Source organism: Micromonospora sp. DT62, assembly GCF_049847285.1.
GTDB classification, from domain to species: Bacteria; Actinomycetota; Actinomycetes; order Mycobacteriales; family Micromonosporaceae; genus Micromonospora; species Micromonospora reichwaldensis.
The window spans coordinates 1-56370 of sequence record NZ_JBNCOB010000011.1 but is presented as its reverse complement, the minus strand read 5'-3'; the positions used below and the strand labels follow the sequence as shown (position 1 = coordinate 56370).

Genomic DNA, 56370 nt, shown 5'->3' with positions numbered 1-56370 from the left:
AGGGTGACCAGCAGATCGGTGACGAGGGTCTGCACAGGAGGCTCCAGGGTGAGGGTGGTCGGTGCGTCACTTGCCGCTGCCGGGGCCGCCGCCCCGGACGGTGCTGCCACGGCCCCAGCCCCAGTGGGAGCCGACCGTGGAGTGGTAGCGGGGATAGGCGGTGCTCATGCGCTCCAGCAGGATCACCGAGCCGGCGGCGATCGGCAGGATCACCACCGAGTCGTCGTCGTAGCGCAGGTAGACGCCGCTGCCGTCGACGTACTGGTCGGCCGGCTGCCACGCGTCGGTGACCTCCTTCGCCACCTGGCTCGGCGACCGGGGCGAGGTGTAGGCGACGGCGTTGCGGCCGATGTCCCGGCTCGCCGCCCGCTTGTACTTGTCCTCGACGTAGCCGCGCGGCGAGAAGCTGCCGTAGAAGATCGCGAAGGCGGCGACCAGGGCGCCGATGACGGCGAACGCCACCCCCACCACGAACCAGCGTCGGTACGTCATCGCAGTGCCACCACCGTCTCGGTCAGGACCAGCTCGTTGGTCTGGGGATACGCGTGCCAGGTGCGCCAGGCGAGGGTGCCGGCCGGCGGGTCGGGGCGGACCGCCAGCGCGGTCACCGCGTCGACGTCGCCGGGGAACACGCCCACCAGCGCGTACGGGTCGTCGGCCAGGTCGGCGCGGAGGGCGGCCACCTGCTCGCTCAGCCCGGTGCCGGCGGGCCGCAGCACGGTCGCCGTGAAGTGGTAGCCGCTCGCCTCGTCCCGCACCGCACCGGGCAGCTCCGGCGGGCGGCCGGGCAGGCAGGCGACCGTCTCGGTCAGCGCGGCGCCGGGCGCGTGCAGGACCACCTGGTGCGAGGCGCCGAGCAGCCGCAGCCGCAGCCGGACGCCGTCGGGCAGGTCGAGGTCGAGCACGTGCAGCGCGGGCCGCTCGACGTCGTCGAGCGCCAGGCTGAGGTCGGCGGCGCTGGTGTCGACGTACGGGGCATCGAGGGTGACGAGCATCAGCCCACCTCGGACTGCGGATAGATCATCACGTCGCCGCGGTGCAGCAGCTCACCGAGCGCCACCTCCCAGCCCGCCTCGCCGTACGCCTCGAAGGAGAGCCGGGCGCCGCCGGGCGCCTGGTAGTCGTGGTACCGCATCGTGCCGGTCGGGTCGAGCCCGGTGTTGCCGACGGCGGTGAAGCGGGCCTGGCCGGACTCGTTCCAGTTGTAACGGCGTCCGGCGAAGTCGATGGTCGGGGCGCCGGGGGTGACGGTGGCGCCCTGCTCGGCCCCCCAGAGCACCAGTTCCAGCTCCGGGTCCTCCTCGACGGAGAGCCAGCGCCGCACGCCGCCGGCGTCGTCGAGCAGGTGCTCGGCCCAGCTCCAGCCGCCCTCGACGAGGCGGATCGAGCCGCGCACCGCGTACGACACGCCCCGGATCTCGACGATGTCGCCGGGCTTCAGCCGGCGCGGGTCACCGCGCAGCGCGTCGGCGTCCCGGTCCCGCAGCGGGTCACCCGGCCCCTTGGCCCGTTGTTGCGGGCGGGAACGCGTCCGGTTCCAGACGACCGCGGCCACCACCAGGCCCGCCACTCCGACCAGACAGCCCACCGTTGCCAGCACGTACGCGAGCGTTCCGCTCAACCCGACCACCTCCCCAGGTACGTCGGCGCAGACGGTAACAACCCCGCGCACCTGGGGAAAATGCCTGGTCGGGGAGTGAGAGGCCGGTTACGCCACGTGCCCGGCGACCGCCCTCCGCCGGGCCCGCCTTTCGAGGCTCTACGGCCCGTCGGGGCGGTCCGTGGCGTACTCGCGCAGGGTGGTGCGGCCCATGACGCAGCCCGTGAAGGTGCCGAGCTCGGCCGGGTCGTCGCGCAACGCCGTCCAGGCGGCGCGCCCGGCGGTCGGGTCGACGCGCTCCAGCAGCGTGGCGGCGTAGACGCGCCCGGCCGGGGTGCCCTCGGCGAGCAGCCGGTCGAGCTGTCCACGCAGGTCCTCGGGATCGTCGCCCAGCGCGGCCTCGACCCGCCGGTACGCCTCGGTCACCGGCAGCAGCGTCCCGGCGATCCCCACCCCACCGAACGCCACCGTCTCGGCCCGTCGCAGCTCGTCGAAGGCCGCCTCGACCTCCCGCTCCCGATCCTTGTTCCGCCCCATCCCAAACATCCTCCACCCCTCCCCCTCTTCCCACCCACCCCACCCACCCCACCCCCTTCCCCACCCACCCCCGCCCCACCCTGTTGATCATGAAGTTGTTGCCCGCCAAATCGGCGTGTCGCGACAACAACTTCATGATCAACGCGACTGGGGGAGGGGGTGGGGGAGAGGGGGGTGGGTTAGGCCGGGGTGATTGTTAGGGCGTCGGTGGTGGGTGCCAGGTCGACCCTGACCGTGTCGCCGTCGCGGATCTGGCCCGACAGGAGTGCCTTGGCGAGTTGGTCGCCGATCGCCGTCTGGACCAGGCGACGCAGCGGTCGGGCGCCGTAGATCGGGTCGTAGCCGTGCTCGGCGAGCCAGACCCGGGCCGGCTCGGTGATCTCCAGACCGAGGCGGCGGTCGGCGAGACGCTTCCGCATCCGCGTCAGCTGGATGTCGACGATGGCCCGCAGGTCGTCCCCGAGCAGCGCGGCGAAGACCACGATGTCGTCGAGACGGTTGAGGAACTCCGGCTTGAAGTGCGAGCGGACCACCGCCAGGACGCCCTCCCGGCGCTGCTCCTCGGCCAGCGTCAGGTCGCCGATCACCGACGAACCCAGGTTGGAGGTGAGGATCAGGATCGCGTTGCGGAAGTCCACCGTACGGCCCTGCCCGTCGGTGAGCCGGCCGTCGTCGAGCACCTGGAGCAGGATGTCGAAGACGTCCGGGTGTGCCTTCTCGACCTCGTCGAGCAGGATCACCGAGTACGGCCGGCGGCGTACCGCCTCGGTGAGCTGACCGCCCTCCTCGTAGCCGACGTAGCCGGGCGGGGCGCCGACCAGCCGGGCGACGGAGTGCTTCTCGCCGTACTCGCTCATGTCGATGCGGACCATGGCCCGCTCGTCGTCGAAGAGGAACTCGGCGAGCGCCTTGGCCAGCTCGGTCTTGCCGACGCCGGTCGGGCCGAGGAAGAGGAAGCTGCCGGTCGGGCGGTCGGGGTCGGCGACGCCGGCCCGGGCGCGGCGGACCGCGTCGGAGACCGAGCCGACCGCCTCGGCCTGACCGACCACGCGGGTGCCGAGCGACTCCTCCATCCGCAGCAACTTGGCGGTCTCGCCCTCCAGCAGCCGGCCGGCGGGAATGCCGGTCCAGGAGGCGACCACGGCGGCGATGTCGTCGGCGCCGACCTCCTCCTTGAGCATCGCGCCCTCGGCCTGGAGCCGGGCCAGTTCCTCCTCGGCCTGCTTCAGCTCGGCCTTGAGGGCGGGAATCCGGCCGTAGCGCAGCTCGGCGGCCCGCTCCAGCTCGCCGTCACGCTCGGCCCGCTCGGCCTCGCCGCCGAGCCGCTCCAGCTCCTCCTTGGCCGTGGAGAGCTTGGTGATGTGGCTCTTCTCCAACTGCCAGCGCTCCGACAGGACGGTGAGCTGCTCGCGCTTGTCGGCCAGCTCCTTGCGCAGCCGCTCCAGCCGCTCGGCGGAGGCGGCGTCCGGCTCCTTGGCCAGCGCCATCTCCTCGATCTCCAGCCGGCGCACCGCCCGCTCGATCTCGTCCACCTCGACGGGCCGGGAGTCGATCTCCATCCGGAGCCGGGACGCGGACTCGTCGACCAGGTCGATCGCCTTGTCCGGCAGGAACCGGTCGGTGATGTAGCGGTCCGACAGGGAGGCGGCGGCGACCAGGGCGGCGTCGGTGATCCGTACGCCGTGGTGCACCTCGTAGCGCTCCTTGAGGCCGCGCAGGATGCCGATGGTGTCCTCGATCGTCGGCTCGCCCACCAGCACCGGCTGGAAGCGACGTTCCAGGGCCGGGTCCTTCTCGATGTGCTCGCGGTACTCGTCCAGCGTGGTCGCGCCGACCATCCGCAGCTCACCGCGGGCCAGCATCGGCTTGAGCATGTTGCCGGCGTCCATCGAGCCCTCGCCCTTGCCGGCGCCGACGACGGTGTGCAGCTCGTCGAGGAAGGTGATGACCTGCCCGTCGGAGTTCTTGATCTCCTCCAGGACGGACTTCAGCCGCTCCTCGAACTGGCCGCGGTACTGCGCGCCGGCGACCATCGCGCCGAGGTCGAGCGAGACGAGCTTCTTGTTCCGCAGCGACTCCGGTACGTCGCCGGCGACGATCCGCTGGGCCAGGCCCTCCACGATGGCGGTCTTGCCGACGCCCGGCTCGCCGATCAGCACCGGGTTGTTCTTGGTACGCCGCGACAGCACCTGGATCACCCGACGGATCTCCGAGTCCCGGCCGATGACCGGGTCGATCTTGCCGTCGCGGGCGCTGGCGGTCAGGTCCACGCCGTACTTGGCCAGGGCCTGGTAGGTCTGCTCGGGGTCGGCGCTGGTGACCCGCCGGTCCCCGCCGCGTACGGACGGGAAGGCGGCGACGAGCGTCTCCTCGGTGGCACCGGCCGACTTCAACGCGTTCGACACCGCGCCGCCCACCCGGGCCAGGCCGGCGAGCAGGTGCTCGGTGGAGGTGTACTCGTCGCCGATCGGCCGGGCGATCTGCTCGGCGGCCCCGATGGCGTTGACGAACTCCCGGGCCAGGGTCGGCTCGGCGATGCTGGAGCCCCGCGCGGCGGGCAGGCCGTCGACCGAGCGCTGGGCCGCCCGGCGCAGCTCGCCGGGGTCGGCCCCGACGGCGCGCAGCAGGCCAGCAGCGGTCGAGCCGTCGGTGTCCAGCAGTGACAGCAGCAGGTGCCAGGGCTCCACGGTGGCGTGGCCGCGCTGGTTCGCCAGCGCGACGGCACCGGTGATGGCCTCGCGGCTCTTGGTGGTGAGACGTTCCGTGTTCATGGGCTCCCCCGGATCGGCGTGTCCACTGGAAAGGACACAACCAGAGTTGAGCCTATTCCGCTCAACCCTGACCACGTGAGCTGAATCACACGCGTCCCGCCCAGTGGCCGGACTCGCACCGGCCACCGGTCCGGCCCTGGCGAGCCGAGCCGTCCGCGTCCGTGGCGGAGAAGCACTGACAGATCACTCAGCGACAGGCGGCGTCCTGACTGGATCCGCAGGTGACGGCGGGGAGTAGCCTGACCGCGTGCGCGTACGTGTCGAACAGACCGCCCTGCCTGGCATCGGGGTCCGTCACGATCTGCTGACGGAATCCGGCCGCCGCCTCGGCGTCGTCTCCCACCGCAATGGCCGCCGTGACCTCGTCCTGTACGACCCGGACGATCCCGACTCATGTCAGCACGACATACCGCTGACCGACGACGAGGCGGAGGCGCTCGCCGACATCCTCGGGGCGTCCCTGATGCTGGGCCAGCTCTCCGGGCTGCGCGACCAGGCCGCCGGTCTGCTCACCGAGCAGATCGCCATTCCGGCCGGGTCGAAGTACGTCAACCGGAAGCTCGGCGACACGCAGGCACGCTCCCGTACGAGCGCCTCGATCGTCGCGGTGCTGCGCCACGGCGAGGTGATCGCCTCGCCGGACCCGTCCTTCCGCTTCGCGGCCGGTGACGTGGTGGTCGTCGTCGGGACCCGCCAGGGCCTCGACGGCGTGACAGCCATCCTCGCCGACAGCGACCCGGACGGCTGAGGCGCGGATGCACCACACGACAACACTGCTCATCGAAGTCGGTGCGCTGCTGTTCCTGCTCGGCCTGCTGGGCCGGCTCAGCCGCCGGATCGGCCTCTCACCCATCCCCCTCTACCTGCTCGCCGGGCTCGCCTTCGGGCATGGCGGCCTGCTCCCCCTCGCCGCCAGCGAGGAGTTCTTCGCGGTCGGCGCCGAGATCGGCGTGATCCTGCTGCTGGTGATGCTCGGCCTCGAATACTCGGCCAACGAGCTCGTCGGCAACCTGCGCGCCGCGGCCCCCGCCGGGCTGATCGACGGGCTGCTCAACGCGCTGCCCGGGGCGGCGTTCGCACTGCTGCTCGGCTGGGACTGGATCGCCGCCCTGGTGCTCGCCGGCATCACCTGGGTCTCCTCGTCGGGTGTCATCGCCAAGGTGCTCGCCGACCTCGGTCGCCTCGGTAACCGGGAGACGCCGGTGATCCTCTCGGTCCTGGTGATCGAGGACCTGGCCATGGCGCTCTACCTGCCCCTGCTGACTGCCGTGCTGGCGGGCACCGGCCTGCTCGGCGGCGGCATCGCGCTCGGCGTGGCGGTCGGCACCGTGCTCCTGGTGCTGGTGGTCGCCATCCGGTACGGCAAACTCATCTCCACCGCCATGTCGGCGAAGGACCCGGAGGCGCTGCTGCTCGGCGTACTCGGGATGACCCTGCTGGTGGCCGGCATCGCGGCGAAGCTCCAGGTGTCGGCGGCGGTCGGGGCGTTCCTGGTCGGCATCGCGCTCTCCGGGCCGGTGGCGCACAACGCCACGGAGCTGCTCACGCCGCTGCGTGACCTCTTCGCGGCGGTCTTCTTCGTCTTCTTCGGCCTGGTCACCGATCCCCGGGACATCCCGCCGGTGCTGCTGCCCGCGCTCGCGCTGGCCATCGTCACCATGGCGACGAAGACCCTCACCGGCTACCTGGCCGCCCGCCGGGTCGGCATCGCCGAACCCGGTCGATGGCGCGCCGGCCTGGCCCTCGTGCCACGGGGCGAGTTCTCCATCGTCATCGCGGGCCTCGCGGTGGCAGCCGGCAGCGTCGAGCCGAAACTGGCGGCGCTCGCGACGGCGTACGTGCTGATCACCGTGGTGACCGGGCCGATGCTGGCGCGGCTGCCCGACTTCGCGTGGTTCAAGCGCTGGCTGCGGCAGCGCGGCGCCGCGCAACGGGCCCAGCCGGCACCCGTCGCGGACTGATCGACGTTGGCCGAGGGCCGCATCGACCGAGGGCCGCATCGACCGTACGGTCGGGGCGGCCCTCGGCCAACGGATGCCGAATTGCTCCGCGCGGGGTCTACCGCCGATCAGCGCTCCGGGTTACCGTTTCGCCCCAGCAGCCAGAGCTCGCGGGTGGCCGACATCCTCGCGGGCTCAGAGCGGAAGGTTGGCCGGTGAGCGTGCAGGAGTCGACGTTCCACGGCTTCGCCAACCCCGTCGACCCGACCCCCGCCGAGTTGCGGGCGTGGGCCTACCAGCCGAACTCCGTACCGCTGGCCTCGATGCCACCGGACTGGGACCTGCTGGTCTCCGGCGACCGGCTGGTGGCGGTGCTCTTCGGCCTGGCGATGGACCCGGCCTGCCCGGCGCGCCGGTTCGCGCTGCACTGCCTCTACATCTACGCCGCCGACGGCATCCGGACGAACTTCCGCGCCCACCCGAAGCGGCGCTTCCGCAAGCTCGTGGAGCAGGCCGAGCGCGACGGCGACGACCTGATGCGCACCTGGGCGTACAACAGCCGGGTGCTGCTGGCCCGCCCGGAACTCTTCGTCTACCGGGACTGGTGCGAGGGCGGCCTGGTCCGGGAGAACCGCCGCATCGCCTGAGCAACGCAGGCACTCTTCGACGACGAACGGGCCGGGCCCCCGCACGGGCGTCCCGGCCCGCACCTCCGACGACGAACGGGCCGCGGGCCCCGCACGGAGCCAACGAGCGTCCCGGCCCGCGCCCCCGACGACGAACGGGCCGGGGCCCCCCGTGGGTCCCGGCCCGCACGTCGGCGGAACGTCAGTGCTCCGATCCGCCCTGTTCGCGGCGTCTCGCCTCGTCACGTCCCTGCTCGGTGCCGTGGTCGGCCCGGTCGGCGTACGCGCCGTTCTTGACCTTGTCGGTGAAGCGGCCCTCGGTGACCCGGTCGAATCTCTCCCGGACGTTCTTCGCCACCTCTTCGAGCCGTTCCTCCGCCTGCTGGGCAACCTTCCTCGCGGCTTCCGTCATGGCTCCCCCTGCCATTGGAGTCCGGATTAAGCGGGTTGGACCTGATTCGCAGATTAGCGGATCCGGTGCCGCCCCCGCCGGCAAACCCGCAACCGCGACGGGTGGAACACCAGGGGTGTCATCCGGGGGCGGAGACACCCCTGGTGTTCCACCCGTGGCTCAGGCGGAGCGGTGTTCGGCGTTACGTCGGACGCGATGCGCCGGAAAGGCCTGCCCCGCCGGCGACGCGGACGGTGCGGCGACCGGCGACAGCGACAGCGGCAGCGACCGACGGCGGCACACCCGGGGCCGGGAGCGGCAGCGACCGACGGCGACGGCGACAGCGGCAGCGGCACACCCGGGGCGGGGGCCGGGAGCGGAAAGACGACCGCGCCCGGCCGCGGGAAAGCGGCCGGGCGCGCGAGGTGTCGTCAGCGCTCGGGGCCCCGGCGGGGACGCCAGACCACCAGCGCGGTGGAGGTGCGGTTGGTCGGCACGAGGTCGCTGCCCGGGAAGCGGGCCAGCGCCTCCAGTTCGGCGATCCGCCGGTACGCGGCGTCCAGCTCCGCCTCCAGCCGGGCCACCCGCTGCTGCGCCTGCTCCAGCAGCCGCTCCAGCCCGATGATCCGCTTGACCCCGGCCAGGTTGATCCCGTCGTCCTGGCTGAGCCGCTGCACCTCGCGCAGCAGCACGACGTCGCGGACGCTGTAGCGGCGCCCGCCGCCGGCGGCACGTCCCGGCTGGACCAGACCCAACCGGTCGTACTGGCGCAGGGTCTGCGGGTGCATCCCCGCCATCCGCGCCGCCACCGAGATCATCAGCACCTTGGCCTCGTAGGCAGGGTCACCCGAGCCGACGAACTCGTCCGACATCCCGCTCACCTCCGCGTGCACTCCACCGAGCCGACTGAACACCGGGTCAACTGAATCGACGTACCCGCGCCTCGAGATGTTCCCGGGCGGCCGGCGGGGTCTGCGCGGCGAAGTCCTCCAACGCCGCTCGCGCCTCGTCGGACACCTTCGCGGGTACCACCACGTCGAGGGTCACCAGCAGGTCGCCCGCCTGACCGTCACGGCGGACCACCCCCTTGCCCCGCGCCCGCAGGATCCGGCCGCTCGGCGTACCCGGTGGGACCCGCAGGGTCACCGTGCCGTCGAGGGTGGGCACCCGCAGGTCCGTGCCGAGCACGGCCTCCGCGAACGTGACCGGCACCGTCAGCGTGAGGTCGTCGCCGGTACGCCCGAACAGTTCGTCCGGCCGCACCTTCACGTGTACGAAGAGGTCGCCCGCCGGGCCACCTCGCGCGCCGGGCTCGCCCCGCCCGGCCAGCCGGATCTTCTGGCCGTCCGCCACGCCGGCCGGGAAGCGGACGTTCAGCGTGCGGGTCTTGGTGACCCCGCCGGTGCCCTGGCACTCGGGGCACTTCTCGTCCACGACCGTGCCCACGCCCTGGCAGTTGCGGCACGGCTCGGAGAAGCTGAACGACCCCTGGTTGCGGTTGGTCACCCCGGCCCCGTGGCACACCGGGCAGGTGCGCGGCTGGGTGCCGGGCTTGGCCCCGTTGCCGTGGCAGGTGTCGCACACCCCGGGGGCGCGCAGCGTCAGCGGGAGCGTCACCCCGCGTACGGCGTCGTCGAAGTCGAGGGCCACCTCGGCCTCGACGTCCCGCCCCCGGGCCGGGCCACGGGCCGCCGCCCCGCCGGCGGGACCGCCTGCACCGCCCGAGAAGATCGAGCTGAACAGGTCCTGGAAGCCGGCCCCGCCGAAGCGGCGGTCACCGCCCCCGCCCGCGGCGCCCCCGAACAGGTCGGAGACGTCGAACGGCGCGCCGCCGGGCTGGCCGGCGCCACGGGCCCCGCGCCGGAACGCCCCCGAGCCGAACAGCGACCGCAGTTCGTCGTACTCCCGCCGCTTGGCGTCGTCGCCGAGGACGGCGTACGCCTCGGAGGCGGCCTTGAAACGCTCCTCGGCCTTCGGGTCGCCGGGGTTGTGGTCCGGGTGCGAATTCCGGGCCAGTTTCCGGTACGCCTTCTTGACGTCGTCGGCGGTGGCGGCCTTGTCCACGCCCAGCACGGCGTAGAAGTCCTTCTCGATCCAGTCCTTGGAACTCACCGGTCCACCCCCTTCCCTAGCTGGGGACCGACCGTCCCGCCGGCCCTCTGCGGGCGGGCGGGACGGTCCGGTCGTGGTTCCGCACTACTCCGGGTCGGCGACCGCGACCATCGCGGGCCGCAACAGTCGCTCACCGGCCTGGTAGCCCCGACGCATCACCTGTACGCAGGTGGGCTCGGTGACGTCGGCCGAGGTCTGGTGGGCGACCGCCTCGTGCCGGGTCGGGTCGAACGGGTCGCCCTGCTCGCCGAACGGGGTCAGCCCGAACTTGCCGAGCGCCGAGACGAGCTGATCGGCCACGCTGCCGAACGGCCCGACCAGGTCGCCGTGCTCGCGGGCCCGGTCCAGGTCGTCGAGGATCGGCAGCAGCGCGGCGAGCACCGCACCGGTTGCCTGCTCGGTGACCAGACCCTTGTCCCGGTCCACCCGCTTGCGGTAGTTGGCGTACTCCGCCGTCACCCGCTGGAGGTCCCGGGTCCGCTCGTCGAGGTCCTTGCGCAGCGCCTGGAGTTCGGCGCCGAGCGCGGTCGGGCCGCCGTCGACCGGCTGTGCCGGGGCGTCCACCACCGGCGGGCCGGTCACCTCGGCCGCCTCGACCTCGATCTCGTCGACGACGACCTCGGCCTCCTCGACCAGGCCCTCGGCCGGGACGTCCGATCCGGCGTCGGCGGCGGCCGGCTCGGACGTCTCGCTGATCTTGCGGTTGTCACGGATGACGACCCGTGGCCCGTCGCCGGCCTGCTCGGCGGGCGCGGAGCCACCCGGCGCCGACCCGGTCGCACCCGGGTCGGCAGCTCGTGGCTTCTCCGTCATGGGGCTACCTCATCCCTCTGCCGTGGTTCCGTGTCCGGGACGAACCGTCACTTCTTGTCCTTGTCCTCGTCCACGATCTCCGCGTCGACCACGTCGTCCGCGCCGCCGGCGGGCCCGCCGGCCTGCGTACCGCCGGTCGCCCCGGCACCCTCCGCGCCCGGACCGGCCTCGCCCGACTGCTCGCCCTGCTGGGCGTAGAGCAGCGAGCCGGCCTCCTGGGAGACCTGCGCCAGCCGCTCGTGGGCCGACTTGATCTTCTCGATGTCCTGGCCGCCGAGCGCGCCGCGCAGCTCACCGAGCGCCTCGTTGATCTTGTCACGGGACTCCGCCGGCAGCTTGTCGCCGCTCTCGGCCAGGAACTTCTCGGTCTGCCACTGGAGCGCCTCGGCCAGGTTGCGGGTCTCGGCCTCCTCGCGGCGACGCTTGTCGTCCTCGGCGTGCTCCTCGGCGTCGCGGCGCATCCGCTCGATGTCGTCCTTCGGCAGCGAGGAGCCGCCGGTGATCGTCATCTTCTGTTCCTTGCCGGTGCCGAGGTCCTTGGCGTGGACGTTGACGATGCCGTTGGCGTCGATGTCGAAGGTGACCTCGATCTGCGGCACGCCGCGCGGCGCCGGCGGGAGGCCGGTCAGCTCGAAGGTGCCGAGCTTCTTGTTGTAGGCCGCGATCTCCCGCTCACCCTGGAACACCTGGATCAGCACCGACGGCTGGTTGTCGTCCGCCGTGGTGAAGACCTCGGAGCGCTTGGTCGGGATGGTGGTGTTGCGCTCGATCAGCTTGGTGAAGATGCCGCCCTTGGTCTCGATGCCCAGGCTCAGCGGGGTCACGTCGAGCAGCAGGACGTCCTTGACCTCGCCCTTGAGCACGCCGGCCTGGAGGGCGGCGCCGACGGCGACGACCTCGTCCGGGTTCACGCCCTTGTTGGGCTCCTTGCCGGTGAGCTGCTTGACCAGGTCGGTCACGGCCGGCATCCGGGTCGAGCCGCCGACCATGATGACGTGCTCGACGTCGGAGACCTTGATGCCGGCGTCCTTCACTGCCTGCTCGAACGGGCCCTTGCAGCGGTCCAGCAGGTCCTGCGTCATCCGCTGGAACTCGGCCCGGCTGAGGGTCACGTCCAGGTGCAGCGGGCCCGCCGCACCGGCCGTGATGTACGGCAGGTTGATGTTGGTGGTGGTGGCGGCGGACAGCTCGATCTTGGCCTTCTCGGCCGCCTCGCGGAGCCGCTGGAGGGCCATCTTGTCCTGGCCCAGGTCGATGCCGTGCTCACCGCGGAAGGTCTTCACCAGGTGGTCGATGATCCGCTGGTCCCAGTCGTCGCCACCGAGGTTGTTGTCACCGCTGGTCGACTTGACCTCGACGACGCCCTCGGCCAGCTCCAGCAGCGACACGTCGAAGGTGCCGCCGCCGAGGTCGAAGACCAGGACGGTCTGCTCCTTGGAGCCCTTGTCCAGCCCGTACGCCAGGGCCGCCGCGGTCGGCTCGTTCACGATCCGCAGCACGTTGAAGCCGGCGATCTCGCCGGCCTCCTTGGTGGACTGGCGCTGGCCGTCGTTGAAGTAGGCCGGGACGGTGATCACCGCGTCGGTGATCTGCTCGCCCAGGTACGCCTCGGCGTCCCGCTTGAGCTTCATCAGCGTGCGGGCCGAGATCTCCTGCGGGGTGTACTTCTTGCCGTCGATGTCGACGGACCAGTTGGTGCCGATCTCCCGCTTGACCGAGCGGATGGTCCGGTCCGGGTTCGTCACCGCCTGGCGCTTGGCGACCTCACCGACGAGCACCTCGCCGTTGCGGGCGAACGCGACGATCGACGGGGTCGTCCGCGAGCCCTCAGCGTTGGCGATGACGGTGGGCTCACCGCCCTCCAGAACGCTGACGCAGGAGTTCGTCGTGCCCAGGTCGATACCGACCGCACGTGCCATCTTCGCTTCCTCGCTTCATCACGTCGTGGGCAGGTGACGGGCGACGCCCGTCGAGCTGCCCGGCGGGCGTCGCCCGCAGCGACCCCACCACAAGTTGAGTGAACTTGACTCAATAGTGCCACGCCCCGCGAAATCGTCAAGTCGGGGTTGAGCCGACCCGACGCAACCCCAGGTTCGTACCGATCGGTTGTCTTCCCTTGCATCGGTCGGGCACGCTTTAGCGGTGACGACGCACGGCGATCCCGCCACCCCGGCCGGCACGCCCACCGTCGCAGCCCGCACCGGCCCCACGGACGCCGGGGAGGACCGGCCCGCCACCACCGGGGACGACAGCCTGCCCGCCACACTGGCCGGCCTGCGCGCCGCGATCGGGGCGGCCCGGTTCCCACTCGCGCTGCCCTCCGCCGAGCCTGCCCGGCGCGCCGGCGGGAACCTCACCGACCAACTCGACGACTACCTGCTGCCCCGGCTGCGCCGGCTCGACGCGCCGCTGCTCGTGGTGGTCGGCGGGTCCACCGGCGCGGGCAAGTCCACGCTGGTCAACAGCATGGTGCAGGCGCGGGTGAGCGCCGCCGGGGTGCTCCGCCCGACCACCCGCTCCCCGGTGCTGGTCTGCAACCCGGCCGACTCGGGCTGGTTCCGCCAGGGCGAGCTGCTGCCCGGCCTCACCCGCACCACCGAGCCCAGCGAGGACCCGCGCACCCTGCAACTGGTGACCGCCCCGGCCCTGCCGGCCGGGCTGGCCTTCCTCGACGCCCCCGACATCGACTCGGTCGTCGACGCCAACCGGGCCCTGGCCGGGCAACTCCTGGCCGCCGCCGACCTCTGGCTCTTCGTCACCACCGCCGCCCGCTACGCCGACGCCGTCCCCTGGGAGCTGCTGCGCAGCGCCCGGGCCCGGGGCGCGGTCATCGCCATGGTGCTGGACCGGGTGCCTCCGGAGGCGGCCGACGAGATCGCCGCCCACCTGTCGGAGATGCTCGCCGCCCAGGAGCTGGGGGCGGCCCCGCTCTTCGTGCTGCCGGAGACCTGGGTCGACGGGCAGGGCCTGCTGCCCGAGCGGGTCACCGCGCCGCTCGCCGCCTGGTTCGCCCGGCTGGCCGCCGACGCCGACGCCCGCGCCGCCGTGGTCCGGCAGACCCTGGACGGCGCGCTCGCCGCGCTGCACCCGGCGGTCGAGGGGCTCGCCGACGCCGCCGAGGAGCAGATCACCGCCGCCGACGCGCTCGACGAGCGGGTGCTGGCCGCGTACCGGGGGGCGTACCGGACCGTCGGGCAGGGGCTGAAGGACGGCCGGTTGCTCCGCGGCGAGGTGCTGGCCCGCTGGCAGGAGTTCGTCGGCACCGGCGAGTTCTTCCGCACCATGGAGGCCCGCATCGGGCGGCTCCGCGACCGGGTGGTGGCGGCCGTCACCGGCCGGCCCGCGCCCGCGTCCGAGCTGCGGGACGCGATCGAGTCCCAGCTGGTGACCCTGCTGCGGGGCGTCGCCGCCGAGGCGGCCGAGAACGCGTACACCGGGTGGAAGGCCCATCCCGCCGGGGCGGCGCTGCTCGAACCGGAGCTGGCCCACCCCTCCGCCGACCTGCCCGAACGGGCCGAGCGGCTGGTGCGGGAGTGGCAGCGGGGCGTGCTGGAGCTGGTCCGCGCCGAGGGCGGCGACCGCCGCTTCGTGGCCAGGACGGCCGCGTACGCGGTGAACGCCACCGGGCTCGCCGTCATGATCGCGGTGTTCGCCTCGACGGCGTTCATCCCCACCGGGCTGGAGGTGGCCACCGGGGCCGGCACGACCGTCGCCGCGCAGACCGTGCTCCAGGCGATCTTCGGCGACCAGGCCGTGCGTACGCTGGCCGCCAAGGCCCGGGCCGACCTGCTGGACCGGGTGCGGGCCCTGCTCGACGACGAGGCCGCCCGCTACCTGGACCGGACGGCGCAGGCGCGGCCCGCCGCGGGCACCGCGGAAGCCCTGCGCGGCGCCGCCAACCGGGTGGAGATCGCCCGCAACCGCAGCGACCTCTCCGGCGCGGCCGTCGCGGGCCCGCCCGGCACCGGGGACGGAGGGTCATGACCAACATCGTCGGGCGGATGCGCGAGGCGTTCCGCGGAGACCAGCGGGTGGACGCCGACGCGCTCGTCGCCCGCCTCGACGCCGTACGCCGGTTCCTCACGGTCGTCGACGGCCACCTGCCGGACGCGCGGCTCGTGTCGGCGCACACCCTCGTCGAGCGGGCCGGCACCCGGCTGGCGCTCTCCCGCGACCACACCGTGGTGGCCCTCGCCGGCGCGACCGGCAGCGGCAAGTCCAGCCTGTTCAACGCGCTGGCCCGGATGGCACTCTCCACGGTCGGGGTGCGCCGCCCCACCACCGGCGTCGCGCACGCCTGCGTCTGGGGGCCGCTCGACGGCGGCAACCGCCTGCTCGACTGGGTGGGCGTGCTGCCCCGGCACCGGTTCGTCCGGGAGAGCGTGCTGGACGGCGACGACGAGTCCGCCCTGCACGGGCTGATCCTGCTCGACCTGCCCGACTTCGACTCGGTGCAGCGGTCGCACCGGCTGGAGGTGGACCGGCTGCTCGGCCTGGTCGACCTCGTGGTGTGGGTGGTCGACCCGCAGAAGTACGCCGACCGCGTCATCCACACCAACTACCTGCGCGAGTTCCACCGGCACCGGGACGTCACCCTGGTCGTGCTCAACCAGGCCGACCGGCTGCCCCCGGCCGAGCTGCCCCGGGTGCTGGCCGACCTGCGCCGGCTGCTCGACTCCGACGGCCTGGACGGCGTACCGCTGCTGGCGACCACCGCCGTCGACCCGGCGGGCATGGTCGGGCTGCGGGAGGCGCTGGAACGCACGGTGGCCGAGCGGCAGGCCGCGCTGCGGCGGCTCCAGGGCGACGTGGACGCGGTGGTGGCCGGGCTCGAAGAGCTGGTCGGCGGCGCCTCGCCGGCCGGTGGACCCGACGACGCCGCCGTCAGCGCGCTGCACCGGGCGCTCGCCGGCGCCGCCGGGGTGCCGCCGGTCGCCGAGGCGGTCGAGCAGGCGTACCGGCACCGGGGCGCCGCCACCACCGGCTGGCCGCTGGTCCGGGGCTGGCGGCGGCTGCGGCCCGACCCACTGCGCCGGCTGCACCTGCCCGGCCCGGCCGCCGGCCGCGACGAACCGGCGGAGAGCCTCGTCGCCGCGACCTCGGTGCCCGACCCCACCGCAGCGCAGCGCGCGGCGCTCGGGCTGGCGATCCGGTCGGTGGCCGAACGGGCCGGGACGGACCTGCCCGCCGCCTGGCCGGCCGCGGTGACCGCCGCCGCCCGCTCCCGCCTCGCCGACCTGCCGGACGCGCTGGACCGCGCGGTGGCCAACACCGACCTGGGCATGGACCGGCGACCGCTCTGGTGGCGATTCGTCGGCGGCCTCCAGTGGCTGGTGACCCTGGCCGCGCTGGCCGGGCTGGGCTGGCTGGCGCTCGGCTACGCGCTGCGCGCGCTGGGCCTGCCGGCGCTGGAGCACCCGATGGTCGGCGAGGTGCCGCTGCCCACCCTGCTGCTCCTCGGCGGCCTGCTCGCCGGGCTGCTGGTGGCCGCCCTGACCAGGCCGATCGTCCGCTGGGCGGCCCGCCGCGCCCGTCGCCGGGCCGAACGGCGCCTCACGGACGCGGTGGCGACGGTCGGCGAGGAGCACGTGCTGACCCCGGTGCGGGCGGTGCTCGCCTCCTACGCCGAGGCGCGTACGGCTCTGGGGGAGGCCGCCGGCCGCTGAGTCGAAAATCCCGTCCCACGACAACCGCAGGTCGGCGGCGTGGCGGCGCGACGCGGGCCCGACGCTCGGGTCGCTCGTACCGTCCCAGGGCGGGCGGCGGCGTAGGGTCGGTGGATGGGAACGCCTCAGACCCCGTACGACGCGGTGCTGCACGCCGCCCGCGACGTGGCCAAGCTGGACAACGCCCTCGACGCGGAGATGCTCGGCGCGGCCCTGCTCGGCAGCGTCTACTCCGTCGCCGAGACCGAACGTGACGCCGCCGTCCGGGACTTCGTGGCCGGCTTCCTGGCCGCCACCTCCCGCCGCCGCTCGGCCGCAGCGACCACCATCCGTTCCGTGTTCGCCGCGCTGGTGCCCGACGCCGAGGGCACCGACCGGGTCCGTCCGGGCGCCGCCACCCCCGCCTGGGCCAGCCAGCTCGGCCGCGTGCACCTGACCGGCTGCTGGTCCTACGGCGACGTGTACGGCGACCAGACCTCCTACCTGGCGACCTTCGCCTACGACGACCCGGCCGGCGGTTCGGCGCACGCCGTGGTGACGCTGCTCGACCACAACATCGGCATCACCAAGGACGTCTTCGTCGGCGGGCCGCCCGACCGCATCCTCGACCAGGTCCGGCAGATGTGCGCCGGGGACGAGCTGACCTGGTTCCGCGACGAGGAGCCGGCCCGGATGCGCGCCGAGGTGAGCCGCCACCTCGCGATCACCGACGGCCTGACCGAGTTGCCCGGGGAGGGCTCGCTCGCCACCGACCGCGCCCTGCTCGGCGCCCGGCTGGCACGGCTGCCGCAGGCGGCTGGGGCGGCCCCCGCGCCCGCCGCCGAACCGCTCTCCGCCGCCGAGCGTACGGACCTGGTCCGCCGGTTCCTCGCCTCGCCCGAGGCGGCCCGGTTCGGCCTGGACGCCATCGACGGGGCGGAGCTGGCCTCGCTGCACTTCTGCCTCAGCCTGCTGCTGGACCACGCGGCGAGCTTCCCGGACGCCGACCCGATGCGGTGGAGCCCCACCGTGGCCGGGCTGTTCCTGCTGGACTGGGTGCACCGGCGCGCGGTGCTGGACATGGACGACGCCGCGCTGCTGCCCCGGGTGCTGCGCGCCTGGGCCGGCTACGCCGCCCGTAAGCGCGGGCTGCCTGAACAGGCGGCGACGCAGATCGACACGGCCGTCGAGGAGATGGTGCCGGAGTTCGCCCGCCTCTACAGCACGGGCGAGCGCCGCAGCCCCGCCACGGCCGCCGTCGCACAGCTGATGGCCGACGGCGTCGACCCCGACGACCCGGCCGCCCTCGACGCCTGGATCGAGGCCAACCGCCACCGCCTCACGGACGACCCCGCCTAACCCCCCGCCCCCCTTCCCCAACCCGCCCCTCCCGCGCCGCCCCCGCGCGCGACGGCCTTGGCCGGGGGTGCGCGGAGGGGGGTGGGTTAGCGGAGGGGGGCGAAGAAGAGGGCGGCTACCAGGGCGCCCAGGGCTACTCCCGCGACCACCTGGGGCACGGTGTGGTCGCGCAGGCGGACCCGGGACCAGGCGACCAGCACGAGCAGGGGCGCCGTCGCCAGCAACCCGGCCCCGAACGTGAGCACCAGCACGACCACCGTGCCGGCGGCCACCGCCGAGTGGATCGACATCTTCCACCAGTGGCTCACCGTCACGGCGACCACCAGGCCGACGAGCCCGGCGGCGGCCAGGGCCAGCACCGGTCGCGGCGCGCCGAGCAGGGCGAGCAGGGCCAGCCCGGCGGCGACCGAGCAGAGCCCGAACAGCAGCGGGACGCGGCGCTGCTCGCGGATCCCCACGTGATGGTCGGTCAGCCGGCCGCGACGCACCCCGCCGAGGATGTACGCGAACGGGATCCCGCTGACGAAGAGCGTGGCCAGCAGCCCCCAGGCCAGCCCGTGCGCGCCCTGGGCGCTGTGCCAGCCGACCGCCAGCGTCAGCGCCGAGACCAGCACCGCGGGCGCGGTCAGCTCGGTCACGAACCGGGCGAGCCGGAGGGTCCGGCCGGGTGGTGGCGGGGCGGCCGGACGGCTGTGGGGTTCCGCGTCCGAACCGCCCGTCCCGCTCAGCGCCCCGCCTCTGCGTCCACCCCGGGCCGCCGCCCGGAGCCGTTCCCGTCCGTACCTCGGCGCTCCGACCGGGCCGGGGCCCTGCCGTGGATCACCTGCCGTCGACCGTCACCGTACCCGCGGTCGGCCGTCCCGGTGCCCGGTCCCGCCGGGATCGCCGGTGGTCGGGTCGGGGTCGACGGTCGCGCTGGCGGTCGGGTCGTCCGGTGCCGGGGACGCGCTGGGCGCCGGGGACGCCGTGGGCTCGGGCGGTAGCGAGAGGGTGCTCGTCGGCTCCGCCGACGTCGGCTCGCCGGTCGGCGTGGGTGCCGGGCTCGGGCTGGGGCTCGGCGAGGGCTTCGGCGACGGGCTCGGGGACGCCGAAGGCCTCGGGGACGAGGGCGCCGAAGGCCTCGGGGACGAGGGCGGCGGCACCGGTCGGCCGCCGGGCCGGGACGGGGGCTTCGGACGCGCCGCCGGGCCGAGCGGCGGCGGCGGGGCGGGCGCCGCGACGATCGGCGTACCCGGGAGGGGCACGACGGTCCGCCAGTCGCCCGGGTCGGCCACGGCGGGGGACGGGGTCGACGGGACTGCCGGCGGCCGACCCGTCGCCGGCACCGGGATCACCACGGGGCCGACCGAGGGCGTCGGTAGGAACGGGGTGCTGCCGTCCGGCAGGGCCGTGCTGCCGACGGTGGCGGAGCCGGTGCTGATCGCGGCGAGGATCGGCATCGACGCGGTGCCGGCGAGCAGGGCCACGGTGAACAGGTAGCCCCGGGGCGGCCCGCCCGAACCGGGAGCCCGGTGCGCGCCGACCAGCCGGCGGTAGCCGCCGGCCCGGTGCCGGCCGAGGAGGGGAACGGTGGGATCTGGGCCTGGCTCGGACACCACACACCCCTTTTCGTCGACTCCGGCGGTGGACGGGCCGGTACGGCGACCGGCCCGAGCGCCCGGGGCACCGCCCGGACACGAGGAAGCGGCAAACCGCCCCGACGCGGACGATCCCGCGCCAATCAGCCTGGACCAGTGACGGTCGGTCGGCCAACCCTGTACAGCGTGTCGACACGCGTATCTGGCCGAACGGTGACGAACCACCGCCGGATCGGCCGCGCGTCGATGCAACGGACACCGGGCGCTCCGTGCGACGAAGCGGGCCACCGCGAGCGGCCGGGACAGGCGCACTGTGGGCGCGCTCACGTGTGATGCGAATATGGACCACGACGGCAACGCAGCCACGACCTCCGCGCACCCTCGCGGCAGGCGCGGCTGGGCGCCGGCGCTCCCGATCCGGGTTCGGCCAGAATCCGGCTCACGCCGCGCGGCAACCCCCACCGGGGCTAGGCGCGGCCGCCAGGAACCCGTCCGGCACCAGCCGGGCAGGCGCACGAGTTGCGCGGCCGGGTGACCCCCCGGTGCCGACGCAGACAGACAGGGAGAGACGGATGGCAAAGGGCGACCCCGGGGTCTCCAGTCGCGGCCGACGGGCCGCACCCCGGTCCAAGAAGGGTGCGACCGGCGACCCGCAGCTGGTGCAGCTGCTCACCCCGGAGGGTGAGCGGATCGAGAGCGCGACCGGCCCGGACGGAACCGAGTACCGCGTCGACTTCACCGACGAGGAGTACCGCGGGCTCTACCGCGACCTCGTGCTGGTCCGCAAGCTCGACGCCGAGGCCACCGCGTTGCAGCGCCAGGGCGAGCTGGGCCTGTGGGCCAGCCTGCTGGGCCAGGAGGCCGCGCAGGTGGGCTCGGGACGCGCGCTGCGTACGCAGGACATGGCCTTCCCGACCTACCGGGAGCACGGCGTCCTCTACTGCCGGGGCATCGACCCGATCATGCCGCTCGGCCTGTTCCGGGGCGTCGACCAGGGCGGCTGGGACCCGAACGAGTTCAAGTTCAACATGTACACGATCGTGATCGGGGCGCAGACCCTGCACGCGACCGGCTACGCCATGGGCGTCCACATGGACGGCAAGACCGGCACCGAGGACGGCGAGGCGGTGATCGCCTACTTCGGCGACGGCGCCACCAGCCAGGGCGACGTCAACGAGGCGTTCGTCTGGGCCAGCGTCTTCAACGCCCCGCTGGTGTTCTTCTGCCAGAACAACCAGTACGCCATCTCCGAGCCGCTGGAGCGCCAGACCCGCGTGCCGCTCTACCAGCGGGCCGGCGGCTTCGGCTTCCCCGGTGTCCGGGTGGACGGCAACGACGTGCTCGCGTCGTACGCGGTGACCCGGCACGCGCTGGACAACGCCCGACTCGGCCAGGGCCCCAGCCTGATCGAGGCCTACACCTACCGGATGGGCGCGCACACCACCTCGGACGACCCGACCCGTTACCGGATCGCCAGCGAGGTCGAGGCCTGGCAGGCGAAGGACCCGATCGCCCGGATGAAGGCGTTCCTGGAGAAGCAGCAGATCGCCGACGCGGACTTCTTCGCGGCCGTCGACGAGCAGGCCCGCACCGAGTCGGTGCACCTGCGCGAGCGGGTGCTCGCCATGCCCAACCCCGAGCCGGTGACGATGTTCGACCACGTCTACCCCAACGGGTCCCCCGAGCTCGACGAGCAGCGGGCGCAGTTCACGAAGTACATGGAGTCGTTCGAGGGGAGCGCCCACTGATGGCCACGGAGACGCTCACCCTCGGCAAGGCCCTCAACACCGGTCTGCGCAGGGCCCTGGAGAACGACCCGAAGGTCGTCATCATGGGCGAGGACGTCGGCAAGCTCGGCGGCGTCTTCCGGATCACCGACGGCCTCCAGAAGGACTTCGGCGACCAGCGGGTGATCGACACCCCGCTCGCCGAGTCCGGCATCATCGGCACCGCGGTCGGCCTGGCCATCCGCGGCTTCCGGCCGGTCTGCGAGATCCAGTTCGACGGCTTCGTCTACCCCGCGTACGACCAGATCGTGTCGCAGGTGGCGAAGATGCACTACCGCTCGCAGGGCAAGGTGCGGATCCCGATGGTCATCCGGATCCCGTTCGGCGGCGGCATCGGCGCGGTCGAGCACCACTCGGAGTCGCCGGAGGCGTACTTCGCCCACACCGCCGGCCTGAAGGTGGTGTCCTGCGCCAACCCGCAGGACGCGTACACGATGATCCAGCAGGCCGTCGCCTCGGACGATCCGATCGTCTTCCTGGAGCCGAAGCGGCGCTACTGGGAGAAGGGCCCCGTCGAGCTGGACGCCCCGCTGTCCGGTGCGTACCCGCTGCACTCGTCCCGGGTCGTCCGGCCCGGCACGGACGCCACGGTGCTGGCGTACGGGCCGATGGTGCGGACCTGCCTGGAAGCGGCGACCGCCGCCGCCGAGGACGGCCGGGAGCTGGAGGTCATCGACCTGCGCTCGCTCTCCCCGCTGGACCTGACCGCCGCGTACGAGTCGGTGAAGCGCACCGGCCGCTGCGTGGTCGTGCACGAGGCCCCGGGCAACCTGGGCCTGGGCTCTGAGATCGCCGCCCGGATCACCGAGGAGTGCTTCTACTCCCTGGAGTCCCCGGTGCTGCGGGTGACCGGCTTCGACACCCCCTACCCGGCCGCCCGGGTGGAGGAGGAGTACCTGCCCGACCTCGACCGGGTGCTCGACGCCGTCGACCGCACCTTCGGCTGGTGAGCGGCATGTCACGGATCAAGGAGTTCAACCTTCCCGACCTGGGCGAGGGCCTGACCGAGGGCGAGATCCTCGCGTGGCTCGTCAAGGTCGGCGACGTCATCGAGCTGAACCAGCCGATCGTCGAGGTGGAGACGGCCAAGGCGGCCGTCGAGATCCCGGCGAAGTGGGCCGGCCAGGTGCAGGCGATCTTCCACCCGGAGGGGAGCACGGTCGAGGTCGGCACGCCGATCATCGCGATCGACACCGACCCGGGCGCCGGGCCGATCGAGGCGTCGACGACCGGCGCCCCGGACGCCGCCCTGCCCACCCCGTCGGCGGCGTCACTGGCCGCGGTCCAGGTGGCACCGGCCGAGGGCGCGGTCGAGCCGGGCCTGATCGGCGGTCCCGCCCCGGGCGGCCGTACCGCCGTGCTGGTCGGCTACGGCCCGCGGACCACGGCGGCCAAGCGCCGCCCCCGCAGAGCCGACACACCGGTGCCGGCCCAGGCCGCGCAGCCGGTCGCACCGACGCAGCCGGCCCCGGTGGCCACTGCGCCGTCGAACGGTCACGGACCGGCCGGCGGGCCCGTGCTGGCCAAGCCGCCGGTGCGGAAGCTCGCCAAGGATCTCGGCGTCGACCTCTCCGCGCTGACCGGGTCGGGGCCGCTGGGCTCGATCACCCGGGAGGACGTACAGCGGGCGGCGAGCGGGGCCACGGCGGCGGCCGAGCCGCTCGCGGTGTCGGCCCCGGCCACGGCGGCCGCGAGCTTCGGCGCGGACCGCGAGCAGCGCATCCCCGTCAAGGGGGTACGCAAGCTCACCGCCGAGAACATGGCCCGCTCGGCGTTCACCGCGCCGCACGTCACGGAGTTCCTCACCGTCGACGTGACCCGGGCGATGAAGGCCCTGGACCGGCTCCGCAACCGGCGGGAGTGGCGCGACGTGCGGGTCTCGCCGCTGCTGCTGGTGGCCAAGGCGGTGCTGCTGGCCGTCAAGCGCCACCCGATGGTCAACTCGACCTGGGCCGGCGACGAGATCGTCGTCAAGGACTACGTCAACCTGGGCATCGCGGCGGCCACCGAGCGCGGGCTGATCGTGCCGAACATCAAGGACGCCGGCCGGCTCTCGCTGCGCGAGCTGGCGGACGCGATGACCGCCCTGGTGCAGACGGCCAAGACCGGGAAGACCTCGCCGGCCGACATGTCCGGCGGCACGCTGACGATCACCAACGTCGGCGTGTTCGGGGTGGACACCGGTACGCCGATCCTGCCCCCGGGCGAGTCGGCGATCCTGGCCTTCGGCGCGGTCCGCGAGATGCCCTGGGTCCACAAGGGCAAGGTCCGGCCGCGTCAGGTCACCACGCTGGGCCTCTCCTTCGACCACCGGATCATCGACGGTGAGCTGGGCTCGAAGTTCCTGCGCGACATCGGGGAGTTCCTGGCCGACCCGGAGGCGGCGCTGCTCGCCTGGACCTGACGGTCCTGACGCCAGCCGAACGGCCGGTGTGCGACGGGTTGACGCCCGGCACACCGGCCGTTGTCCTTTTGTGGCGCGCGCACGCCCGGCACCGGCCGCCTTCAGTGACAGAGGATTGCGCGGGTCACAGGCCCTCCTCACCTTCGATTGTTCGGTCAGTGTCACAGCTCACCTAACAATCGATGGAATTTGCGCCCGTCTTGGGGTTCAATAGAAGACACCAAGGGGCTGACAACCGAATAGCCAGGAGGAGAGACCCATGAGCATGATCGAGCGAATCCGCAACCGCCGCGACGCCAACCGCCGCGCCCGTGCCATCGAGCACGCGCTGCGCTCCGCCAACTCGCCCGCGGTCCGCGAAGAGATCCTCGCCATCGCCCAGCGTCACATGAGCTGACGCCCGGAACCTTTCTCACCTCCTCCAGATCGATGACCCGCCCGGTCCGCCCGGGCGGGTCTTCGGCGTTTCGCAGCGGCTGACACCGGGATTCCACCTCGCCTCAGCGCCCGGTACGGTGGGCTTCGGTCGTCGCCCGCCGACCCGGAGCAGTCGAGTCGATAGAAGCCGCTCGACACCATCCGGCCACGGGGAGTGACGATCGTGCTCCCCGGTCGCCCTCGGGCGGTCACCGGATACGGTGCGGGGAGCCGGCACGGCCGGTACACCGGCGACGCCGGCCACCCTGCCGAGAAGACCGATCGGCAGTGGCGGCCGACAGGTGATGGAGGAGGCGCACGCATGACGTCCGAGGGCACGCACCACCCCGGCCAGCAGCCGGACGAGGTGTCGCCGGGCGCCGGCGGACCGGCGCCGTACGGCGACCGCCCGGCACAGCAGGACAACAGTTACGGCGCCGGCGCCCCCGATCTGGGCTGGGCACCCCCGCCCCCGTCGGAGCGACCGAACCCGCCCGCCTGGGGCGCGCAGGGTGAGCAGCAGCCGGCCCCCGCGTGGGCAGCCCAGGCGCCGCAGCAGACCGACCCGGCCCAGTCCGGCCAGTGGGGACCGTCCGGCGCGTCGCCGCAGCCGCCGTGGCCGGGCGCGCAGGAGCAGGCCGGCCCGGCCTGGGCTGCCGCCGCCGCGCAGCCGCCACACGCCGCCCCGGAGCAGCCCGCCTGGGCATCCGGCGAGCAGGCGTCCCCCGCCTGGGCGCAGCCCGAGCCCGCCCGCGGCGCCGCCCGGGTCCCGCAGCCCGCACCCGCGCCCACCCCCCAGCCCTGGCCCGCCCAGGACGACCCCAACCGCTCCGGCGGCTGGGCCGGCGACCAGCAGCAGCAGGACGAGCAGGCCCGGCCCGGCGGCTGGGCCGGCGGTGCCACCCCGGACGACCGGCCCGCGCAGGGCGACTGGGCCGCGCAGCAGAACGACGCCGACCGCCCCGGCGACGGCCAGCAGCAGGACGATCCCAACCGCTCCGGCGGCTGGCAGCAGGACGACCCGAACCGCTCCGGCGGCTGGGCCGGCGGCCAGCAGCAGGACGAGCAGCCCGCCTGGGGATCCGGCGAGCAGGCGTCCCCCGCCTGGGCGCAGCCCGAGCCCGCACGCGGCGCCGCCCGGGTCCCGCAGCCCGCACCCGCACCCGCGCCCACCCCCCAGCCCTGGCCCGCCCAGGACGACCCCTCCCGCTCCGGTGGCTGGAACGCCGAGTCCCCTCAGGACCCCGCCAACGGCTGGAACCCGGGACAGCAGCAGGACGACCCCAACCGCTCCGGCGGCTGGTCCGGCACCGAGCAGCAGCAGGGCGAGCAGCCCGACGACCGGGACGCGAACGGCTGGGGCGCCCCGCAGCCCACCTCCACCCCGCCCGGCCGCGCCTCCGTCCCGGTACCCGGCGACGGCGGGCCGAAGCCGTGGGGTCCCGCTGCGGAGAACCCGCCACAGTGGGCCGGTAACGCCGCCGAGCGCCCGGCCGTACCGGACGTCGAGCCGTGGTCGGCGGACGAGGTGTGGGGCCGCGCGGAGGCGAGCGAGCCCGCCCCGGGCCGGGCCGGCAACGGCTGGGAGCCCGAGCGGGCCGAGGAACCCCCGATCTACCAGCCCGCACCGGGGCCCGGCATCTCGCCGGCCAACGCCGTGCCGCTGCCGCCGCAGGAGCAGCGGGTGCCCGGCGCCAGCCTGGCCTCCGCCCCGCCGGTCGACTACGCGCCGCCGGCCCAGTTCGCCCCCGAGCAGCCCGGCCGGGACGGCGGCCTGCCGGCGTACGAGCAGGAGCAGCCGGGTTGGGCCCAGGCCGGCTCCCGGCACGACGAGCCGCAGTCGCCCGCCGGTCCGGTGGTCCCCGCACCGCGCACCTCGCCCGAGGTGGGCGGGCGGGCGGCCGTACCGTCGCCGGAGGGTGCCGAACCGGCCGCCGGCAGCGTCTCGGCGAGCGCCTCGGTGCCGCTGGCCAGCCGGGTGCTGCCGCCGACCGACCAGGCCCTGCGACCGGGCGGTGCGCCCGCGCCGCAGCCCCGGGTGTACGGCCGACCGGCCCGTCCTGAGCCGGCGGACGAGCCGGAGCAGGAGGACCCGCGCGGACACCGGCCGGACCACGCGCCGGCGCCCAGCTTCGACCAGGGGCCGGATCCGCGCTTCGAGCAGGGACCGGATGCGCGCTTCGGCCAAGGGCCGGACCCGCGCTTCGAGCAGGGACCGGACCCGCGCTTCGGCCAAGGGCCGGACCCGCGCTTCGACCAGGGTCAGGACAACCGGTTCGACCAGGGCACCGAGAGCCGGTTCGACCAGGGCCCGGACAACCGGTTCGACCAGGGCCACGAGGGCCGCTTCGACGACCGGGACCGGGCACCGAGCGGAACCGCCGTCTTCGGCGCGGTCGCCCCGATGGCGCCCGCCTCGCCGGCCGCGCCCCCGGCCTTCCCGCCGGGCGTACCGTCCTTCGTCGACCCGCCGGCCAGCGACCGGCCGGTGAACGGGGTCCGGCCGCACGACAGCGCCGACCGGCCCGCCGACCCCTTCGGTACGCCGAACGCCGCTGGCGCGGCACCCGGCTACGGGCCCGCCCCGACCGCCGCGCCCACGTCGGGCGGCGCGTTCCCGTCGGCGTTCCCGCCGCCCCCGCAGCAGCCCGGCCCCTGGGACCAGGGCGGCCCGGAGCAGGAGCAGAACCGCTTCGACTCGTTCAAGCCGATCGCGGAGCCGAAGACCGAGCCGGCCCCCACGCCCAAGGTCCGCAACGGCCGGGTGCTCGCCGCGGTGCTCGTCGCGGCGGTGCTCATCCTGGCGGTGCCGCTGGGGCTGCTCATGCTGCTCGGCAAGGTCGGCGGCGACGACCCGGCCCCGGCGTTCGACCCGGCGGTCGGCAGCTGCGTGAAGAAGTCGGGCGAGACGGCGGCGGCGGCGGAGTGCGGCGAGGCGGGCGCCTTCACCGTGGTCTCCAAGGTGGACGCCAAGGACAAGTGCGCCGACCCGACCCAGCCGCACGTGGTGCTCAAGGGCAGCGGGGCGAACCGCGTGCTCTGCCTCAAGCCGGCGGGCCAGTAACTCACAGCGCGACGGCGGGGCCACGGATGACCGTGGCCCCGCCGTCGTTTGCACCACCGAGGATCAGTCGTACGGGAGCGGGCTGGTCAAGGGGCCGCCCCACCCCGTCCCGGTGGAGAGGTAGAAGGTGGTCTGCTCCTCAAGGGCCACGTGGTCGGCTCGCCCGTCTCCGTTGAGGTCCGCCCACCCGTTCGCGCCGACATAGCTGTAGTTCGTGGACAGGTGCGAATAGGTGGCACCGAAACTGCTGCCGTTCGACACCGTGCAGACGCCGCGATCGTTGTTGATCCGGCAGAAGTCGAGACGGCCGTCACCGTTGAAGTCGGCCCATCCTCGGGTGACCCAGTACCCGACATCCATGACAGGTGAAGTGATGGTCGACCCGAAGTTGGTGCCCGTCGAGAGCGTGCACTGGACCGAATTCGAGAGATTTCCGACGACCCGGCAGTAGTCGACGCGCCCGTCGCCGTTAAAGTCGACCCAGTCGCGGCTGTCGTCCCATCCGCCGTCCAGCGTAGTGGATGTGAAGGTGGCCCCGAACCCCGCGCCCGTGGAAAGCGTGCACTGGAGTTTGCTGGTACCGACGACGCGGCAGTAGTCAGCCCGGCCGTCCCCGTTGACATCCACCCAGTCCCGACCGGCGTCCCAGCCCGCGTCGAGGTTGCCTGAGGTGTAGGTGGCGCCGAACCCGTTACCCGTGGAGACCGTGCACTGCACCTTCTGGCTCCAGGTCCCGATCACCCGGCAGAAGTCGGCACGCCCGTCCGCGTTGAAGTCGGCCCAGGCCTGACCCGCGGTCCAGCCCGGGTCGAGCCCGCCCGACGTGTGCGTCGGCCCGAAAGACGTGCCGTTCGACAGAGTGCAGGACAGGGACTTGCTTCCGGACCCGACCACACGGCAGTAATCGACACGACGATCGCCGTTGAAGTCGACCCAGGCCCGCCCCTCCTTGTAACCGGGGTCCTGGTTGAACCCCGTGATCCGCTGGCCGAGGCCGGCCCCTGTGGAGAGCACACACCTCAGATCCGACGCCCCGATCGTGCAGTAATCGGTTTTCCCGTCGGCGTTGAAGTCGACCCAGGCCAGGCCATATTGAACGTTGGTGGCTGGCGACTTGGCGTGCACGACGGCTGGCGGCGTAACGGTAATGGAACCGATGAGGAGAGCGGCGGCAAGCAGCACACGAGCCCCCCATCTTCTGAAGTTTCGGTCGTACAGCATTTGTGGACAACCCACTTTCTGGCGCTGCGGAGATTGCGGCTACAAATGTTTCTTTCCGCCAATCAGCGGAATTCGCACGCTCGGACTGGCGTCAGCACTGATGATGTCCCGGCCTCTCGCCCGCACGCCTGAGTAGTGAATACTCAGATGAATGTGCCCCAGGTCACACAAGGCCCGCAGGCGGGGCTGTGGACGGGCAGCGGTGCCCGGCGGCCGAGGGCATCGGCGAATGGGCGGGACGGCTGCCCGTCTGGGCAGGGCGAGTCGACTGGACGTGCCGGCACCCGGGCCCGGCGCTCGATCTAGGAGGCCTGCCAGCCGGATATCCTGGCAGACCGGCCTCGTGACCCCGGTGCTGCGAACACCCGCCCAACAGGAGTTCCCGTGCCCGACGCGATGATCAGGTCGACCGCCCAGATCGGACGGCGGTGGCCACTGGTGGGCCGCGACCCCGACATCGACCGGACGATCGATCGGCTGTTGGCGCCCGAGGGGCGCGCAGTGCTGGTCACGGGGCCTACGGGAGTGGGCAAGAGCCGGGTCCTGGAGGCCGTCCTGCACCGTTGCGTGGCCAAGGGTCACCACGTGCTGCCAGCCAACGGGACCATGACGGACCATGGCGCTCCGCTCGGTGTGGCCCATCACCTGACTCCGCGGGTGGAGCAGCTCGACATCGCGCCGGCATTAGCCCTGCACCGGCTCATCGAGAGCCTTCCTCGACCGACCGGACAGCACCTGGTGGTTCTCGCCGTCGACAACGTGAGCGGCCTGGACGAGGCCGCCGCGCGACTCGTGGGAAAGCTGGCCTCGGAACACAGGGTGCGGGTGCTGCTCGCGGCAGCGGAGACCGCGATCGGCGCGGGCCCGGTCGATGTGCTGCGCCGGACCGTACGGCTCGACCGGGTGGATCTCGCACCACTGGATTGGCGACACACCAGGCAGCTGATCTCCGCCGCATTCGGTACCGACGTCGACGGGCTCACCGCGGACGGATTGTGGCGGCTCACCGGCGGTAATCCGCTCCTCCTGCGCGAACTGCTGCGGAACGCGGCAGAGAACGACGCGCTGACCCTCCACGATCACGTGGTGGGCTGGCGACAGGGCACGGTCGTCCGGGCCTGGGCCGGTGACGCGTTGACGGGACCGTTGGAGTCGCTGTCGACGGAGGAGACCGCGGCACTGCGATACATCGCCTACGGTGACCGGGCTCCGGTCGACGTGATCGAACACCTGGCCCCGATGTCGGTGATCGAACGTCTGGAGGAGCTCGGCCTCATCCGGCTCGACCCGTCCGACCCGTCCACGCCGGTCACCGTGGCCCACCCACTCACCGCCCGCACCGTCCGTACGCGGACCGGGCCGTTGCGGGCCCGGCGCGTACACGCCGAGTTGGTCTCGGCGCTGGAGGCGACCGGGTCCCCCGACCGGGTCCGCGACGTCCTGTGGCGGCTGGCCGCCCGGTTCGAGGTTCCCGATGACGAGGTGCTGCGAGCCTCCGCGGAGGCGCTACTCGGCCACGACGCGGCCACCGCAGAGCAACTCGCACGACAGGTGCACGGGCCCGCAGCCGCCTGGCACCTCGGCCGCGCACTACTTGCCCGGGGCAGTCATCGCTCGGCAGAGCGCTGGTTGGCCGAGGCGTACCGGAACCTGACCGATCCGGCGGCACGCGCGAACGCCGCCGCCCTGCGCGCCGTCAACCGGTGTTGGGGAATCGACGAGCCGGACAGCGCGCTCCGGATGGTCGCCGAGGCGCGGGCCGCGCTGCCCGCCGACGTCCACGCCGACCTGCTGGCGGCCGAGGCGTTCGTCATGGCCTTCGGCGGCCCGGCCGCCGAGGCGGCCGACGCGGTGGACCAGCTCTCGCAGCACCCGCCGCGCGACCCGCTCCTGGCGGGCGTGGTCCCGCCGCTCCGCCCGCGACTCCTGCTGCTGGGCGGAAGACCCGAGCGGGCCGTCGCGGAGTTCCCCACGGACCTGAGCGGAAAGCCCTCGATCTGGCCGGCGATGCGCGCGCTCCTCCAGGCCACTCACGTGCAGGCCCTCATCATGGCTGGTACCGTCCGCCAAGCGGCGGACCTGGTGGAACGCCACTACCGGGACGCCGTGGAGCACGGAACGCCGGACGGGGTCGCCACCATCGCCCTCGCGGGCGGGATCTGCGCCTACTACCAGGGAAACGCCGGGCAGGCGGCACGGTGGTTGCGTGAGGCCCGTGCGCTCACCGCCGAGCGGGCCGGCTTCAGGTTCCGGGAAACCCTGCTGGCGATCGGCGTCGGTGTCGAGGCACAACTCGGGCAGGTCGAGAAGGCACAGGAACTGCTTTCCCGACTCCGTCGGGGCGCGACGGCACGCACCGCTGCCGACTATGGCGCCTTCGGCGAGGTGTGGGCGCTGGTCATCTCGGGCAACCGGACCGGAGCCGCCACCCTCCTACGCCGCCTGGCGGCCGAGGCGGCCAGGGCCGGGGATCTGCTGATGGCCACGGAGTTCCTGCATGTGGAGGTGCGGCTCGCCCCGTCCGCCGCCGTGGCCAGCCGGGTCCGCGAACTCGCCGCCAAGACGGACGGCAGACTCTTCGCCCTCCTCGCCGAGCACGCGGAGGCGTTGGCCCGCCGGGACGCGCGGGTACTCAACCGGGTCAGCGCCACGTTCGAGGAGCTCGGATACCGCGGTTTCGCATTGGAAGCTGCGGCCAACGGGGCGATGTTCGGTGGCGGCCGGGTCACGAACGCACTGGCCAGAAGGACCCAGCGGCTACTCGGCGAGCACCAGGGCACCTGGCCGGAGTGGCTGCCCGAGCCCAGGACCGCTCCGGCTCTGACCGACCGGGAACGGCAGGTCAGCGAACTCGCCGCGACGGGTATGGACACCCCCGCGATCGCCAGGGCGCTGACCATCTCGGCGCGCACCGCCGAGAACCACCTCCAACGCGCCTACAGCAAGCTCGGCATCCATCGCCGTCACGAACTCGCCAGGGCGCTCGCCGAGGACGGCTTCGTCCTCCCCGCGATCGCCCGCCAGGTCGTGTAACGGCCCCGGTCGACCTGTCGCGGCCCGTCGGCCTGCCAGCCAACCATCCCCGTGGGACGACCGGCACCGAAATGGCGTCCGCAGCGTCGGCCCCGGCTAGCGCCGGTTCGCCCGCGTGACCAGGAACCAGACCAGGCCGCCAATGAGCGCGGCGGACGAGACGACACAGCACAGCGTGGCGATGTGCCACGGCTTGAGAGCACCCATGCCGCGCACCGTACCGATTCGCCGCCGTCCCGAGGAGCCCCCGATGCCCTACCGCGAACAGCCCATGTCCGCCGCCTGGCTGCCGCCCGGTCCAATCCCGCCAGGATGTCCGATGGCGCGATCCTGGTCCGGCGGATGAGCCCCACGCCGACGGCCCGTTGAGCCTCGGGGCCGGCGAACTCGCCCGTCGTGAAGCGGACGTCTGCCGGCGTCGTCCGTTGCCGAGGCGCATGGGCGCGGTTGGCGACCGGGGGCGCGGGGTGAGCCCGCCCTGCGGGCGCTGCCGGACGAAAGCCCGGACGCCGACCGCCTCATGCCGCTGAGCAAGCGCGACGAAGCTCCCCCGGCGCGGCCGAGGATCCTTGTCTTCCGGGTCACGGAGCCCGGCTCGGCTCCAGCGAGACATGGCAGGCTGGCTGACATGGGAACGACAGCGCGCGTACGTGCCCCCAAACTGCGGGGCCGGCAGTGGCTCAACACGGGTGGACGGAACCTGACCTTGCAGGACCTCCGAGGTCGTATCACGGTCCTGGACTTCTGGACCTTCTGCTGCATCAACTGCCTGCACGTGCTCGACGAGCTGCGCCCGCTGGAGGAGAAGTACGGCGACGTGCTCGTCGTGATCGGCGTGCACTCGCCGAAGTTCGAGCACGAGAAGGACCCGGACGCGCTGGCCGCCGCGGTGGAGCGCTACAGCGTGCACCACCCCGTGCTCGATGACCCCGAGCTGGAGATGTGGCAGCAGTACGCGGCCCGCGCCTGGCCCACCCTGTCGGTGATCGACCCGGAGGGCTACGTGGTGGCGACGATGGCCGGCGAGGGTCACGCCGAAGGGCTCGCCCGCCTCGTCGACGACCTGATCGCCACCCACGAGGCAAAGGGCACCCTGCACCGGGGCGACGGCCCGTACGTCCCGCCCGCCGAGCCGCAGACCACGCTGCGCTTCCCGGGCAAGGCGGTGCTGCTGGAGAACGGCAACCTGCTGGTGTCCGACTCGGCCCGGCACTCGCTGGCGGAGCTGGCCCCCGACGGCGAGACGCTGGTACGGCGGATCGGCACGGGCGGCCGGGGCCGGGTCGACGGTCCCGCCGGGGCGGCCACCTTCTCCGAGCCGCAGGGGCTGTGCCTGCTGCCGGCGCACACCGCCGAGGTGGCCGGCTACGACCTCGTCGTCGCCGACACCGTCAACCACCTGCTGCGCGGCGTACGGCTGGCCGACGGCGAGGTGGTGACGGTCGCCGGCACCGGCCGGCAGTGGCGTTCCACGGTCGACGACCACTCGCACGACGCGCTCTCGGTCGACCTCTCCTCCCCCTGGGACCTGGCCTGGTACGACGACAAGGTCGTCGTCGCGATGGCCGGCATCCACCAGCTCTGGTGGTTCGACCCGGTGAAGCGCACCGCCGGCATGTACGCGGGCACCACCGTCGAGGCCCTGCGCGACGGCCCGCTGACCGAGGCGTGGATGGCGCAGCCGTCCGGCCTCTCCGTCTCCGCCGACGGCGCCCGGCTCTGGGTGGCAGACAGCGAGACCAGCGCGATCCGGTACGTCGAGAACGACGTCATGGGCACCGCCGTCGGGCAGGGGCTCTTCGACTTCGGGCACGTCGACGGGCCGGCGGCGGAGGCGCTGCTCCAGCACCCGCTGGGGGTGTGCGCGCTGCCGGACGGGTCGGTGCTGATCGCCGACACGTACAACGGGGCGGTCCGCCGCTTCGACCCGGAGAGCAACCGGGTCTCGACGGTCGCCGAGGGGCTCGCCGAGCCGAGCGACCTGGTGCTCACCCCGGCCGGCGAGGTGCTGGTGGTGGAGTCCGCCGCGCACCGGCTGACCCGGCTGGCGCCCGGCGCGCTCTCGGCGGCAGGCGCGAGCACCGTCGACGGTCCCCGGCACCGCACCGAACGCAAGCCCACCGACGTGGCGGCCGGCGAGGTGACCCTGGACGTGATCTTCACGCCCGCGCCGGGGCAGAAGCTCGACGAGACGTACGGCCCGTCGACGCGACTGGTGGTGTCGGCGTCGCCGCCGGAGCTGCTGCTGGAGGGGGCGGGGACCGGCACCGAGTTGTCCCGCCGGCTGGTGGTCGACGGCACGGTGGCCGGGGGCGTGCTCCAGGTGACCGCTCAGGCGGCGACCTGCGACGCGGACGTCGAGCACGCGGCCTGCCACCTGACCCGGCAGGACTGGGGCGTACCGGTCCGGGTGGTCGAGGGTGCCGCCGCCCGGCTCCCGCTGGTGCTCAGGGGCCTGGACGACGCCTGACGTCACGCGAACGGAGTGGGCGTCACCCCCGCGTCGATCAGGGCGGCGCGCACCAGTTCGGCGCAGCGGACCGCGCCGGGGGTGTCGCCGTGCAGGCAGATCGACTCGACCGGGCACGGGACGACGCTGCCGTCGACCGCGACCACGGTCCGCTCGGTGGCCATCCGCACCGCCCGGGCGGCCACCTCCTCCGGGTCGGTGACCAGCGCCCCGGGTGCGGTGCGCGGCACCAGCGAGCCGTTGGGCAGGTAACCCCGGTCGGCGAAGCCCTCGGCGACCACCCGCAGCCCGGCGCCGGCGGCGAGCTGGGCGAGGACCGAGCCGGGCAGGCAGAGCAGGGGCAGCTGGTCGTCGTAGCCGCCGACCGCCGCGACCAGCGCCGCCGCCTGGGTCTCGTCGCGGGCGGCGGCGTGGTAAAGCGCCCCGTGCGGCTTCAGGTAGCGAACCCGGGTGCGGAACAGCCGGCAGAACGCGTCCAGGGCGCCGAGCTGGTAGGTGACCTCATCGCGCAGCTCCGCGAAGGCGTACGCGATGTGCCGCCGGCCGAAGCCGGCGAGGTCCCGGTAGCCGACCTGCGCGCCGACGGCCACCCCACGCTCGGCGGCGCCCTCGCAGACCCGGCGCATGGTGGACGCGTCGCCGGCGTGGAAGCCGCAGGCGACGTTGGCGGAGGTGACGAGGTCCAGCAGCGCGGCGTCGTCGCCGAGTCGCCAGATGCCGAATCCCTCGCCGAGGTCAGCGTTGAGGTCCATGGAACCTGACCGTAGTCCCTGGCCGGGCCTGCGCGAGCGGGGTCACGTCGTCCACCACCCCGACAACGGGGTACCCGCCGGTGGTCGGATGGTCGGCAAGGAAGATCAACGGTTGGCCGTCCGCCGGCACCTGCACCGCCCCGAGCACGATGCCCTCGCTGGGCAGTTCCCCGGCCACCGCGCGGGGCAGCGCCGCGCCGGTGAGTCGCGCGCCGACCCGGTTGCTGACCGGGCTCACCGTGTACGCGCTGCCGAACAGCCGGTCCAGCGCGGTGGCGGTGAACCAGTCGTCGCGGGGGCCGAGGCGCAGGGTCAGCCGCAGTTCGGGCGGGGTGGGCGCCGCGACGGTGACGTCCACCGGGGCGGGCGGTCCGGCCGGTGCGCCGAGGGGCAGCCGGTCGCCGTCGCGCAGTGGCGGCGGGCCCAGCCCGGAGAGGGTGTCGGTGGCGCGGCTGCCGAGGACCGGCTCGACGGCGAACCCGCCGCCGACCGCGAGCCAGTTGCGCAGGCCGTCGCGGGGCGGGCCGATCCGCAGCACGGCGCCCGCCGGCACCGACAGCGGCCGACCCACGTCACCGGGGCGGTCGCCGACCCGTACGACGGCACCGGCACCGGTCACCGCGACCGCCGTCGCGCGGAGGAACCGCAGCTCGCAGCCGGTCATCGTGATCTCCAGGCCGGCAGCGGACTCCGGGTTGCCGACGAGCCGGTTGGCCAGCCGCAGTGCCGCCGGGTCGAGCGCGCCCGACCGGGGTACGCCGAGGTGTGCCCAGCCGGCCCGGCCCAGGTCCTGGACGGTGGTCAGCGCCCCGGCGCGGAGCACCTCGACCACCGGGGTCACGCGGCCACCAGGCGTACCCGGGTGCCCGGGGTGAGCCGGGCGGGCGGGTCGGCGTGCACGTCGAAGAGGGCCATCGCGGTGCGCCCGACCAGCAGCCAGCCGCCGGGCGAGGCCGCCGGATAGATCCCGGCGTACGGGCCGGCCAGGGCGACCGAGCCGGCCGGCACCCGGGAGCGTGGGGTGGGCAGCCGGGGCACCGCCAGTTCGGCGGGAAGCCCGGTGAGGTACGCGAACCCGGGGGCGAAGCCGCAGAAGGCCACCCGGAACGGGGTACGCCGCAACCGGTCGACCACCGCCGGCACGTCCACGCCCCAGTGCTCGGCGACGAGAGGCAGGTCCTCCCCGTCGTACGTCACCGGAACCTCGACCAGTCCGGCGGCGGCGGCGGGGGCCTCCCCGTCGGCGTCGGCGGCCGACCCGCCCGCAGTCGGCGCATCGGCCGTCCCCGGCCCGCCGGCGGCCGCTGCGTCGGCGGTCCTCGGTACGCCTGCGGTCGGTGCGCCGGCGGTCCTCGGCGCGCCGGCGGTCGGTGCGCCGGCCGTCCTCGGCGCGCCGGCGGTCGGTGCGCCGGCCGTCCTCGGCGCGCCGGCGGTCGGTGCGCCGGCGGTCGGTGCGCCGGCGGTCCTCGGCGTGCCTGGTCGGGGCGGCCAGGCGGCGATCCGCGCGGCCGCCGTGGCCGGGTCCGGCACGCCGTCGAGCAGGACGGTGGTGGCCGCCGGCACGATCTCGACGGCGGTCAGCTCGCCGCGTTCGCGACGCCGCCACAGCTCGGCCCGCCACGCCTCCACCTGGTCGGCGTCGGCACAGTCGATCAGCAGGGCGTGGGCGCCGACGGGTCGGATCCGCATGCCGCCATACTCCCCGACCGGCGCACGACACCAGGGACGGTCGGCCGCCGTCCCACGTGACCGGACGCACTACTTGAAAGTAACCTACGGTGTCGTAACCTAATGGTGTGACCACCCCCGCCCCGCTTCGATTGAAGCCGGTCGACATCGGTAAGCCCCGGATGCGCGGCTGGCTCCACACGTACGCCTTCTTCGTCGCCGGCCTCTGCGGCATCGTGCTCAGCGCGGTCGCCGCCACCCGACCCGGCTGGGCCCCGCTGGTGAGTTGCCTCATCTACAGCCTGACGGTCTGCGGGCTCTTCGGCACGAGCGCGCTCTACCACCGGCGGGTGTGGTCCGAGCGCGGCTACCAGATCATGCGCCGGATGGACCATTCGATGATCTTCGTGTTCATCGCCGGCACCTACACGCCGTTCTGCGTACTGCTGCTGGATCCCCGACCGGCCACGATCATGCTGGCGCTGGTCTGGGGCGGCGCGCTCGCCGGCGTGGCGCTCAAGCTGGTCTGGCCGCACGCCCCGCGCTGGGTCTCCGCGCCGCTCTACCTGGCGCTCGGTTGGGTCTCGGTCGCGATGCTGCCCGACATCCTGCACCAGGGTGGCGTCACCGCCCTGGTGCTGCTCATCGTGGGCGGCGCGATGTACAGCGTCGGCGCGGTCTTCTACGCGCTCCGCCGGCCCGACCCCTGGCCCACCGTCTTCGGCCACCACGAGTTCTTCCACGCCTGCACGCTCGTGGCCGCGCTCTGCCACCACATCGCCATCTACTTCGCCCTCTTCGCCTGACGGACACGCGTCCGGGGGCTCCGCCGCGTGGCGGAGCCCCCGGAAAAGAAGCTGTCCCGTCCTGACGTCAGACGGTGCGGCGCGGCTGACGCACCTCGCGGTACTCCTCCACGACCCGGTCGTCCCGCACCGGCACAACCTGCTCGGCGACCACGCGCTCACCGCGCACCGGGGCGACCACGGCCCGACGGCGCGAGTTCCAGAAGTGGAGGGTGAGCAGCAGACCGGCCACGCCGGCGAGCATCAGCACCCAGCCCACCACGGCCAGGTTGAGCCAGCCCAGATCCGCTTCCACGGCGAACGCGAAGATCGCACCCAACGCGATCAGGAAGATACTGCCACCAAAGCCCATCTCGTCGCCTCCTCGGCTGTCCCCTGGCGTTTCCTTCCGCCGCGGCCATCGGTGAGGTTGCGGCATCCATCGACTTACCCAAGCGCTCTGATCGCCAATCGGGCAAGCTGAGGACATGACCGACGCTTCCGCCCGGGGACGCACGCTGGTGCTGCTCCGGCACGCCAAGGCCGAGCCACCCGGGGAGGTGGTGCCGGACGTGCAGCGCCCCCTGGCCGTACGGGGTCAGGCCGACGCGGCCGCGGCCGGCGCCTGGCTGGCCAAGCACGACCTGCTGCCGGACGTGGTCGTCTGCTCGGCCGCCCGGCGTACCCGGGAGACGTGGCACAGCGTGGCGATGGGCATGACCGGCTCCCCACCGGAGGGCGGCTCGGCCGGCCCCGCTCCCGTCGTGCGCTACGAGGCCGACGCGTACGAGGCGCACCCGGAGGACCTGCTGACGCTGGTCCGGGGCGTCGACCCGACCGCCCGTACGGTGCTGCTGATCGCGCACAACCCGGGCATCTCGCTCCTCTCGGCGCTGCTCGACCCGGAGCGGGCGGACCAGGACGGGATGCGCACCAGCGACGTGGTGGTGCACCGGCCCGACGTCGACTGGCCGGAGCTGGGCCCACGCAGGGCACCGATCACCGACCGCCACACCGCACGCGACTGAGCCACCCGCCGGTACGTGACGGGTGGCTCAAGACGGTGGCACTGTCGGCGGCTCCGTGGCGGTGGCGCCGTCGGCGGTGACCCCAGGCCGGTGGTGGCGCCGCTGATGGCTCGGTGGCGGTGGTGCCGTCGGTGGTTCAGGAATGGCACCTGGCGCCGTCGGACGCGGCGGCTCAGGACGGTGGTGCCGTCGGCGGCGGCGGATCGGGCGGCGGTGGCATCATCGCGGTCGGGTGCGAGAGCCGGTTCTCCTCGACGATCAGGGTCCGCGCCCGCTTGCGCCGGTCCTGCCAGAACCAGAGCGTGGTGAGTAGGACGCCCAGCCCGGCCAGGATGAACACCCAGCCGACCGCGCGCAGGTCGACCCACCAGACGTTGGCTCTGATGGCGAAGGTCAGGATCGCGCCGATGGCGATCAGGAAGATTCCGCTACCAATGCCCATGTGCGCTGCACTCCCCCGTGCGGTGGCTCTGGGCGTTCTCTGACGTGGCCTCGCGACGGTTACCCGCCACACCGCCCGGCTACCCGGATGGCGTCCCCGAATAGCCGGCGGAACCCACACCGGCGGGCCAGCCGCTGCTCTTCTCGACCGACCCGATTGCGCGCCACGACTACACACGGTGGCCACACCCCGAAAACCCGTGCCGTTACATGCCGTAACTGCGGCCACTAGGCAGCACTGCCCGCAAAACGGGCATCAGGCTCTAATTACTACCGACTAGATGCGACCTGACGCCCCCACCGGCACCCCTCCGCGGACGCTTTGCTCTGCACCCATCGACGCAACAGGCACCCAGAGTTGCTGGTGCCTCCGTGGATGCAGAGCAAAGGGCGGCGAGGGGCATGCCGGCGAGGCGGCCGATTGATGACGCTGCGTGATCGGCTTGACCCCAGACCCACTCCGCCCGGCCTCGCCCAGACCCGACCTGGGCCCAGCCCCGCCTCAGCCCCGCCCGGCCCAGGCCCGGCCCCTGCCCGCGCTTCCGCACCCTCCCGATTGATCATGAGGTTATTGCCTTGGAATGCGCTCTCCGTAGGCAATAACTTCATGATCAACGTGCGCGGAGCGGCGCGGAGCGGCGGCGGCGGGGCGGGGCAGCGCGGACAGCGCGGGGCGGCGGCCTGACGTGCCCTCATGGCGCAGGGTGCGGGCCGCCGACGAAGGCAGCGGAACCAGGCTCGCGCGGAGGGGCGGAGGGGCGGAGGGGCGGAGGGGCGGAACCAGGCTCGCGCGAGGGCCGAAGGCCGCGGGAGCACGCTCGCGCGAGGGGGCGCGGGCAGCGCGGAGCGCGCTCGCGCGAGGGGCGGAGAGGGTGAAGGGGTGAAGGGGGTGAAGGGGGCGAGAGCACACTCGTTCGGGGGCGACTCACACGCGCCTCCGACGACACCTTCGGCGATCGCCCGGGGCGGTCTCGGGGCCGGCGGGTGGACGACGACGGCCGGCGAGCTGTTGCCCGCCGGCCGTCGTGCCGATCATCTCCGGGTCGTTCCCGGCCCCGCCGCGCCGTGGGGCGCTACGGCGTACCTCAGAAGGCCTCCTCCGGGAGGTCCATGACGTCCAGGTCGGTGCTCTCGACGATCCGCCGGTCGGCGCCGATGCGGGGCAGCACCTCGCGGGCGAAGAACCGGGCGGCGGCCACCTTGCCGGTGTAGAACGCCTTGTCGGCGGCGGAGACCTCGCCGGCCAGGGCCTTCAGGGCCACGTCGGCCTGCTTCTGGAGCAGCCAACCGACGACCAGGTCGCCGATCGCCAGCAGGAAGCGGCGGCTGCTCAGGCCGACCTTGTAGAGCGCCCGGGTGTCGCCGCCCTGCGCCTCGCCCAGCCAGCCGGTCATGACGCCCAGCATGTTCTGGATCTCGGCGAGCGCCTTGCCCAGCGCCAGCCGCTCCTCCTTGAGCTGACCGTTGCCGGCCTCGGTGGCGATGAACTCCTGGATCTCGCCGGCGACCGCCATCAGGGCCTTGCCGTTGTCCCGGACGATCTTCCGGAAGATGAGGTCGAGGCTCTGGATCGCCGTCGTGCCCTCGTAGAGGGTGTCGATCTTCGCGTCGCGGACGTACTGCTCCAGGGGGTAGTCCTGGAGGAAGCCGGAGCCACCGAAGGTCTGCAGCGACTCGTGCCCGAGCAGCTCGTACGCCCGCTCCGAGCCGACGCCCTTCACCAGCGGGAGGAGCAGGTCGTTGACCCGCTTGGCGAGCTTGATCGCCTCCTCGTCGCCCGCCGCCTCGGCGATGGCGACCTTGTCCTGCCAGGTGGCGGTGTAGCAGACCAGGGCGCGCAGGCCCTCGGCGTACGCCTTCTGCAGCAGCAGCGAGCGGCGCACGTCCGGGTGGTGGGTGATCGTGACGCGCGGCGCGGTCTTGTCCGCCATCTGGGTCAGGTCGGCGCCCTGCACCCGGCTCTTGGCGTACTCCAGGGCGTTCAGGTAGCCGGTCGAGAGGGTGGCGATGGCCTTGGTGCCGACCATCATCCGGGCGTTCTCGATGATCATGAACATCTGCCGGATGCCCTCGTGCTTCTCGCCCAGCAGCCAGCCCTTGGCCGGTACGCCGTGCTCGCCGAAGGTCACCTCGCAGGTGTTGGAGACCTTCAGGCCCATCTTGTGCTCGACGTTGGTGGCGAAGACGCCGTTGCGCTCGCCCAGCTCACCGGTGTTCTCGTCGAAGTGGTACTTCGGCACCACGAAGAGGGAGAGGCCCTTGGTGCCCGGGCCACCGACGCCCTCGACGCCGACCGGGCGGGCCAGCACGTAGTGGATGATGTTGTCGCTCAGGTCGTGCTCGGCGGACGTGATGAAGCGCTTCACGCCCTCGATGTGCCAGGAGCCGTCGGGCTGCTGGATGGCGCGGGCCCGGCCGGCGCCCACGTCCGAGCCGGCGTCCGGCTCGGTGAGCACCATCGTGGAGCCCCACTGCTTGTCGGCGAAGAGCTTCGCCCACCGCTTCTGCTGCTCGGTGCCCTCGACGTGCAGCACGTGCGCGAAGGACGGGCCGGAGGAGTACATCCACACGGCGGCGTTGGCGCCGAGAATCAGCTCGGCGAGGGACCACACGAGCGCCCGGGGCGCGTTGCTGCCGTCCAGCTCCGTCGGGAGCTCCAGCCGCCAGAACTCGGAGTTCATGAACGCCCGGTACGACTTCTTGAACGACTCCGGCAGCGGCGCGGTGTGCGTGGCCGGGTCGAAGACCGGCGGGTTGCGGTCGCTGTCCGTGTAGCTGGCGGCCAGATCCTCGCGGGCGAGGCGGTCGACCTCGGCGAGGATGTCGCGTGCGGTGTCGACGTCCAGGTCCGTGTACGGCTCCTGGCTGAACGCCTGGTCCGCCCCGAAGACCTCGAAGAGGTTGAACTCGAGGTCCCGAAGGTTGCTCTTGTAGTGGGTCATGCTCGCTGGCCCCGCTTCCGGACAGGTGTTACCGATCAGTAACTCCAGACTGTATTACCGATGGGTAGGCAGCGACAAGCCGATCACCGAAGTGACGGCGATTACACACTTGCCGTTCGGGTTGCGAAAGCGGGCGCCCAGCGGCCCCGGCTCAGCTCTCGGCCGCGCCGACTTCCCAGCTAGGGACGGCCACCGTGGCGGCGCCGCGCGAGCCCGTGTACTCCATCAGGACCAGGGCGATGTCGTCGTCGAGCCGGCCGTGCACCCACTCGACCAGGGCGGTCTCCAGCGAGGCGAGCCCGTCGCCGACGGTGCCGTGCCCGAGCAGCCGCCAGGCCCGGTCGGCGGTCGGGAAGAACTCCCCGTCCCGGCGGGCCTCGCCGAGCCCGTCGGTGAAGAGCAGCAGCCGGTCGCCGGGCTCCAGCCGCTCGACCCGGGGGCGTACCACCGGCATGAAGCCCAGCGGCGGGGCGGGGGCCGGCGGTTCGAGCGGGATGACGGCGCCCCGGCGCAGCAGCAGCGGCGGCGGGTGGCCGCAGTTGACGATGGTGAGCGTCCCGCCCCGCTCCTCGACCAGCGCGGCGGTGACGAAGTCCTCGTCGCCCACGCTCCGGGCCACCGCCCGGTCCAGGTCGGTCACGACGGCCCGCAGGTCCGCCCGCTCGTACGCCACGTGCCGGTACGAACCCAGCACGATGCTGGCGAGCCGCACCGCGTCGAGGCCCTTGCCCCGCACGTCGCCGATGATCATCCGCACCCCGTACGGCGTGTCCACCGCCTCGTACAGGTCGCCGCCGATCTCGGCGGTGGCGGTGGACGAGATGTACCTGGCGGCCACCGAGAGCGTGCCGACCTGCGGCCCGAGCGGGCGCAGCACTGCCTGCTGGGCGACCGAGGCCAACCGGGACAGCTCGGCGATCCGCTCGGCCTGCCGCTGCCGTACGGCCGCCGTGGCCACCGCGATGGCGGTGCCCAGCGCGATGCCCGCGACGGCGACCGTGGTGGGCAGCGCCACGGTCTCCTCCCAGAGCGCGAAGCCGGCCCCGAGGGCGGTGGCGGCCAGGCCCACGCCGAGCACGATCCGCCACGACGCCAGCGCGGCGGTCAGGAACGGCGCGGCCACCATGAGCGCGATGTAGTTCGCCGGACGGCCGTCGGCCAGTTCCACGGCGGAGACGATCGCGAGCAGGACGAAGGCCGCGCCGAGGCCGGCGCGGGATCCGGGGCTCAGTGGGCCGGGGCCCGACTGGAAGGGTCGCGTGCGTACGAGGGACAGCATGCCTGATGGACGTGAGCGGGTGAATGAACCTGGCCCGTCGTCCGAGGATGTTCTGCCCACCCGGATCGTGTCGCCGGACCGATCGCCACCCGGCTGACGCTCAGCCGAGCACCTCGTAGCGGACCTCCACGTGGCCGGCGTCGAGCGAGGCGATCTGGGCGAACGCGGCCCGGGACAGGTCGAGGCAACGCCCCTCGATGAACGGGCCACGGTCGTTGACGCGCACCGTCACGGACTTGCCGTTCGCCGGGTTGGTGACCCGGACCTTCGTGTTGAACGGCAGGGTCTTGTGGGCGGCGGTCAGCGCGGACGGATCGAAGTTCTCGCCGTTGGCGGTGAGCTGCCCCTCGGAGTAGAACGACGCGCCGCACGAGCCGCTGTCGACGACCGGGCGGGCGGTGCTGCTCTTCTTCGTCGCGGTGGGCTTCGGCGCGGCGGTGCGTGGCTTGCTCCGGGAGGGCGCCTGGGCGGACCGGCTGGCCTTGGGGGTGGCCGTCGCGCTCGGTGACGCGCTGACGCTCGGCGAGGCGGCCGGCGGGGCGGCCGGGGAGCTGGGGGCCGCGCTGGTCGGCAGGCCGGTGGGCGCGAGGTCGACCGCGGCGGGCCGGGCGGGCTCCGCGTCCGAGGTCAGCTGGACGGCGCCGACGGTGCCGCCGACGGCGAGGGCGACCCCGACCGCTGCGGTGGCCGCGATGCCGGCCGGGGAGGAGAACATGCGGGTACGGGAGTGCCTGCCAGCCACCAGCCCGGTCCTTTCGTCATCTGAACAAACCGGGTCGGACCGTAACGAGAGAAGCACATCCGAAGTCAACGTGATCATGGTGGTATGACCGCAATTGCAGTGATACGTGTAGCCGATCATCCGATCCGAGATGGGCCGGGCGGCCCGGGTGCGGGGCGGACCGCCCGGCCCGGTCCCCGTCGGGGTCACCCACTCGGCGGCCAGCCAGACCGCGTGGCGCAGGATGGGTCCATGCCCTCCGAGCTGAGCGGACGCCTCGCCGCGATGGTCAGGTGGATCGATCCCGGCCCCGGCGCCACGCACCTGGTCAGCGACGTCTCCGGCTGGTGGCGGGACGCGGAGGTCCTCGCCCGGCTGGGGCCGGCCCTCGTGGAGCCGTTCCGGGCCGCCCGGCCGACGGTGGTCGTCTCGCCGGCGGTCACCGGATACCTGCTCGGTCCGCTCGCCGCGACGGCGCTCGGCGTCGGCTTCGTGCCGGCCCACAAGCCGGGCGACGGCCGGCTGCCCGCCGGGGCGCTCACCTGGGCGCAGAGCCCCCCGGACTTCCGGGGCCGACGGGTCGACCTGGCCGTGCGGGACCACGGCCTGCAGAGGGGTGACCGGGTGCTGGTGGTGGACGACTGGGTGGCTACCGGGGCACAGGTCCGCGCGCTTTACGAGATCTGCGCCGCGCGGGGCGCGGAACCGGTCGGCACCGCCACGGTCGTGCTGGACTGCCCTCCGGCGATCGCCACCGAGCTGCGCGTACGGGGGCTCGTGGACGGGGCGGACCTCACGGCTTGACCTGAACCTCGGTTCAGGTCGGAGGATCGCCGCATGGGTGAGGAGATCCTGGACGAGGCCGCCGGCTATGCCGGTCACCTGATCTGAACGAAGTCCTCGACCGACGTGCAGACCCGGCCGAGCGCCTCCGCCGAGCGGGCCAGCGGGCCCGGCACCATCAGCGCGTGGTCGGCCTGCTCGATCTCCACCACGTGCGGGCTGAGCCGGCGGGCGAGCGGGCCGTCCCAGGACGGGTCCGCCGTGCCGCCCACCAGCAGGAACGGTGCGGTGGCGCGGCGCAGGCCGTCGACCACGGCGGGCACGTGCAGCAGCGGGGTGAGCCAGACGGCCGGCAGCCGGCGGTCGGCCGCGAGCGGGGTGGCCATCGAGCCGAGCGACTTGCCGACCAGCAGGTGCGTCGGCTCGGCGAGGGTCGGGGCGACCTGCCCGATCACCCATTCGATGGCCGGCTCCGGCCCGTCGCGGTCGGGGGCGAACCGCTCCGGCACCTCCCACGAGAGGGCGTGCAGGGCGTAGCCGAGGCGGCGCAGCGCCTCGCCGGCGTAGACGAAGAGCGGGAACCGGGTGTCGTAGCCCCGGCCGGGGATGAGCACCGCGCGCCTGTCCGCCATGCCGCCTCCCGATCGTCGCCCCACCCACCGTAGCGCCCGCCGCACCGACGGTGGGGGCGGAAATGCCACGACGGTTGATCGACGGTGCCGGTACGGTCGGCAGGATGTGGCCTCGGATCGGTGGACTGCGCACCCTCGCCCTCGGCACCCCCGGTGAGCTGCGTACGCGGCTCAACGCCCTGGTGCTCGCCGGGGTGAAGACGGCGACCGCCGGGCTGACCACCGAGTACGCCGAGGAGGGCGAGGAGCTGGAGCACGCCGGCGAGCGGCTGGCCCTCGTCGACGACGGGGACGCGCTGGTCGGCGTCGTGGAGGTCACCGGCGTCGAGGTGGTCCGCTTCGCGGACGTGCCGTGGGACTTCGCCCGCTCCGAAGGGGAGGGGGACCGCTCCATCGAGGAGTGGCGCGCCGGTCACGCCGCCTACTGGGCGCGCGTGGGTACCCCCGTCACCGACGACAGCGAGGTCGTCTGCATCCGGTTCCGGTTGGTCTCCGGCGGCGACGGCGGCATCACCACCGGAGACCTCGGCACCTGAGGGTGCCGGCTCGACGCGTCCACCGGCCGGCCGGGCTGACGTCGCCGGCGAAGGCGCCCGGTCAGGCGCGACGCAGCTCGGGCAGCAGGCGGGTGGCGACGTCGGCCAGGACGGCCTCGTCGCCGGCGTACCAACTGCTGGCCCGGGGCCAGTGGGTGACCACGTCGGTGAAGCCGAGGGCGGCGGCCCGGCCGACCTGGTCGGCGAAGAACTCGGCGCTGCGCAGCGAGAAGACCGGCGCGGAGTCGAGCGAGAGGTAGCGGTCCAGGGTGCCCGGGTCGCGGCCGGCGGTGGCGAGCGTCGCGTCCATCCGGGCGGCGGCCTCGGCCACCCCGCCCCACCAGCGCTCCAGGTCGTCCTCGTCGGGGCCGGTGGTGACCCAGCCCTGGCCGAAGCGCGCCACCAGCCGCATCGACCGGGGCCCGTTGGCGGCCATCACGAACGGCACCCGGGGCGTCTGGACGCAGCCCGGGGTGTTCCGCGCGTCCACGGCGGTGAACCACTCCCCGCGCCAGGTCGTGCCGTCCTCGCGCAGGATGAGGTCGAGCAGCTCGGTGAACTCGGCGAACCGGTCCACCCGCTGGCGCGGCGGCAGCGTCTCCCCGCCCAGCACGGCCGAGTCGAAGCCGATGCCGCCGGCGCCGAGGCCGAGCAGCAGCCGCCCGCCGGAGACGTCGTCGAGCGCGGTGACCTGCCGGGCGAACGCCGCCGGGTGGCGGAAGTTCGGCGAGGCGACCAGCGTGCCGAGCCGGATGCGGGAGGTCACCGTCGCGGCGGCGGTCAGCGTGGTCACGGAGTCGAACCAGGGCCCGTCGACCAGGTCCCGCCAGCCCAGGTGGTCGTACGTCCAGGCGTGGTCGAAGCCCCACTCGTCCGCCTGGGACCAGCGGCGACGCGAGTCGGACCAACGCTGGTCGGGAAGGATCACGATGCCAATCCGCATGATCGCCAGCCTAGGCCTCGTGGCGAAGGGCGGGCCAGGCCGTCGCGGTCGGGGCGGGCCTTGACGATATATCGATGATCTGAATATGGTGTCGCCCGTGACCGCGATGCGAGAGCCGACCTTCCTGATCCTCACCGCGCTCGCCGGTGGCCCCCGGCACGGCTACGGCATCATCCGCGAGGTCACCGCCCTGTCCGCGCAGCGTGTCACCCTGCTGCCGGGCACCCTCTACGCCGCGCTCGACCGGTTGCACGCCCAGGGGCTCGTCGCGCCCGACCGCGAGGAGACCGTCGACGGCCGGCTCCGCCGCTACTACCGCCTCACCCCCGACGGGATCGGCGCCCTGGACGTCGAGACCGCGCGGCTGCGGCAGCTCGCCACCGCCGCCGAGAGCCGGCTGCGCGCGCTCCGCCCCGGCACCGCCTGACCGCCCCGCACCCGCACCCCGTCTGCTGCACCGGCCCGCCGGTGCGTACCGATCGGAAGGACAGTCATGCCGACGACCGGCGACCCGCTCGCCCGCCGCTACCGGCGGCTGCTGTTCTGCCACCCCCGCGCCTACCGGCAGGCCCGGGCCGACGAGATGGTCGGGGTCCTGCTGGACGCGGCGCCGCCGGACCGCACCCGGCCGACGCCGCGCGAGGCCGCCAACCTGATCCGGCACGGCCTGCGCTGCCGGCTCGGACGACCGGCCAGCCGCACGGTCGGCGTCTGGGCCACCCTCGCCGCCGTCATCTGCGGCCTGTTCACCGCCGCCCTCGCCACCCGGGCCGCCTGGGAGACCTCTGCGCCACAGCCCGACCGGGCCGAGACCGCCGCCGTCTTCGCCGCCGTGCTGCCCGGTCACGACCTCGGCGACGTCGACCTGGCGCCGGCCTTCTTCACCTTCTACAGCCAGCCGCTCACCGTCCGCGCGCTGGACAACCTGCTGCTCGGGGACGGCGGCGAATACCAGCAGAGCACCGTCGTGGCCGGCACGGCCGGCACACCCCCGATGCCCGCCGACGAGACGCTCGCCCTGGCGCAGCGGCGCCTGCGCGAGACCGGCTGGCAGGTGTACGAGCCGGAGGTCCGCAGCAACCCGGGCTGTGTCGACAAGACGTGCGTCCAGGTCGTCACGATCACCGACACCACAGTGCTCGCCCGGCGCGGCGACACGGTCCTCCAACTCCAGGTGGCCGCCCCGCCCTCGCCCGACGGCAGCAACCTGTCGCTGGCGCTGAGCCGGACGGCCCCGCCTGCCGTGCTGCCGGCCGGCGTCACCGGTGGTCTGCTGGGAGCGGCCCTCGGCTGGCTGGTCCTCGGCTGGGCCAGCCGGCGCACCGAGGCGGCACATCCCGCCCGGGGAGCGGTCAGCGTCCTGCTCGCGATCACCCTGTTCCTCTGGTGGACGCCCGTACTGCTGACCGTCCCGAGCCTGCTCCAGCATCACCGCGCCGAGCCGCACCCGACGTGGCACCCGCTGTGGGAGTGGCTGGGTCAGCCGGCGGGCTCGCTGCTGTTCGTGGTGGGCGCGGCGAGCGCGCTGCTGGGGCTGGCGCTGGCCGCCGTACCCCGGCGCAGCCCGCAGCCGACGGCCGCCGTCGGCTGACCGCCGGGGCATCGGGCGGCGGGGCGCCGTCGTCAGTCCCACCAGAACGACCAGGAGCGCATGCCGAGGAGCTGCTCGGCGTAGGCGGTCAGAGATCCGGCGCCCTGCCAGACGTTGTCCGGGCAGAAGGCGAAGTGCTCGGCCGCGACCGCCAGGGCGTGCCCGGTGGACGTCGGTGGCGCGGCGACGCTCAGGTTCAGGGTGGCGAACCCGACGCCGACCACCCGTACGCCGAACCGGTCCTCCCAGCTGCGCAGCACCGCCGAGATCTCCCCGGCGTCGCCGGTGTGGTTCGTCGGGCCGGACCAACCCACCACGGCCAGGGTGTCCGCGCTGCGGGTGGCCGGCACGAGCCCGAGACGCGTCCGCCCGTCCACGAGGAACTCGACGCACTCGTCGGCGAGCACGTCGGGCGCCTCCACCAGGTCGCCGGGCCTGGCGAGACCGGGCCAGTTGCGGCCGAACGGGGCCCTGGCGGCCGACGTCTCGTCCTCGTCGACCGTCGTGCAGCCGGCCCACCATCGGGCCAGCAGCTCCGTCACGTCGTGGCGCTCCGGCGACGACATGTCGGCCGGATACACCTCGCCGTCAGCCCACGGGCGGCTCTCGTCGCTCGACAACCCGCTCAGCAGCAGCGGCCACAGCCCGGTCTCCGGATGCCACGACCGCATCCGCGCCCACAGCCCCGGATCGGCCGAGGCGTCGCTCAGCCAGTACGGCGGCGGTCCACCGTCCTCCGGCTCGACGGTGCGGCCGGGCGGCAGTGCAGCGGGCGGTAGCGAACTCAGCAACCGGGTCAGGTCTGCAATCACGGCGGGAGCGTAGGCGGCCCGTACGACCGATCCCGGCCCTCCCGCCACGGCCCCGGGCCTACGGGGCCTCGAACCGCTCGTCGTGCCGCGGCAGCGCGCCTGGTCGCCGTCGATGCTCGGCATGAACGCGGCGATCTCGCCGCCGTCCGGCCGGGCGGTGGATCTCGGTGGCGGAGCCCTGCCCGCAGGGGCTAGAACGGTGGTCGTGACCGCCGACATGGACGCCGACGAGGTCCATGTCCTGTCACGGGACATGCTTGACGCTCGCGTCCCACCTGATGCCCGACGAGATCGTTGAAAGGAGTCGCGGAGGCCTTCACGGCCGCGATAGGGGCGCGCAGCGCGCACGAGCGTGCACGCCAGGCGACTCGACCGGCGCTAGGTGGCGCGGGGAAATACCTTGGTGGGCAACGGCGGAGCCGGGGAAGATCGACCGTGAGGTGACCACGTGCGGACGCGACTGCGGCAGATGCGAATCGGTGCACGAATCTTCGTGTGGCGCGCGGAGATCCGGCACGTGCTGGGCAGCCGTGATTGCCACCGGTGCATCCGGCTGCGCGTGTGGGGCGCTGGAAAGACGAGCCAGGCACTCCAGGCGGATCTACTCTCGGTCGCCTGGCCCGCGCCATGGGGGGCATGCGCCACGGACGGCACCTATCCGACGCCGGCCGACGTACGAGCCGTCATCAGATATGCCTTGGAGCACGGGTGGCAGCCCGAGAGGCAAGGCGGAACGTTCGTGCTGGCCGAGCATGAGCACGGGTCCGGGTTCAGCTTGCCCGATTTCCTCCTGACCGACCGGCTACGGACGCCCGAGAGCGCCGATCCCACGGTCCGAGTAATCCGCGCCTACGAGCTTCGTCAGGAAGCATGACGGTCTTCGGCACTGCGACGCCTCAGCGCGCTGATCGCGGCTGCTCCTCTACGCCGCCTGCGCGGGTAGCGGTCACGCCAAGCGTTACCCGCACTTCAGCAATGACCTGCGAGCTGAGCGCGTCGGCGATGTGCTCGTCACGCTCGCGGGTGGTGTGCTGATAGATCAGCGCAGCTCAGGTCGAGGCGTGCGCAAGAAGCGATAGCAACGAATGAGGCCCCAGCCAGGAAATTTCTCCTGAGCTGGGGCCTCACGTTGGAGCGGGTGACGGGAATCGAACCCGCACTGTCAGCTTGGGAAGCTGATGTTCTGCCATTGAACTACACCCGCAGGCGGCACCACTGTACCTGAGTCGTCACGACGCTGCACCCAGGTACCCCTCCGACACCACCCGGTGCCGCGATCTTGGCAGCTAACGGCCGCCGGAGGGGCCTGAACTTACCAAGATCGCTCCGCGCCCCCGCCCGCCGCTCCACGCCGCGCCAGCCACGCCGCTACCACGGTCAGGCCACCGTCCGCCGCGCCACCGCCAGCCCATCACTGCCCGCCCGCGCCACCGCTCCCCTGCCACCGCCAGCCGCGCCACCACTCCGCCGCGTCACCGCCGACCATGAACTGCCCGGTCCGCGTGGCCCGACGAGCCCGTCCCGCGCGCCGTGGTCCGGATCCGGACGGCGAGTCGCGTCCCGCGTGAAGCAACGTCGATGCGCGCCCAGCCGCTGCCAGGAAAATTTCCACCGCGGCAACATATGGCCATTCTCAAATCAATCGATGGGTTGTAACGTCTGCCCAACGTTCCAGCCACGGCGTGACATACCCCCTGTCGCGCCGCCAGAAAGAGGTGGGCCCATGGGACTCCGTCCCAACCTGCTGACCCGGCGTACGGCCGGCGTCGCGTCGACGACCCTCGCGCTGCTGCTCAGCACCGCCGCCGTCGGTGTCGTACCGGCCGCTTCGGCCTTCTCCGCCGCCCCGACCGAGGTCTGCGTCGAGCCGGCCGACGTCCACTCGGACGCCCGCGTCAAGCCGGGCAGCGGCGCCAAGCACGAGCCGAACGAGCTGACCCTCGCGGAGACCCGCGAGCGCGAGGCCGACATGGCCGCCGCGCTGCGCGAGCGGGCCCGGTTCCGTACCGGCGCCGGGGCCTCCACGATGGCCGCCGCCGTCACCATCCCGGTGGTGGTGCACGTGATCCAGGAGAACAGCACCCGGGCCGGCGGCAACATCCCCGACTCGATGGTCAACTCGCAGATCAACGTGCTGAACCAGTCGTTCAGCGGGGCCACCGGCGGCGCGTCCACCGCGTTCAGCTTCCAGCTCCAGAAGATCAACCGGGTGACGAACCCGTCCTGGTACCCGATCGTGTCGGGTTCCTCGGCGGAGCGGTCGATGAAGACCTCGCTGCGTACGGGCGGCAAGAACACCCTCAACATCTACCTGGGCGAGCTGAGCAACGGCCTGCTCGGCTGGGCGACCTTCCCGACCCGCAACCTCAACAGCATGGACGGCGTCGTCGTGCTGAGCGAGTCGCTGCCGGGCGGCACCGCCACCAACTACAACCAGGGCGACACGGGCACCCACGAGGTCGGCCACTGGCTGAACCTCTACCACACCTTCCAGGGCGGCTGCTCCGGCTCGGGCGACAGCGTCAGCGACACCGCTGCCGAGGCCTCGCCGGCCTCCGGCTGCCCGACCGGGCGGAACACCTGCACCGCCCCCGGCGTCGACCCGATCACCAACTTCATGGACTACAGCTACGACTCCTGCATGTACCAGTTCACCGCCGGGCAGGCCAGCCGCATGCTGACCGCCTGGAACGCGTACCGCGCGGCGTAGTTCCGCCGTACGACTCCACCGGTGCCGGCCTCGCTCGACGGGGCCGGCACCGGCGTCTGTGCGGCCGCGCACGCGGGTGTCGGGCGGTGGTCACGGTGCGGCGCCCCGGAGGGGGACGGCCCGGGGCGCCGCACCGCGTCTCAGGCGGCGGGGCGGGCGGCGTGGTCGCCGACGCGCCCCGACCGGGTCTCGGGCACCAGCGCGGTGCCGACGTCGGCCGCGCGGGGGTCGAGCCACACCTGCACGGCGGGCCGGCCGTGCCACTCGCTGGCGCCGCCCGCGACGCCGGACTCGCGGCGGGCCAGCATCGCCACGTCGACGGTGAACTCGAAGACCCGCCAGTCGACCTGCGGCGCGGCCCGGTGGCTGCGGGCCAGCCGGGCGACCCGCGCCGGGTCGGTCACCGGGCGGGCGTGGCCAGCGACGTAGGCTTCGTCGTCGCTCTCCTCGGGCGGGAACGAATGCAGCGCGTAGCGGCCGTCGCGCTCCAGGTCGCGCCGCTTGGGCGAGTCGACGACGAAGCAGAAGAGCCCCTCGTCGGTGATCACCGGGGAGACCGGGTGCACCCGGGGACCGCCGTCGGCGCGGACGGTGGCCAGGTAGCCGAAGCCCGGCCCGTACTGCTGCATGAGGAGGCGGATCCCGTCGGCGAGGCGGGGCTCGTCGGCGGCGAATTCGGACCAGGAAGCCATGCCGGCATTCTATCGAACAATTGTACGAAGATGCACTCCGACACGCAGGTCACGCGTGTCGGTCGCTAAGGTGTGCGGATGCTGCTCTCCGACCGCGACCTGGCCTCCGAGATCGAGGCGGGGACGCTCGCGCTGGAGCCGTTCGAGCCCGCGCTGGTGCAACCGTCCAGCATCGACGTACGCCTGGACAAGCACTTCCGGGTCTTCAACAACCACCTCTACACCCACATCGACCCCGCGCAGCAGCAGGACGACCTCACGTCGATGGTCGAGGTGCCCGACGGCGAGCCGTACGTGCTGCATCCGGGCGAGTTCGTGCTCGCCTCGACGCTGGAGGTGATCACGCTCGGCGACCAGCTCGCCGGCCGCCTGGAGGGGAAGAGCTCACTGGGCCGGTTGGGCCTGCTCACCCACTCCACGGCGGGCTTCATCGACCCGGGCTTCTCCGGTCACGTGACCCTCGAACTGTCCAACGTCGCCAACCTGCCGATCACCCTCTGGCCGGGCATGAAGATCGGCCAGCTCTGCATCTTCCGGCTCTCGTCGCCGGCGCAGCATCCGTACGGCTCGGCCGTCTACGGCTCGCGCTACCAGGGGCAGCGCGGCCCGACCCCGAGCCGCTCCTGGCAGCACTGGCGCACCTGGCCCACCCGCTGACCCGGGCCGCTACGTGTCAGGAAGGGCACCTTCCTCTACCGGATCCGTCAGGAAGGTGCCCTTCCTTGCACCTCAGCCGGGCCGGCCGTAGCTGTGGATCGGGCCGTCGTCGACCTTCTTCATCCTGATCGGCACCCCGGCCCGGGAGGCGTGCACCACCCAGCCCCCGCCGACGTACATGCCGACGTGGTGCAGGTCGCTGTAGTAGAAGACGAGGTCGCCCGGGCGCAGCTCGCCCCGGCTGACGGACGCGGTGGCCCGCCGCTGCTGCGCGGCGTTGTGCGGCAGCGACACCCCCGCCTTCGCCCAGGCGGCGAGCATCAGGCCGGAGCAGTCGTACGAGTTCGGCCCCTCGGCGCCCCAGACGTAGGGCTTGCCGATCTGCGCGCAGGCGAACTTCACGGCGGTGCCGGCCGGGCCGCCGGGATAGCCGGCCGGGCAGGGGGCGGGGCGCAGCGGCCCGCCGCCGCCGTTGCCGTAGACCCGCAGCCGCAGCTTCTGCAACCGGTCGATCTCGGCGTTGATCTGCTTCTTCTTCGCCGCGAGCTGGGCCTCGGTGCGGCTGAGCTGGACGACCATCTCGTCCAGCGGCGCCTTCTTGGCGGCCAGCCGGTCGCGCAGCTCGGCGACCTGCCGCACGTCCTGCTGCTGGTGCTGGGCGAACTGGTCGAGCAGCTCGAGCTGCCCGATCATCTCGCTCGGTGAGCGGCTGCCCAGCAGGGCGTTGACGGCGGAGACGTTCTCGCCCTTGTAGGCGCGGGCCGCCAGCGCGCCGACCTTCTCCATCGCCTGGTCGACCTGCTTCTCCAGGGGACCGATCTGCGCGGCGAGCGCGTCGGCCTGCTTTCGCCTGGCGGCCAGGTCCTGTCGGGTGGCGTTGTGCCGTTCGATGATCGGTTCGAGCTTGTTCCAGTCCTCGTCGATCTGCCGCTCGATCTCGGCGACCGTCGGTTCGGCGTGGGCCGCCGTGGCGCCGCCGGTCAGGACGACGGCGAACGCGGCCAGGGCGGCGAGGGCGGTGGTGCAGCGGTACCAGCGTGGGCGCGGCGCAGCCGTCACCGGGTCGGCGAGGGCCGACCGGGCCGACGGTGGCCGCGGGGCATGGTGTGCCACCGGGCTTCGTACTCCTTCTTCCGTACCGCCTACCGGGTTAGCTGACGGGTTCGGGCGGGAAGGGGCGCCCTACCGCAGGACTGCGGATTCACCCCGGGGAACATGGGTCCCCGGCTCGCTCGGGAGCGACTCGGCGGTGTCGGACCGTCACCGCCCTGGTTGGACGGAATGTCACCGGCCGACGAAGGACCAGAGTAGAGACGACCGTTATCGATCCGCAACCCTACGGGCAGTGACACTCCGTACCCACCCGGGTCGGGCGGTTCCGCAACCCGGGCAACGAAGATTTCCTTCCTTCTGAAGTGTCTGACGGAAAGGTATTGACCAGAGGCGGCGGGCGGGGCGAAGGTGACCCCACCTTTGCCCGTCCGAACTGGGGGTCTGATGCACCTGTCAGCGACATCGAGGAGCAGACGCGTCCTGCTGGCCGCCGCCGTGGCAGCCGCCATGGCGACGACGCCGCTCACCGCCGCCGGATCCGCCGCCGCGGCAGCGCCGGTGAACGACCGGCAGCAGCAGTACGCCGCCGCGGCCGCCGAGTACGGCGTACCGGAGAGCGTCCTGCTCGGGGTCTCCTACCTGCAGTCCCGCTGGGACACCAACGCCGGCACGCCGAGCACCAGCGGCGGCTACGGACCGATGCACCTCACCGACGCCGAGCACGTCGCCGCCCTCGCCGGCGGCACGCACCACGACGAGGGCACCGAGGACCCGCGCGGCGACGACTCCCGCCCGTCCCTGGCCGAGGCCGGCGAGCCGCCGGCCGCCACGCCGCCCGCCGAGGCCGCGCTGCGGACCGTCGACGCCGCCGCCGACCTGACCGGCGCCAGCGAGGAGTCGCTGCGGACGGACGTCACGGCCAACATCCGGGGCGGCGCGGCGCTGCTGGCCGCGTACCAGAAGGAGATCGGCGCCCCGGTCGGCGCCGGCACCGACCCGGCGACCTGGTACGGCGCGGTGGCCCGGTACTCCGGCGCGGACAGCGCCGACGCCGCGGCGGCCTTCGCCAACGAGGTGTACGCCACCATCGCCACGGGCGACAGCCGGGTGACCGACGACGGGCAGCGGGTCACGCTGGCCGGCCGGGCGGTCCAGCCGGACCGCTCCTGGCTGGACCGGCTGCGCCTGCGCAAGCTCGCCCGACCGGACGGGCTGGAGTGCCCGAGCGACATCTCCTGCGAGTGGATCCCGGCGCCGTACGAGAACTACGGCCCCACCCTGGGCGACTACGGCAACCACGACCTGGGCAACCGTCCCACCCAGCAGAAGATCGAGTACATCGTCATCCACGACACCGAGGGCTACTTCGGTCCCAGCGTCAACCTGGTCAAGGACCCGAAGCGGGTGGGTTGGCACTACACCCTGCGCTCGGTGGACGGGCACATCGCCCAGCACATCAAGACCAAGAACGTCGGCTGGCACGCCGGCAACTGGTACGTGAACGCCAAGTCCATCGGCCTCGAACACGAGGGCTTCGCCGGGCACGGCACCTGGTACACGGAGGCGATGTACCGCACCTCCGCCAAGCTGGTCCGCCACCTGGCGCGGCAGTACAACATCCCGCTGGACCGCAACCACATCATCGGGCACGACAACGTCCCCGGCACCGTCGCCGCGAACGTGCGCGGCATGCACTGGGACCCGGGACCGTACTGGAACTGGTCGCACTACTTCGACCTGCTCAAGGCGCCGTTCAAGTCGACCGGCACGCACCGGACCGGGCTGGTCACCATCGACCCGGACTTCGCCACCAACCAGCCGCCGTTCACCGGCTGCAACCGGCAGCCTCCGGGCGTGCCGAACCCGCCCCCGGCGACGGCCCCCTGCCCGCTGCGCGGCTCCTCCGCGCTGTTCCTGCACAACGCGCCGAGCCACGACGCGCCGCTGGTCAACGACATCGCGCTGCGGCCCGACGGCACCCCGAACACCACGTACGTCTCCGACCACGGCGCCCGCGTCTCGGCCGGCCAGACGTACGCGCTTGCCGAGGTGCAGGGCGACTGGACCGCGATCTGGTACCTCGGCCAGAAGGGGTGGTTCCACAACCCCGCCGCCAAGCCAACGGCTAAGTGGACCGTCGGGTTCGTGGTGACCCCGAAGGCCGGTAAGGCCACCATCCCGGTGTACGGCCGGGCCTACCCGGAGCAGGCCGCCTACCCGGAGGGCGTGCCGTACCAGGCGATCTCGCCGCTGCAGTACACGCTCTCGGCCGGCCAGCGGTACGCCGTCGGCAACCTGCTCCCCGGCGAGTACTACCGGGCCACCACGTTCGACGGCTCCGCCCCCCACGACCAGACGGTCGTCCGGGGCGACAACCGGTACGTGCAGGTCCAGTTCGGTCACCGGATCATGTACGTCAACCTGGACGACGTGAACCTGGTGCCGTCCCCGCTTGGCGCACCGCGCTGATCCACCCGTACGACGAGGGCCCCCGGTCGGATGGCGGTTTCTGGGGGTCCTCGCAACACCTGATGGCTTAGGTGGCTGTCAGTAGATTACGCAGACGCTCGGCTGGGTT

50 protein-coding genes, 1 tRNA gene and 1 riboswitch (1 of these 52 only partly in view) are annotated in these 56370 nt (G+C 73.2%); of the genes, 24 read left to right on the top strand and 27 right to left on the bottom strand.

The window, feature by feature from the left end; genetic code table 11:
- From ACPXCB_RS17250 to clpB, 6 genes are all read right to left on the bottom strand, one after another.
- On the bottom strand, positions 1–35 hold the beginning of the coding sequence (locus ACPXCB_RS17250) for a DUF350 domain-containing protein (RefSeq protein ID WP_357580595.1). It extends 388 nt beyond the left edge of the window; 35 of the gene's 423 nt are visible here — the first part of the coding sequence; its start codon is at positions 33–35; its stop codon lies beyond the left edge, outside the window.
- Positions 36–66: 31 nt separating this feature from the next.
- Positions 67–492, bottom strand: coding sequence for a DUF4247 domain-containing protein (locus ACPXCB_RS17245; RefSeq protein ID WP_151457283.1), 426 nt, complete (start codon positions 490–492; stop codon positions 67–69).
- Positions 489–995 carry a DUF2617 family protein gene (locus ACPXCB_RS17240; protein ID WP_425876567.1) on the bottom strand — a complete coding sequence of 169 codons (507 nt, stop codon included), beginning with the start codon at positions 993–995 and terminating at the stop codon, positions 489–491. The genes ACPXCB_RS17245 and ACPXCB_RS17240 overlap by 4 nt, the downstream gene beginning before the upstream one ends.
- Positions 995–1621: a DUF4178 domain-containing protein gene (locus ACPXCB_RS17235; protein ID WP_151457285.1), complete on the bottom strand. Its 627-nt coding sequence runs from the start codon at positions 1619–1621 to the stop codon at positions 995–997. The genes ACPXCB_RS17240 and ACPXCB_RS17235 overlap by 1 nt, the downstream gene beginning before the upstream one ends.
- Positions 1622–1759: 138 nt before the next feature.
- Positions 1760–2137 carry a hypothetical protein gene (locus tag ACPXCB_RS17230; RefSeq protein WP_425876565.1) on the bottom strand — a complete coding sequence of 126 codons (378 nt, stop codon included), beginning with the start codon at positions 2135–2137 and terminating at the stop codon, positions 1760–1762.
- A gap of 179 nt (positions 2138–2316) precedes the next feature.
- Complete coding sequence (gene clpB, locus ACPXCB_RS17225) at positions 2317–4908, bottom strand: ATP-dependent chaperone ClpB (protein WP_425876563.1); 2592 nt, start codon at positions 4906–4908, stop codon at positions 2317–2319.
- A gap of 247 nt (positions 4909–5155) precedes the next feature.
- Between clpB and ACPXCB_RS17220 the strand changes: the two genes are divergently transcribed.
- The 3 genes from ACPXCB_RS17220 to ACPXCB_RS17210 all read left to right on the top strand — a co-directional run bounded on the left by ACPXCB_RS17220 (position 5156) and on the right by ACPXCB_RS17210 (position 7495).
- On the top strand, positions 5156–5656 hold the full coding sequence (locus tag ACPXCB_RS17220; protein ID WP_311410086.1) for a cation:proton antiporter regulatory subunit: 501 nt from the start codon (positions 5156–5158) through the stop codon (positions 5654–5656).
- Positions 5657–5663: 7 nt separating this feature from the next.
- Entirely contained in the window at positions 5664–6869 is a 1206-nt protein-coding gene (locus ACPXCB_RS17215; protein ID WP_425876561.1) for a cation:proton antiporter, read from the top strand.
- Positions 6870–7063: 194 nt separating this feature from the next.
- Positions 7064–7495: a hypothetical protein gene (locus ACPXCB_RS17210; RefSeq protein WP_425876559.1), complete on the top strand. Its 432-nt coding sequence runs from the start codon at positions 7064–7066 to the stop codon at positions 7493–7495.
- A gap of 181 nt (positions 7496–7676) precedes the next feature.
- Here the strand turns inward: ACPXCB_RS17210 and ACPXCB_RS17205 are convergent, their stop codons facing one another.
- From ACPXCB_RS17205 to dnaK, 5 genes are all read right to left on the bottom strand, one after another.
- Complete coding sequence (locus tag ACPXCB_RS17205) at positions 7677–7886, bottom strand: hypothetical protein (protein WP_425876557.1); 210 nt, start codon at positions 7884–7886, stop codon at positions 7677–7679.
- Positions 7887–8296: 410 nt separating this feature from the next.
- Positions 8297–8737: a heat shock protein transcriptional repressor HspR gene (locus ACPXCB_RS17200; protein WP_121399143.1), complete on the bottom strand. Its 441-nt coding sequence runs from the start codon at positions 8735–8737 to the stop codon at positions 8297–8299.
- A 46-nt stretch (positions 8738–8783) separates the two neighbouring features.
- Positions 8784–9977: a molecular chaperone DnaJ gene (gene dnaJ, locus ACPXCB_RS17195; RefSeq protein WP_425876555.1), complete on the bottom strand. Its 1194-nt coding sequence runs from the start codon at positions 9975–9977 to the stop codon at positions 8784–8786.
- 84 nt (positions 9978–10061) lie between these two features.
- The gene (gene grpE, locus ACPXCB_RS17190) at positions 10062–10790 is read right to left on the bottom strand and encodes a nucleotide exchange factor GrpE (protein ID WP_425876553.1); all 729 of its coding nucleotides are present in this window, start codon (positions 10788–10790) and stop codon (positions 10062–10064) included.
- Between the two features lie 47 nt (positions 10791–10837).
- Positions 10838–12709 (bottom strand): molecular chaperone DnaK, encoded by a 1872-nt coding sequence (gene dnaK, locus ACPXCB_RS17185; RefSeq protein ID WP_425876551.1) that lies wholly within the window; start codon positions 12707–12709, stop codon positions 10838–10840.
- A gap of 223 nt (positions 12710–12932) precedes the next feature.
- On the opposite strand from dnaK, the gene ACPXCB_RS17180 reads away from it, so the two are divergent.
- The 3 genes from ACPXCB_RS17180 to ACPXCB_RS17170 all read left to right on the top strand — a co-directional run bounded on the left by ACPXCB_RS17180 (position 12933) and on the right by ACPXCB_RS17170 (position 17794).
- The gene (locus tag ACPXCB_RS17180; RefSeq protein WP_425876549.1) at positions 12933–14774 is read left to right on the top strand and encodes an ABC transporter; all 1842 of its coding nucleotides are present in this window, start codon (positions 12933–12935) and stop codon (positions 14772–14774) included.
- Positions 14771–16456 carry a GTPase gene (locus ACPXCB_RS17175; protein ID WP_425876547.1) on the top strand — a complete coding sequence of 562 codons (1686 nt, stop codon included), beginning with the start codon at positions 14771–14773 and terminating at the stop codon, positions 16454–16456. The genes ACPXCB_RS17180 and ACPXCB_RS17175 overlap by 4 nt, the downstream gene beginning before the upstream one ends.
- Before the next feature lie 114 nt (positions 16457–16570).
- A complete protein-coding gene (locus ACPXCB_RS17170; RefSeq protein ID WP_425876545.1) occupies positions 16571–17794 on the top strand; it encodes a hypothetical protein in 1224 nt (407 codons plus the stop codon).
- An 86-nt stretch (positions 17795–17880) separates the two neighbouring features.
- Here the strand turns inward: ACPXCB_RS17170 and ACPXCB_RS17165 are convergent, their stop codons facing one another.
- A complete protein-coding gene (locus tag ACPXCB_RS17165; RefSeq protein ID WP_425876543.1) occupies positions 17881–18432 on the bottom strand; it encodes a phosphatase PAP2 family protein in 552 nt (183 codons plus the stop codon).
- 250 nt (positions 18433–18682) lie between these two features.
- Between ACPXCB_RS17165 and ACPXCB_RS17160 the strand changes: the two genes are divergently transcribed.
- The 6 genes from ACPXCB_RS17160 to ACPXCB_RS17135 all read left to right on the top strand — a co-directional run bounded on the left by ACPXCB_RS17160 (position 18683) and on the right by ACPXCB_RS17135 (position 27043).
- Entirely contained in the window at positions 18683–19273 is a 591-nt protein-coding gene (locus ACPXCB_RS17160; protein WP_425876541.1) for a hypothetical protein, read from the top strand.
- A 670-nt stretch (positions 19274–19943) separates the two neighbouring features.
- On the top strand, positions 19944–21119 hold the full coding sequence (gene pdhA, locus ACPXCB_RS17155) for a pyruvate dehydrogenase (acetyl-transferring) E1 component subunit alpha (RefSeq protein WP_132235260.1): 1176 nt from the start codon (positions 19944–19946) through the stop codon (positions 21117–21119).
- Positions 21119–22108, top strand: a complete 990-nt coding sequence (locus tag ACPXCB_RS17150; RefSeq protein ID WP_425876539.1) for an alpha-ketoacid dehydrogenase subunit beta — start codon at positions 21119–21121, stop codon at positions 22106–22108. The genes pdhA and ACPXCB_RS17150 overlap by 1 nt, the downstream gene beginning before the upstream one ends.
- A gap of 5 nt (positions 22109–22113) precedes the next feature.
- On the top strand, positions 22114–23562 hold the full coding sequence (locus ACPXCB_RS17145) for a dihydrolipoamide acetyltransferase family protein (protein ID WP_425876755.1): 1449 nt from the start codon (positions 22114–22116) through the stop codon (positions 23560–23562).
- 259 nt (positions 23563–23821) lie between these two features.
- Positions 23822–23959, top strand: coding sequence for a hypothetical protein (locus tag ACPXCB_RS17140; protein ID WP_165947779.1), 138 nt, complete (start codon positions 23822–23824; stop codon positions 23957–23959).
- Between the two features lie 342 nt (positions 23960–24301).
- The gene (locus tag ACPXCB_RS17135; RefSeq protein WP_425876537.1) at positions 24302–27043 is read left to right on the top strand and encodes an LppU/SCO3897 family protein; all 2742 of its coding nucleotides are present in this window, start codon (positions 24302–24304) and stop codon (positions 27041–27043) included.
- 63 nt (positions 27044–27106) lie between these two features.
- Here the strand turns inward: ACPXCB_RS17135 and ACPXCB_RS17130 are convergent, their stop codons facing one another.
- Positions 27107–28225, bottom strand: a complete 1119-nt coding sequence (locus ACPXCB_RS17130) for an FG-GAP repeat domain-containing protein (protein WP_425876535.1) — start codon at positions 28223–28225, stop codon at positions 27107–27109.
- 423 nt (positions 28226–28648) lie between these two features.
- On the opposite strand from ACPXCB_RS17130, the gene ACPXCB_RS17125 reads away from it, so the two are divergent.
- Together ACPXCB_RS17125 and ACPXCB_RS17120 are read left to right on the top strand one after the other, a co-directional pair.
- Positions 28649–31297, top strand: a complete 2649-nt coding sequence (locus ACPXCB_RS17125) for a LuxR C-terminal-related transcriptional regulator (RefSeq protein WP_425876533.1) — start codon at positions 28649–28651, stop codon at positions 31295–31297.
- Between the two features lie 628 nt (positions 31298–31925).
- Positions 31926–33767, top strand: a complete 1842-nt coding sequence (locus tag ACPXCB_RS17120) for an NHL domain-containing thioredoxin family protein (RefSeq protein ID WP_425876531.1) — start codon at positions 31926–31928, stop codon at positions 33765–33767.
- Positions 33768–33769: 2 nt separating this feature from the next.
- On the opposite strand, the gene ACPXCB_RS17115 is transcribed toward ACPXCB_RS17120, so the two are convergent.
- From ACPXCB_RS17115 to ACPXCB_RS17105, 3 genes are read right to left on the bottom strand one after another with little or no spacing between them, the layout of a single operon-like run.
- Positions 33770–34519, bottom strand: coding sequence for a LamB/YcsF family protein (locus ACPXCB_RS17115; RefSeq protein WP_425876529.1), 750 nt, complete (start codon positions 34517–34519; stop codon positions 33770–33772).
- On the bottom strand, positions 34503–35360 hold the full coding sequence (locus ACPXCB_RS17110) for a biotin-dependent carboxyltransferase family protein (protein WP_425876527.1): 858 nt from the start codon (positions 35358–35360) through the stop codon (positions 34503–34505). The genes ACPXCB_RS17115 and ACPXCB_RS17110 overlap by 17 nt, the downstream gene beginning before the upstream one ends.
- Positions 35357–36208, bottom strand: coding sequence for a 5-oxoprolinase subunit B family protein (locus tag ACPXCB_RS17105; RefSeq protein WP_425876525.1), 852 nt, complete (start codon positions 36206–36208; stop codon positions 35357–35359). The genes ACPXCB_RS17110 and ACPXCB_RS17105 overlap by 4 nt, the downstream gene beginning before the upstream one ends.
- A gap of 107 nt (positions 36209–36315) precedes the next feature.
- Here ACPXCB_RS17105 and trhA point away from each other — a divergent pair, with 107 nt between their 5' ends.
- Positions 36316–36993, top strand: a complete 678-nt coding sequence (gene trhA, locus ACPXCB_RS17100; protein ID WP_425876523.1) for a PAQR family membrane homeostasis protein TrhA — start codon at positions 36316–36318, stop codon at positions 36991–36993.
- Between the two features lie 67 nt (positions 36994–37060).
- Here the strand turns inward: trhA and ACPXCB_RS17095 are convergent, their stop codons facing one another.
- On the bottom strand, positions 37061–37345 hold the full coding sequence (locus tag ACPXCB_RS17095; protein WP_132235282.1) for a DUF6458 family protein: 285 nt from the start codon (positions 37343–37345) through the stop codon (positions 37061–37063).
- A gap of 115 nt (positions 37346–37460) precedes the next feature.
- Here ACPXCB_RS17095 and ACPXCB_RS17090 point away from each other — a divergent pair, with 115 nt between their 5' ends.
- Positions 37461–38000 carry a SixA phosphatase family protein gene (locus tag ACPXCB_RS17090; protein ID WP_425876521.1) on the top strand — a complete coding sequence of 180 codons (540 nt, stop codon included), beginning with the start codon at positions 37461–37463 and terminating at the stop codon, positions 37998–38000.
- Between the two features lie 172 nt (positions 38001–38172).
- On the opposite strand, the gene ACPXCB_RS17085 is transcribed toward ACPXCB_RS17090, so the two are convergent.
- The 4 genes from ACPXCB_RS17085 to ACPXCB_RS17070 form a co-directional block, all read right to left on the bottom strand.
- Positions 38173–38442, bottom strand: coding sequence for a DUF6458 family protein (locus tag ACPXCB_RS17085; protein WP_013730795.1), 270 nt, complete (start codon positions 38440–38442; stop codon positions 38173–38175).
- 1084 nt (positions 38443–39526) lie between these two features.
- On the bottom strand, positions 39527–41383 hold the full coding sequence (locus tag ACPXCB_RS17080) for an acyl-CoA dehydrogenase (protein WP_425876519.1): 1857 nt from the start codon (positions 41381–41383) through the stop codon (positions 39527–39529).
- A 151-nt stretch (positions 41384–41534) separates the two neighbouring features.
- On the bottom strand, positions 41535–42662 hold the full coding sequence (locus tag ACPXCB_RS17075) for a PP2C family protein-serine/threonine phosphatase (RefSeq protein WP_132235288.1): 1128 nt from the start codon (positions 42660–42662) through the stop codon (positions 41535–41537).
- 100 nt (positions 42663–42762) lie between these two features.
- Positions 42763–43404, bottom strand: coding sequence for a septal ring lytic transglycosylase RlpA family protein (locus ACPXCB_RS17070; RefSeq protein WP_425876516.1), 642 nt, complete (start codon positions 43402–43404; stop codon positions 42763–42765).
- Between the two features lie 231 nt (positions 43405–43635).
- On the opposite strand from ACPXCB_RS17070, the gene ACPXCB_RS17065 reads away from it, so the two are divergent.
- Complete coding sequence (locus ACPXCB_RS17065) at positions 43636–44187, top strand: phosphoribosyltransferase family protein (RefSeq protein ID WP_425876514.1); 552 nt, start codon at positions 43636–43638, stop codon at positions 44185–44187.
- Between the two features lie 74 nt (positions 44188–44261).
- Here ACPXCB_RS17065 and ACPXCB_RS17060 read toward each other — a convergent pair whose 3' ends face one another.
- Positions 44262–44798, bottom strand: a complete 537-nt coding sequence (locus ACPXCB_RS17060) for an alpha/beta hydrolase (RefSeq protein ID WP_425876513.1) — start codon at positions 44796–44798, stop codon at positions 44262–44264.
- 104 nt (positions 44799–44902) lie between these two features.
- Between ACPXCB_RS17060 and ACPXCB_RS17055 the strand changes: the two genes are divergently transcribed.
- Complete coding sequence (locus ACPXCB_RS17055; protein ID WP_425876511.1) at positions 44903–45334, top strand: ASCH domain-containing protein; 432 nt, start codon at positions 44903–44905, stop codon at positions 45332–45334.
- Positions 45335–45395: 61 nt separating this feature from the next.
- Here ACPXCB_RS17055 and ACPXCB_RS17050 read toward each other — a convergent pair whose 3' ends face one another.
- Positions 45396–46277 (bottom strand): LLM class flavin-dependent oxidoreductase, encoded by an 882-nt coding sequence (locus ACPXCB_RS17050; protein ID WP_425876509.1) that lies wholly within the window; start codon positions 46275–46277, stop codon positions 45396–45398.
- Positions 46278–46383: 106 nt separating this feature from the next.
- On the opposite strand from ACPXCB_RS17050, the gene ACPXCB_RS17045 reads away from it, so the two are divergent.
- A complete protein-coding gene (locus tag ACPXCB_RS17045; RefSeq protein WP_425876753.1) occupies positions 46384–46704 on the top strand; it encodes a PadR family transcriptional regulator in 321 nt (106 codons plus the stop codon).
- A 66-nt stretch (positions 46705–46770) separates the two neighbouring features.
- Positions 46771–47868: a hypothetical protein gene (locus ACPXCB_RS17040; RefSeq protein ID WP_425876507.1), complete on the top strand. Its 1098-nt coding sequence runs from the start codon at positions 46771–46773 to the stop codon at positions 47866–47868.
- A gap of 32 nt (positions 47869–47900) precedes the next feature.
- Here ACPXCB_RS17040 and ACPXCB_RS17035 read toward each other — a convergent pair whose 3' ends face one another.
- A complete protein-coding gene (locus ACPXCB_RS17035) occupies positions 47901–48680 on the bottom strand; it encodes a DUF4253 domain-containing protein (RefSeq protein ID WP_425876506.1) in 780 nt (259 codons plus the stop codon).
- A 448-nt stretch (positions 48681–49128) separates the two neighbouring features.
- Between ACPXCB_RS17035 and ACPXCB_RS17030 the strand changes: the two genes are divergently transcribed.
- Entirely contained in the window at positions 49129–49554 is a 426-nt protein-coding gene (locus ACPXCB_RS17030) for an integrase (protein ID WP_425876504.1), read from the top strand.
- A 256-nt stretch (positions 49555–49810) separates the two neighbouring features.
- On the opposite strand, the gene ACPXCB_RS17025 is transcribed toward ACPXCB_RS17030, so the two are convergent.
- Positions 49811–49884, bottom strand: a tRNA-Gly gene (locus tag ACPXCB_RS17025).
- A 519-nt stretch (positions 49885–50403) separates the two neighbouring features.
- On the opposite strand from ACPXCB_RS17025, the gene ACPXCB_RS17020 reads away from it, so the two are divergent.
- Entirely contained in the window at positions 50404–51390 is a 987-nt protein-coding gene (locus ACPXCB_RS17020) for a zinc metalloprotease (protein WP_425876502.1), read from the top strand.
- 140 nt (positions 51391–51530) lie between these two features.
- Here ACPXCB_RS17020 and ACPXCB_RS17015 read toward each other — a convergent pair whose 3' ends face one another.
- Entirely contained in the window at positions 51531–52082 is a 552-nt protein-coding gene (locus tag ACPXCB_RS17015) for a pyridoxamine 5'-phosphate oxidase family protein (RefSeq protein ID WP_425876500.1), read from the bottom strand.
- Positions 52083–52160: 78 nt separating this feature from the next.
- Here ACPXCB_RS17015 and dcd point away from each other — a divergent pair, with 78 nt between their 5' ends.
- Positions 52161–52739, top strand: coding sequence for a dCTP deaminase (dcd, locus tag ACPXCB_RS17010; RefSeq protein WP_425876498.1), 579 nt, complete (start codon positions 52161–52163; stop codon positions 52737–52739).
- Between the two features lie 72 nt (positions 52740–52811).
- Here the strand turns inward: dcd and ACPXCB_RS17005 are convergent, their stop codons facing one another.
- Entirely contained in the window at positions 52812–53852 is a 1041-nt protein-coding gene (locus ACPXCB_RS17005; RefSeq protein WP_425876496.1) for an NlpC/P60 family protein, read from the bottom strand.
- Between the two features lie 12 nt (positions 53853–53864).
- Positions 53865–53998, bottom strand: a riboswitch (cyclic di-AMP (ydaO/yuaA leader).
- A 301-nt stretch (positions 53999–54299) separates the two neighbouring features.
- On the opposite strand from ACPXCB_RS17005, the gene ACPXCB_RS17000 reads away from it, so the two are divergent.
- Positions 54300–56261 carry an N-acetylmuramoyl-L-alanine amidase gene (locus ACPXCB_RS17000; RefSeq protein WP_425876494.1) on the top strand — a complete coding sequence of 654 codons (1962 nt, stop codon included), beginning with the start codon at positions 54300–54302 and terminating at the stop codon, positions 56259–56261.
- The last annotated feature ends 109 nt before the right edge of the window (positions 56262–56370 follow it).

What these genes read in the sequence shown, in the direction of transcription:
- ACPXCB_RS17055 (WP_425876511.1), top strand. Translation starts at nt 44,903, where the DNA reads ATGTGGCCTCGGATCGGTGGACTGCGCACCCTCGCCCTCGGCACCCCC.
- ACPXCB_RS17075 (WP_132235288.1), bottom strand. Translation starts at nt 42,662, where the DNA reads ATGCTGTCCCTCGTACGCACGCGACCCTTCCAGTCGGGCCCCGGCCCA.
- ACPXCB_RS17245 (WP_151457283.1), bottom strand. Translation starts at nt 492, where the DNA reads ATGACGTACCGACGCTGGTTCGTGGTGGGGGTGGCGTTCGCCGTCATC.
- ACPXCB_RS17105 (WP_425876525.1), bottom strand. Translation starts at nt 36,208, where the DNA reads ATGCGGATCCGACCCGTCGGCGCCCACGCCCTGCTGATCGACTGTGCC.
- ACPXCB_RS17145 (WP_425876755.1), top strand. Translation starts at nt 22,114, where the DNA reads ATGTCACGGATCAAGGAGTTCAACCTTCCCGACCTGGGCGAGGGCCTG.
- ACPXCB_RS17240 (WP_425876567.1), bottom strand. Translation starts at nt 995, where the DNA reads ATGCTCGTCACCCTCGATGCCCCGTACGTCGACACCAGCGCCGCCGAC.
- ACPXCB_RS17045 (WP_425876753.1), top strand. Translation starts at nt 46,384, where the DNA reads ATGCGAGAGCCGACCTTCCTGATCCTCACCGCGCTCGCCGGTGGCCCC.
- ACPXCB_RS17015 (WP_425876500.1), bottom strand. Translation starts at nt 52,082, where the DNA reads ATGGCTTCCTGGTCCGAATTCGCCGCCGACGAGCCCCGCCTCGCCGAC.
- ACPXCB_RS17150 (WP_425876539.1), top strand. Translation starts at nt 21,119, where the DNA reads ATGGCCACGGAGACGCTCACCCTCGGCAAGGCCCTCAACACCGGTCTG.
- ACPXCB_RS17230 (WP_425876565.1), bottom strand. Translation starts at nt 2,137, where the DNA reads ATGGGGCGGAACAAGGATCGGGAGCGGGAGGTCGAGGCGGCCTTCGAC.
- ACPXCB_RS17065 (WP_425876514.1), top strand. Translation starts at nt 43,636, where the DNA reads ATGCCCTCCGAGCTGAGCGGACGCCTCGCCGCGATGGTCAGGTGGATC.
- dcd (WP_425876498.1), top strand. Translation starts at nt 52,161, where the DNA reads ATGCTGCTCTCCGACCGCGACCTGGCCTCCGAGATCGAGGCGGGGACG.
- pdhA (WP_132235260.1), top strand. Translation starts at nt 19,944, where the DNA reads ATGGCAAAGGGCGACCCCGGGGTCTCCAGTCGCGGCCGACGGGCCGCA.
- ACPXCB_RS17135 (WP_425876537.1), top strand. Translation starts at nt 24,302, where the DNA reads ATGACGTCCGAGGGCACGCACCACCCCGGCCAGCAGCCGGACGAGGTG.
- dnaK (WP_425876551.1), bottom strand. Translation starts at nt 12,709, where the DNA reads ATGGCACGTGCGGTCGGTATCGACCTGGGCACGACGAACTCCTGCGTC.
- ACPXCB_RS17120 (WP_425876531.1), top strand. Translation starts at nt 31,926, where the DNA reads ATGGGAACGACAGCGCGCGTACGTGCCCCCAAACTGCGGGGCCGGCAG.
- ACPXCB_RS17080 (WP_425876519.1), bottom strand. Translation starts at nt 41,383, where the DNA reads ATGACCCACTACAAGAGCAACCTTCGGGACCTCGAGTTCAACCTCTTC.
- ACPXCB_RS17090 (WP_425876521.1), top strand. Translation starts at nt 37,461, where the DNA reads ATGACCGACGCTTCCGCCCGGGGACGCACGCTGGTGCTGCTCCGGCAC.
- ACPXCB_RS17215 (WP_425876561.1), top strand. Translation starts at nt 5,664, where the DNA reads ATGCACCACACGACAACACTGCTCATCGAAGTCGGTGCGCTGCTGTTC.
- ACPXCB_RS17140 (WP_165947779.1), top strand. Translation starts at nt 23,822, where the DNA reads ATGAGCATGATCGAGCGAATCCGCAACCGCCGCGACGCCAACCGCCGC.
- ACPXCB_RS17115 (WP_425876529.1), bottom strand. Translation starts at nt 34,519, where the DNA reads ATGGACCTCAACGCTGACCTCGGCGAGGGATTCGGCATCTGGCGACTC.
- ACPXCB_RS17170 (WP_425876545.1), top strand. Translation starts at nt 16,571, where the DNA reads ATGGGAACGCCTCAGACCCCGTACGACGCGGTGCTGCACGCCGCCCGC.
- ACPXCB_RS17095 (WP_132235282.1), bottom strand. Translation starts at nt 37,345, where the DNA reads ATGGGCTTTGGTGGCAGTATCTTCCTGATCGCGTTGGGTGCGATCTTC.
- ACPXCB_RS17175 (WP_425876547.1), top strand. Translation starts at nt 14,771, where the DNA reads ATGACCAACATCGTCGGGCGGATGCGCGAGGCGTTCCGCGGAGACCAG.
- ACPXCB_RS17040 (WP_425876507.1), top strand. Translation starts at nt 46,771, where the DNA reads ATGCCGACGACCGGCGACCCGCTCGCCCGCCGCTACCGGCGGCTGCTG.
- ACPXCB_RS17085 (WP_013730795.1), bottom strand. Translation starts at nt 38,442, where the DNA reads ATGGGCATTGGTAGCGGAATCTTCCTGATCGCCATCGGCGCGATCCTG.
- grpE (WP_425876553.1), bottom strand. Translation starts at nt 10,790, where the DNA reads ATGACGGAGAAGCCACGAGCTGCCGACCCGGGTGCGACCGGGTCGGCG.
- ACPXCB_RS17205 (WP_425876557.1), bottom strand. Translation starts at nt 7,886, where the DNA reads ATGACGGAAGCCGCGAGGAAGGTTGCCCAGCAGGCGGAGGAACGGCTC.
- ACPXCB_RS17060 (WP_425876513.1), bottom strand. Translation starts at nt 44,798, where the DNA reads ATGGCGGACAGGCGCGCGGTGCTCATCCCCGGCCGGGGCTACGACACC.
- ACPXCB_RS17050 (WP_425876509.1), bottom strand. Translation starts at nt 46,277, where the DNA reads ATGCGGATTGGCATCGTGATCCTTCCCGACCAGCGTTGGTCCGACTCG.
- ACPXCB_RS17020 (WP_425876502.1), top strand. Translation starts at nt 50,404, where the DNA reads ATGGGACTCCGTCCCAACCTGCTGACCCGGCGTACGGCCGGCGTCGCG.
- ACPXCB_RS17200 (WP_121399143.1), bottom strand. Translation starts at nt 8,737, where the DNA reads ATGTCGGACGAGTTCGTCGGCTCGGGTGACCCTGCCTACGAGGCCAAG.
- ACPXCB_RS17000 (WP_425876494.1), top strand. Translation starts at nt 54,300, where the DNA reads ATGGCGACGACGCCGCTCACCGCCGCCGGATCCGCCGCCGCGGCAGCG.
- clpB (WP_425876563.1), bottom strand. Translation starts at nt 4,908, where the DNA reads ATGAACACGGAACGTCTCACCACCAAGAGCCGCGAGGCCATCACCGGT.